At 64.8% G+C, this 46,141-nt stretch carries 43 protein-coding genes, 1 tRNA gene, 1 other RNA gene and 1 pseudogene; 21 read left to right on the top strand and 25 right to left on the bottom strand.

Going from position 1 to position 46,141, the window contains the following annotated elements:
* Positions 1 to 627: 627 nt before the first annotated feature.
* The 9 genes from Q4543_RS16875 to murD all read left to right on the top strand — a co-directional run bounded on the left by Q4543_RS16875 (position 628) and on the right by murD (position 11,138).
* Complete coding sequence (locus Q4543_RS16875; protein ID WP_303440146.1) at positions 628 to 840, top strand: hypothetical protein; 213 nt, start codon at positions 628 to 630, stop codon at positions 838 to 840.
* A gap of 472 nt (positions 841 to 1,312) precedes the next feature.
* Positions 1,313 to 1,819, top strand: coding sequence for a division/cell wall cluster transcriptional repressor MraZ (locus tag Q4543_RS16870; RefSeq protein ID WP_216005775.1), 507 nt, complete (start codon positions 1,313 to 1,315; stop codon positions 1,817 to 1,819).
* On the top strand, positions 1,816 to 2,787 hold the full coding sequence (gene rsmH / locus Q4543_RS16865) for a 16S rRNA (cytosine(1402)-N(4))-methyltransferase RsmH (protein WP_303440143.1): 972 nt from the start codon (positions 1,816 to 1,818) through the stop codon (positions 2,785 to 2,787). The genes Q4543_RS16870 and rsmH overlap by 4 nt, the downstream gene beginning before the upstream one ends.
* Entirely contained in the window at positions 2,787 to 3,131 is a 345-nt protein-coding gene (locus tag Q4543_RS16860; protein ID WP_216005777.1) for a cell division protein FtsL, read from the top strand. The genes rsmH and Q4543_RS16860 overlap by 1 nt, the downstream gene beginning before the upstream one ends.
* Complete coding sequence (locus tag Q4543_RS16855) at positions 3,128 to 4,915, top strand: penicillin-binding protein 2 (protein ID WP_303440139.1); 1,788 nt, start codon at positions 3,128 to 3,130, stop codon at positions 4,913 to 4,915. Before Q4543_RS16860 ends, Q4543_RS16855 begins: the two co-directional genes overlap by 4 nt.
* A 39-nt stretch (positions 4,916 to 4,954) precedes the next feature.
* A complete protein-coding gene (locus Q4543_RS16850) occupies positions 4,955 to 6,436 on the top strand; it encodes a UDP-N-acetylmuramoyl-L-alanyl-D-glutamate--2,6-diaminopimelate ligase (protein WP_303440136.1) in 1,482 nt (493 codons plus the stop codon).
* Positions 6,433 to 7,866 carry a UDP-N-acetylmuramoyl-tripeptide--D-alanyl-D-alanine ligase gene (gene murF, locus Q4543_RS16845; RefSeq protein WP_303440134.1) on the top strand — a complete coding sequence of 478 codons (1,434 nt, stop codon included), beginning with the start codon at positions 6,433 to 6,435 and terminating at the stop codon, positions 7,864 to 7,866. The genes Q4543_RS16850 and murF overlap by 4 nt, the downstream gene beginning before the upstream one ends.
* 14 nt (positions 7,867 to 7,880) lie before the next feature.
* Positions 7,881 to 8,963, top strand: a complete 1,083-nt coding sequence (gene mraY, locus Q4543_RS16840; RefSeq protein ID WP_303440131.1) for a phospho-N-acetylmuramoyl-pentapeptide-transferase — start codon at positions 7,881 to 7,883, stop codon at positions 8,961 to 8,963.
* Positions 8,964 to 9,734: 771 nt separating this feature from the next.
* The gene (gene murD / locus Q4543_RS16835; RefSeq protein ID WP_303440128.1) at positions 9,735 to 11,138 is read left to right on the top strand and encodes a UDP-N-acetylmuramoyl-L-alanine--D-glutamate ligase; all 1,404 of its coding nucleotides are present in this window, start codon (positions 9,735 to 9,737) and stop codon (positions 11,136 to 11,138) included.
* Here murD and Q4543_RS16830 read toward each other — a convergent pair.
* The gene (locus Q4543_RS16830) at positions 11,135 to 12,283 is read right to left on the bottom strand and encodes a Xaa-Pro peptidase family protein (RefSeq protein ID WP_303440125.1); all 1,149 of its coding nucleotides are present in this window, start codon (positions 12,281 to 12,283) and stop codon (positions 11,135 to 11,137) included. The genes murD and Q4543_RS16830 overlap by 4 nt on opposite strands.
* A gap of 162 nt (positions 12,284 to 12,445) precedes the next feature.
* On the opposite strand from Q4543_RS16830, the gene alaS reads away from it, so the two are divergent.
* From alaS to Q4543_RS16815, 3 genes are read left to right on the top strand one after another with little or no spacing between them, the layout of a single operon-like run.
* Entirely contained in the window at positions 12,446 to 15,115 is a 2,670-nt protein-coding gene (gene alaS, locus Q4543_RS16825; protein WP_303440122.1) for an alanine--tRNA ligase, read from the top strand.
* Entirely contained in the window at positions 15,112 to 15,396 is a 285-nt protein-coding gene (locus Q4543_RS16820; protein ID WP_303440119.1) for a DUF1330 domain-containing protein, read from the top strand. Before alaS ends, Q4543_RS16820 begins: the two co-directional genes overlap by 4 nt.
* Positions 15,397 to 15,399: 3 nt before the next feature.
* Positions 15,400 to 15,687 carry a DUF1330 domain-containing protein gene (locus tag Q4543_RS16815; protein ID WP_216005786.1) on the top strand — a complete coding sequence of 96 codons (288 nt, stop codon included), beginning with the start codon at positions 15,400 to 15,402 and terminating at the stop codon, positions 15,685 to 15,687.
* Here Q4543_RS16815 and Q4543_RS16810 read toward each other — a convergent pair whose 3' ends face one another.
* From Q4543_RS16810 to rimO, 3 genes are all read right to left on the bottom strand, one after another.
* Positions 15,688 to 16,932, bottom strand: a complete 1,245-nt coding sequence (locus Q4543_RS16810; RefSeq protein WP_303440116.1) for a lytic murein transglycosylase — start codon at positions 16,930 to 16,932, stop codon at positions 15,688 to 15,690.
* Positions 16,933 to 17,001: 69 nt separating this feature from the next.
* Positions 17,002 to 17,583, bottom strand: a complete 582-nt coding sequence (locus Q4543_RS16805; RefSeq protein ID WP_303440113.1) for a thymidine kinase — start codon at positions 17,581 to 17,583, stop codon at positions 17,002 to 17,004.
* A gap of 376 nt (positions 17,584 to 17,959) precedes the next feature.
* Positions 17,960 to 19,339, bottom strand: coding sequence for a 30S ribosomal protein S12 methylthiotransferase RimO (rimO, locus tag Q4543_RS16800; RefSeq protein WP_216005789.1), 1,380 nt, complete (start codon positions 19,337 to 19,339; stop codon positions 17,960 to 17,962).
* A gap of 284 nt (positions 19,340 to 19,623) precedes the next feature.
* Between rimO and Q4543_RS16795 the strand changes: the two genes are divergently transcribed.
* The 3 genes from Q4543_RS16795 (at position 19,624) to Q4543_RS16785 (ending at position 21,490) form a co-directional block, all read left to right on the top strand.
* Positions 19,624 to 20,250: a L,D-transpeptidase gene (locus tag Q4543_RS16795; RefSeq protein ID WP_303440109.1), complete on the top strand. Its 627-nt coding sequence runs from the start codon at positions 19,624 to 19,626 to the stop codon at positions 20,248 to 20,250.
* On the top strand, positions 20,247 to 20,849 hold the full coding sequence (locus Q4543_RS16790; protein WP_303440106.1) for a DsbA family protein: 603 nt from the start codon (positions 20,247 to 20,249) through the stop codon (positions 20,847 to 20,849). The genes Q4543_RS16795 and Q4543_RS16790 overlap by 4 nt, the downstream gene beginning before the upstream one ends.
* A gap of 86 nt (positions 20,850 to 20,935) precedes the next feature.
* Positions 20,936 to 21,490, top strand: coding sequence for a L,D-transpeptidase (locus tag Q4543_RS16785; RefSeq protein ID WP_303440103.1), 555 nt, complete (start codon positions 20,936 to 20,938; stop codon positions 21,488 to 21,490).
* 55 nt (positions 21,491 to 21,545) lie between these two features.
* Here Q4543_RS16785 and Q4543_RS16780 read toward each other — a convergent pair.
* Positions 21,546 to 21,631 (bottom strand) — tRNA-Leu (locus Q4543_RS16780).
* 153 nt (positions 21,632 to 21,784) lie between these two features.
* Here Q4543_RS16780 and lipA point away from each other — a divergent pair.
* Positions 21,785 to 22,735: a lipoyl synthase gene (gene lipA, locus Q4543_RS16775; protein WP_216005793.1), complete on the top strand. Its 951-nt coding sequence runs from the start codon at positions 21,785 to 21,787 to the stop codon at positions 22,733 to 22,735.
* 30 nt (positions 22,736 to 22,765) lie between these two features.
* On the opposite strand, the gene Q4543_RS16770 is transcribed toward lipA, so the two are convergent.
* The 7 genes from Q4543_RS16770 to ssrA form a co-directional block, all read right to left on the bottom strand.
* On the bottom strand, positions 22,766 to 22,993 hold the full coding sequence (locus Q4543_RS16770; protein WP_303440098.1) for a ribbon-helix-helix domain-containing protein: 228 nt from the start codon (positions 22,991 to 22,993) through the stop codon (positions 22,766 to 22,768).
* A complete protein-coding gene (locus Q4543_RS16765; RefSeq protein ID WP_303440095.1) occupies positions 22,990 to 23,187 on the bottom strand; it encodes a DUF4169 family protein in 198 nt (65 codons plus the stop codon). The genes Q4543_RS16770 and Q4543_RS16765 overlap by 4 nt, the downstream gene beginning before the upstream one ends.
* A gap of 53 nt (positions 23,188 to 23,240) precedes the next feature.
* Complete coding sequence (locus tag Q4543_RS16760) at positions 23,241 to 24,215, bottom strand: serine hydrolase (RefSeq protein WP_303440092.1); 975 nt, start codon at positions 24,213 to 24,215, stop codon at positions 23,241 to 23,243.
* Between the two features lie 86 nt (positions 24,216 to 24,301).
* Positions 24,302 to 25,696: a class II fumarate hydratase gene (gene fumC, locus Q4543_RS16755; protein ID WP_303440089.1), complete on the bottom strand. Its 1,395-nt coding sequence runs from the start codon at positions 25,694 to 25,696 to the stop codon at positions 24,302 to 24,304.
* A gap of 108 nt (positions 25,697 to 25,804) precedes the next feature.
* Entirely contained in the window at positions 25,805 to 26,275 is a 471-nt protein-coding gene (locus tag Q4543_RS16750; RefSeq protein WP_216005798.1) for an SspB family protein, read from the bottom strand.
* A gap of 99 nt (positions 26,276 to 26,374) precedes the next feature.
* Positions 26,375 to 27,610, bottom strand: coding sequence for a chromate efflux transporter (chrA, locus tag Q4543_RS16745; RefSeq protein WP_303440086.1), 1,236 nt, complete (start codon positions 27,608 to 27,610; stop codon positions 26,375 to 26,377).
* Between the two features lie 113 nt (positions 27,611 to 27,723).
* Positions 27,724 to 28,075: a transfer-messenger RNA gene (gene ssrA / locus Q4543_RS16740) on the bottom strand.
* 162 nt (positions 28,076 to 28,237) lie between these two features.
* Here ssrA and purM point away from each other — a divergent pair.
* The 3 genes from purM to rnd all read left to right on the top strand — a co-directional run bounded on the left by purM (position 28,238) and on the right by rnd (position 31,211).
* The gene (gene purM, locus Q4543_RS16735; protein ID WP_303440083.1) at positions 28,238 to 29,284 is read left to right on the top strand and encodes a phosphoribosylformylglycinamidine cyclo-ligase; all 1,047 of its coding nucleotides are present in this window, start codon (positions 28,238 to 28,240) and stop codon (positions 29,282 to 29,284) included.
* Positions 29,281 to 29,874 carry a phosphoribosylglycinamide formyltransferase gene (gene purN / locus Q4543_RS16730; RefSeq protein WP_216005801.1) on the top strand — a complete coding sequence of 198 codons (594 nt, stop codon included), beginning with the start codon at positions 29,281 to 29,283 and terminating at the stop codon, positions 29,872 to 29,874. Before purM ends, purN begins: the two co-directional genes overlap by 4 nt.
* A gap of 179 nt (positions 29,875 to 30,053) precedes the next feature.
* On the top strand, positions 30,054 to 31,211 hold the full coding sequence (rnd, locus tag Q4543_RS16725) for a ribonuclease D (RefSeq protein ID WP_303440078.1): 1,158 nt from the start codon (positions 30,054 to 30,056) through the stop codon (positions 31,209 to 31,211).
* A gap of 16 nt (positions 31,212 to 31,227) precedes the next feature.
* Here the strand turns inward: rnd and Q4543_RS16720 are convergent, their stop codons facing one another.
* Positions 31,228 to 31,746, bottom strand: coding sequence for a hypothetical protein (locus Q4543_RS16720; protein WP_303440075.1), 519 nt, complete (start codon positions 31,744 to 31,746; stop codon positions 31,228 to 31,230).
* A gap of 130 nt (positions 31,747 to 31,876) precedes the next feature.
* Between Q4543_RS16720 and Q4543_RS16715 the strand changes: the two genes are divergently transcribed.
* Entirely contained in the window at positions 31,877 to 32,284 is a 408-nt protein-coding gene (locus Q4543_RS16715; RefSeq protein WP_303440071.1) for a SufE family protein, read from the top strand.
* Between the two features lie 152 nt (positions 32,285 to 32,436).
* Here the strand turns inward: Q4543_RS16715 and Q4543_RS16710 are convergent, their stop codons facing one another.
* From Q4543_RS16710 to Q4543_RS16690, 5 genes are all read right to left on the bottom strand, one after another.
* Positions 32,437 to 32,868, bottom strand: a complete 432-nt coding sequence (locus Q4543_RS16710) for a DMT family transporter (protein ID WP_303440068.1) — start codon at positions 32,866 to 32,868, stop codon at positions 32,437 to 32,439.
* Entirely contained in the window at positions 32,865 to 33,398 is a 534-nt protein-coding gene (locus tag Q4543_RS16705; protein ID WP_303440066.1) for a GNAT family N-acetyltransferase, read from the bottom strand. The genes Q4543_RS16710 and Q4543_RS16705 overlap by 4 nt, the downstream gene beginning before the upstream one ends.
* Entirely contained in the window at positions 33,395 to 33,820 is a 426-nt protein-coding gene (locus Q4543_RS16700) for a universal stress protein (RefSeq protein WP_216005806.1), read from the bottom strand. Before Q4543_RS16700 ends, Q4543_RS16705 begins: the two co-directional genes overlap by 4 nt.
* 9 nt (positions 33,821 to 33,829) lie before the next feature.
* Positions 33,830 to 36,457, bottom strand: coding sequence for a TRAP transporter permease (locus Q4543_RS16695; protein ID WP_303440063.1), 2,628 nt, complete (start codon positions 36,455 to 36,457; stop codon positions 33,830 to 33,832).
* 211 nt (positions 36,458 to 36,668) lie between these two features.
* The gene (locus Q4543_RS16690; RefSeq protein ID WP_303440060.1) at positions 36,669 to 37,637 is read right to left on the bottom strand and encodes a TAXI family TRAP transporter solute-binding subunit; all 969 of its coding nucleotides are present in this window, start codon (positions 37,635 to 37,637) and stop codon (positions 36,669 to 36,671) included.
* A 128-nt stretch (positions 37,638 to 37,765) separates the two neighbouring features.
* On the opposite strand from Q4543_RS16690, the gene Q4543_RS16685 reads away from it, so the two are divergent.
* Positions 37,766 to 39,085 carry an aspartate aminotransferase family protein gene (locus Q4543_RS16685; RefSeq protein ID WP_303440057.1) on the top strand — a complete coding sequence of 440 codons (1,320 nt, stop codon included), beginning with the start codon at positions 37,766 to 37,768 and terminating at the stop codon, positions 39,083 to 39,085.
* 51 nt (positions 39,086 to 39,136) lie between these two features.
* Here Q4543_RS16685 and Q4543_RS16680 read toward each other — a convergent pair whose 3' ends face one another.
* From Q4543_RS16680 to Q4543_RS16650, 7 genes and pseudogenes are all read right to left on the bottom strand, one after another.
* The gene (locus tag Q4543_RS16680) at positions 39,137 to 40,543 is read right to left on the bottom strand and encodes a 3'-5' exonuclease (RefSeq protein WP_303440055.1); all 1,407 of its coding nucleotides are present in this window, start codon (positions 40,541 to 40,543) and stop codon (positions 39,137 to 39,139) included.
* Positions 40,540 to 41,043, bottom strand: coding sequence for a hypothetical protein (locus Q4543_RS16675; RefSeq protein ID WP_303440052.1), 504 nt, complete (start codon positions 41,041 to 41,043; stop codon positions 40,540 to 40,542). Before Q4543_RS16675 ends, Q4543_RS16680 begins: the two co-directional genes overlap by 4 nt.
* A 22-nt stretch (positions 41,044 to 41,065) precedes the next feature.
* Positions 41,066 to 42,889, bottom strand: coding sequence for a putative nucleotidyltransferase substrate binding domain-containing protein (locus Q4543_RS16670; protein ID WP_303440050.1), 1,824 nt, complete (start codon positions 42,887 to 42,889; stop codon positions 41,066 to 41,068).
* 104 nt (positions 42,890 to 42,993) lie between these two features.
* Complete coding sequence (locus tag Q4543_RS16665) at positions 42,994 to 44,772, bottom strand: sodium:solute symporter family protein (RefSeq protein WP_303440048.1); 1,779 nt, start codon at positions 44,770 to 44,772, stop codon at positions 42,994 to 42,996.
* 5 nt (positions 44,773 to 44,777) lie between these two features.
* Positions 44,778 to 45,065, bottom strand: coding sequence for a DUF4212 domain-containing protein (locus Q4543_RS16660; RefSeq protein ID WP_303440046.1), 288 nt, complete (start codon positions 45,063 to 45,065; stop codon positions 44,778 to 44,780).
* 65 nt (positions 45,066 to 45,130) lie between these two features.
* On the bottom strand, positions 45,131 to 45,817 hold the full coding sequence (locus tag Q4543_RS16655) for an adenylate kinase (RefSeq protein WP_303440043.1): 687 nt from the start codon (positions 45,815 to 45,817) through the stop codon (positions 45,131 to 45,133).
* A 6-nt stretch (positions 45,818 to 45,823) separates the two neighbouring features.
* Positions 45,824 to 46,141: pseudogene (locus Q4543_RS16650) on the bottom strand (acetyl-coenzyme A synthetase); the annotation flags it as partial.

The raw sequence follows: 46,141 nt of genomic DNA, 5'->3' as shown, positions 1-46,141 counted from the left end.
GCAGCGCGACTGACAAGCTCGGCCCGCCGGTGAGCGCGAGGCCCGTCGTGAGCTACACCATCAGTTGGGACATCATCTCTCGGTCCGACTTATTGTCAGCATGACATAGCGACTTCCGAGGATTGTCTACGAAGCGCTCTTTGGTTCAATGAACCTTGTTGAGCAGAGAACGCCGGAAAAACCCGGCTGAGATGTCTGATAAGAAGCGCCTTATTGAATTGAAAACAGTGGCTTGAGGGGGTTCCGCTTCGTTCACATCGAAGATGTCAGGGGTTCAAATCCCTTATCACCCACCATTTCCCCTCTTTTGGTTAGGCTGCAGGTCAGGCGTGCCTCTCACGTGACCGGGTTGCTGCGTTCAAAGCGCGGGGCATTGCCGGGCGCTTCGGTGGGCTTTTGCATCACGCCCGCCAGCGGGGTGCCTGCTTCAGGCCTGTGACGAAGTCTGATCCGCGGTAGGTTGAACCGTTCAGGACGATTGCTCTCGCGCAGGCTGATCTGTGCTGGCGGGCTGCGGCAGGGGCGGTGCTGCGAAAACGCTTGGCACGTGGCGGCGACGGGTGTTCAGCCCTACAGGTCTGGCTTTGGGTATGGTTTGGGAATTCATGGTACCGGCCTTGGGAAATCATGGGAAACGACCTGCAAGTTGATGCGGTGCTGTGGGAAACAGCCAGTCGGAGCATTGCCCTGAGGGCCGGGCAGGGACGGCAGGCGCCCGATTCCATGGTGTTTCCCGTCGTATCGATAAGATTCGACGTGTCTTCCACGGCGATACCCGACAAACGGCAGGAGAATCTCGACCGTTTCGGGGCATTCCAGAACGCGATCAAAAGCAAATGATTTTTTGGGAAAATTTCTCAATCGTGGCGGGCTCACGACAGCGTGACTATATCTAGTGATCGGTGCGGGGCGAGTTACCAGATATCCTGCCCAAAAAGTCAACAAAACGTCAATATGTAGTTTTCTACAAGGCCCATGGACAACATTCAGTAGGTCGTGCCGAAAAAACCCATTGCTTCCCATAAAATCCCATGACATACCTTTAACCACGATGAGGGGCGGCACAGAGGGTTAAAAAAACCCCGTAACATCCCAGAATAAATAAAAAAATTGAGCAGGTTCATACAGGCAACCGGCCTTCATCGTAACATAGCGCATCCGGCGCGCGAGCGAGCAGACATCCCCCCAGGTGGCGCGCGCAGTCGGACTAACCCGCACGGCGGGTCAAGGCGGCGGGTTGATCGGTGGCAGCAGATCAACCCGCCGTATTTCGTTTCAAGGATCCGTAATCAAAGGGGCGTGAGTAGGGACAGTGAGCCGCAGGCTGAGGTTCAGAGGCGAAAGTCGGCACAAGGTCGACGCCAAGGGGCGGGTGTCTATTCCGGCCTCGTTTCGCCGCGTCCTCGAAGCCTGCGATCCTGATTGGGTCGAAGGGCTTAATCCCAATTTCGTCATGGTTTACGGCAACGAGGCCAATCCATATATCGAATGTTTCACGATTCAGGAAATCGAACGAATCGAGGACCAGATCGAGGAAATGGAATATGGCGACGCGCGCGATCAGCTCGAAGAAATCTATTCCGCCAAATCCATTCAGGCAACGGTCGATGACACCGGTCGCATCGTGATCCCCGCAAAGCTGCGCGACCAGTTCGGTATCGGGGCTGAGGCGGCGATGATCGCCTCGCTCAACACCTTCCGGATCTGGGATGCTGAACTATACGACAGCGACAAGCAGGGCCGCGCCGCCGAGCGCACGGTTGAACTTCCGAAGAACCCGCTAACGCTGCTGCCCAGAAAGAAGGCCGACGTGGAATGACCAAAGCCCCGCATGTTCCTGTCCTGCTGCGCCCGTTGCTGGCGGCGGTGGCGCCGCTTTCGGGCATCTGGATCGATGGCACCTTCGGGGCGGGGGGCTATACGCGTGGCCTGCTTGACGCTGGCGCGGACAAGGTCATCGGCATCGACCGCGATCCGCTGGCCCATCGCATGGCCAGCGAGTGGATCGGGCAGTACGAAGGTCGCCTTGTCCTGCACGAGGGCAATTTTGCGCAGATGGACGAGGTGGCGCAGAACGTCGATGGCGTGGTGCTCGACCTCGGGGTCAGCTCGATGCAGCTCGATCTGGCCGAGCGCGGCTTTTCCTTTCAAAAGGACGGCCCGCTCGACATGCGGATGGAGCAATCGGGCACCAGCGCCGCCGATCTGGTGAAATCGCTCGACGAGACGACGCTGGCGGATGTTCTTTATACATACGGTGAGGAGCGCGCCTCGCGCCGCATCGCCAAGGCCATCGTCCGGGCGCGCAACGAAGAGCCGATCGTCACCACGGCGCGGCTCAGCTCCATCGTCGAGGCCTGCCTGCCACGCCCCAAGCCCGGCCAGAGCCACCCTGCGACTCGCAGCTTTCAGGCGCTGCGCATTGCGGTGAACGATGAATACGGCGCGCTGTGGCGCGGGCTGATGGCGGCGGAGCGGGCGCTCAAGCCCGGCGGCTGGCTTTGCGTTGTCACCTTCCATTCGGTCGAGGATCGCATGGTCAAGCGGTTCTTCCAGTCGCGCTCGGGGCGGATGGGGGCGGTCAGCCGCCACGCGCCCTTGCAGGAGACCGAGGCGCCGCAATTCACCACCGTGACGCGCAAGGCCATCGGCGCGGATGACGAAGAACTGGCGGCGAATCCGCGCTCGCGCTCTGCCTTGTTGCGCATCGGACGCCGCACTGACGCCGCCTCTGGTCCGATCGAGGCCAACACGCTCAACATGCCTCAGCTGAAGGGGAACCGCTGATGCGAACGTTGCTGTATGTCACGACGTTCCTTGGCCTGATCGGCCTTGCCTTCTGGGCCTACCGCGAAAATTACGACACGCAGGCGGCGCTTGATACGGTCGAGGATCTGCAACGCGATATCGGCGATGCGCGGGCGCGGCTGGCGATCCTCAAGGCGGAATGGGCCTATCTGAACCGCCCCGACCGGCTGCGCGAGCTGGCCTTGCTGAACTTTCCCAAGCTTGAGCTGCTGCCGATGCGTGCCGAGCAGTTCGGCCGGGTCGATCAGGTGTCCTACCCGATGTTCGACCCGCTTGTGGTGAGCGAGCCGGTGGACGTGACCAGCGCGGGGGCCATCGAATGACCCGCACCCCGCTGCGCCCGCTTGCCCGCATCCTGCACGCCCGCGAAAAGGGCGAAAACCCCGACGCCATCGAACGCGAAAACATCCGCATCCGCCATGAGCAGATGCGCGACCGCTCGCGGGTGCGCGCCGAGGGGCGCCTTGCGATGCTGGGGGTGATGTTCCTGTGCGCCTTTGTCACCATCGGCGCGCGCATGGGGCTGTTGTCGGCGACCGAGCCGACCGAGCCGCGCGCCTATGCGCCCGGTGCGTCGATCCTTGCCAGCCGCGCCGACATCGTCGACCGCGAGGGGCGCATTCTTGCCACCAACATGGAAACCCATTCGCTGTATGCCCATCCTCAGCAGATGGTCGACCCGGAGCGCGCGGCCCGTGAACTGGCAAAGATCTTTCCCGATCTCGATGGGGCGGCGCTGGAGCGGCGCTTCAAGGATCCGAAATCGAAATTCCGCTGGGTGAAGAAAAAGATCAGCCCCGAACAGATGCAGGCGGTGCATGATATCGGCGAGCCGGGCCTGCTGTTTGGCCCGCGCGAGATGCGGCTGTATCCCAACGGCGCGCTGGCCGCGCATGTGCTGGGCGGCGCCAGCTTCGGGCGCGAAGGCGTGCATGCCGCCGAGGTCATCGGCACCGCGGGCATCGAGAAATACTTCGACGCGCAGCTGCGCGACCCGGCGCGCGGCGGTGCCCCGCTAGAGCTGTCGCTGGATCTTGGCATCCAGTCGGCGGTCGAGGGCGTGCTGGACAGCGGCATGAAGCTGATGAATGCCAAGGGCGCGGCGGCGGTGCTGATGAACGTGCACACGGGCGAGGTCATCGCCATTGCCTCGCTGCCCGATTTCGACCCGAACGACCGGCCCAACCCGCCGACCAAGGGCGCGCCCGCCGACAGCCCGCTGTTCAACCGGGCGGTGCAGGGGGTGTATGAGCTGGGCTCGACCTTCAAGATCTTCGCTGCTGCGCAGGCAATGGAGCTGGGGCTGGTGACGCCGCAGACCATCATCGACACCCGCCCGCCGTTCCGGGTCGGGGGCTTTGCCATCGGCGAATTCGAAGGTCACAACTACGGCCAGATCCCCGTCGAAAAGATCATCATCGAAAGCTCGAACCGTGGCACCGGCAAGCTGGCGCTGGCCATCGGGCCGGAACGCCAGCAGCAGTTCCTGAAATCGCTCGGCTTCTTCGAGCCGGTGAAGTTCGAGATGGTCGAGGCCCCCGGCGGCCAGCCGCTGCTGCCCAAGCGCTGGGGCGAGCTGTCGACGGTCACCATTTCCTACGGCCACGGGCTGTCTTCCTCGCCGCTGCACCTTGCGGCGGGCTATGCGGCGATCGCCAACGGCGGCTATGCGGTGCAGCCGACGCTTCTCAAGCAGCAGGGGCCGCGGCACGGAGAAAAGGTGATGTCGCCGGGCGTGGCGCTTGAAGCGCGGCGGATGCTGCGCAAGGTGGTCAGCGAGGGCACCGCCAGCTTTGGCGACGTGCCGGGCTATAGCGTCGCCGGCAAGACCGGCACGGCAGACAAGCCAAAGGAAAACGGCGGCGGTTATTACAAGGACAAGACCATCACCACCTTTGCGTCGATGTTCCCGTCCGAATCGCCGGAATATGTGCTGATCGTCACGTTGGACGAGCCGGTCGAGACCTCTGGCGACAAACCGCGCCGCACGGCAGGCTGGACATCGGTGCCGATCGGAGCCGAGATCATCGGACGAGTCGCGCCTCTTCTGGGGTTGCGTCCGGAATACGATACGGGCGAAATGCAGGCAACGCTGGTGCGCAACTAGGCTGCATCGCTGCGGATTTGTCAGGGTGAAGGGGCTGCCATGGGCGAGGAAAAGACACTCTCGGACCTTGGGCTGACGGCTCGGGGCGGGCGCGAGGCGCGCATCAGCGGCATCACGCTGGACAGCCGGGCGGTGATGCCCGGTCACCTGTTCGCGGCGATGCCGGGCACCCGGGTGCATGGGGCGACTTTCGTGAACACCGCGCTGTCACAGGGGGCGGTTGCCATCCTGACCGATGCCGAGGGCGCGAAAATTGCGCAAGAGGCGCTGCGCGGTAGCGAGGCCGCCCTGATCATCGCTGCCGAGCCAAAGGCGGCGCTGGCCTATGCCTGCGCGCTGTTCTTTGGCGCCCAGCCGCAGGTCATGGTCGCGGTGACCGGTACCAATGGCAAGACCTCGGTCGCCAGCTTCGTGCGGCGCATCTGGCAGGAACTGGGCTTTCGCGCCGTCAATGTCGGCACCACCGGCGTTGAAGGCGACTGGGAGGCTCCGCTGCGCCACACCACCCCGGACCCGGTGACGCTGCACAAGGCGCTGGCCGAGGCGGCGGCTGCGGGCGTCGATCACGCCGCCATGGAGGCATCGTCGCACGGGCTCGACCAGCGCCGGCTTGACGGTGTGCAGCTTCTGGCGGCGGGCTTTACCAATTTCAGCCAGGATCATCTGGATTACCACGCGGATTTCGAAGAGTACTTCGCCGCCAAGGCCGGGCTGTTCGCCCGCGTGCTGCCCGAAGACGGCATTGCGGTGATCAATATCGACGACGCGCGTGGCATCGATATGCTCGCCATCGCCAAGGCGCGCGGGCAAGAGGTCATCACCGTGGGCGAAAGCGAAGGCGCGGATTTGCGGCTTCTGGGGCAGCGCTTTGATGCCACCGGGCAAGAAATGCGCCTGTCGTGGCACGGGGTGGTCGAACAATTCCGCCTGCCTCTGATCGGCGATTTTCAGGGCTGGAACGCGCTTCTGGCGGCGGGGCTGGTCATCGCTTGCGGCACCGAGGCCGAAGACGTGTTCCGCACCTTGCCGCGCCTTGAAACGGTACGCGGGCGGATGCAGCTGGCCGCGACGCGCGGCAGTGGTGCGGCGGTCTATGTCGATTTCGCGCATACCCCTGACGCCGTGGCAATCGCGCTCGAGGCGCTGCGCCCGCATGTCATGGGCCGTCTGATCGCCGTGATCGGCGCGGGCGGAGACCGTGATCCGGGCAAGCGCCCGCTGATGGGCGCAGCGGCGATGGAGCACGCCGACCTGGTCATCGTCACCGATGACAACCCGCGCAGCGAAGAGCCTGCCGCGATCCGCGCGCAGGTGCTGGAGGGGGCCCCCGGCGCGCTGGAAATCGGCGATCGGGCCGAGGCGATCCTGCGCGGCGTCGATATGCTCGGGCCGGGCGATGCGCTGCTGCTCTGCGGCAAGGGGCACGAAACCGGGCAGATCGTCGGCGACACGGTGTACCCCTTCGATGACGTAGAACAGGCCAGCCTTGCGGTGGCGGCGCTGGACGGGAGGGGCCTGTGACGCTCTGGACATCGAACGAGGCCGCCGCCGCGACCGGCGGCAAGGTGTTTTCCGACTGGCAAGTGTCGGGTGTGTCGATTGACACCAGAACCATCGAGCCCGGTGACCTGTTCGTGGCGCTCAAGGCGGCCCGCGACGGGCATGATTTCGTGGCGCAGGCGCTGGCGAATGGCGCGGCGGCCGCTCTGGTCAGCCGCATTCCCGAGGGCGTCGATCCAGAGCGGCTGCTGCTGGTCGATGATGTTCAGTCCGGGCTTGAATCTCTGGGCCGCGCGGGCCGCGCCCGCACTCGCGCCAGAGTGGTCGGGGTCACCGGATCGGTGGGTAAGACCTCGTCAAAGGAAATGCTGCGTAAGGTGCTTGGCGCGCAGGGCAGCGTGCACGCCGCCGAGAAAAGCTACAACAACCACTGGGGCGTGCCCCTGACGCTGGCGCGGATGCCCGCCGACGTCGATTTCGCCGTGATCGAGATCGGCATGAACCACCCCGGCGAGATCGGACCGCTGTCGCGCATGGCGCGCCCGCATGTGGCGATGATCACCATCGTGGCGCCAGCGCATCTTGCGGCCTTCGACGGGCTAGAGGGCATTGCCCGCGAAAAGGCGGCGATCTTCGACGGTCTGGAACCGGGCGGCATTGCGGTGGTGAATGGCGATCTGTCGGTGACGCCGATCCTGCTCGACGCGGCCCGCGCCCATGCCGCCCGCATCATCACCTTTGGCGAGACGCCGGGCAATCATCACCGCGTCGACGACGTGACGATCTGCGACACCACCACCGTGGTGCAGGCCCGCGCGTGGCGCACGCCGATGCTCTACAAGGTCTCGGTGCCGGGGCGGCATTACGCGGTCAACGGGCTGGGTGTGCTGGCGGTGGCGCATGCGCTTGGCTGCGACCGGGCGCTGGCGGTTGCGGCGCTGGGGCAATGGTATCCGGGCGAAGGGCGCGGGCTGCGCGAAGAGCTGTTCCTCGATGCGGTGGAAACCCAGAATGCGCTGGAACTGATCGACGATGCCTACAATGCCAACCCCGCCTCGCTGAGCGCCTCTCTTGAGGTGCTGGCGGGGGCGCATCCCCGCAATGACGTCGGGCGGCACAAGCGGGGGCGGCGGATCGCCTATATCGGCGATATGAAAGAACTGGGCGAGGCCGAGATCGCCCTGCACACGGCGCTCGCCGATCTGCCCGCAATGCGGCAGATCGATGTCGTGCATTGCGTTGGTCCGCTGATGCACGAACTCTGGCGGGCTTTGCCCGAAGAAAAGCAGGGCCGCTGGACCGAGGATAGCGCCAAGATGGCGGAACGTGTCCGTCAGGATCTGGATGCAGGCGATGTCGTGCTCGTGAAAGGCTCGCTGTCGATGCAGCTGGCACGGGTGGTTGACGCTATCCGGCGGATGGGCGTATCCCCCGCGGGCGGCAACGGCTGATAAGGGACGCAGCGATGCTTTACTGGCTCACCGAACTCAGCGACGGGGGGGATGTTTTCAACCTCTTCCGCTACATCACCTTTCGCGCGGGCGGGGCATTCCTGACCGCGCTGATGTTCGGGTTCATCTTCGGAATTCCTCTGATCAACGTGCTGCGCAAGCGGCAGGGCAAGGGGCAGCCGATCCGCTCGGACGGCCCCGAGGGGCATTTCGTCAAGGCGGGCACTCCCACCATGGGCGGTCTGCTGATCGTCGGTGCGCTGCTGACCTCGACATTGCTCTGGGCGCGGCTCGACAACCCGTTCGTGTGGATGGTGCTGTTCGTGACCGTGAGTTACGCCGCCATCGGCTTTGCCGATGATTACGCCAAGGTATCCAAGCAGAACACCGACGGCGTATCGGGTAAGGTGCGGCTTTTGCTGGGATTTCTCATTGCCGCAATCGCCGGGGCATGGGCTGCCTGGTTCCACCCCGATGACCTGACAGGGATGCTCGCCTTCCCGATTTTCAAAGACGCGCTGTTCAATCTCGGCATTTTCTTCGTGCCGTTCTCGATGATCGTCATCGTCGGCGCGGCCAATGCGGTCAACCTGACCGACGGGCTCGACGGGCTGGCAATCATGCCGGTGATGATCGCGGGCGGCACGCTTGGCATCATTGCCTATGCCGTGGGCCGCGTCGATTTCACCGAATATCTCGAGGTGCATTACGTTCCCGGAACCGGTGAGATCCTGATCTTTTCCGCCGCGCTCATCGGCGGCGGGCTGGGCTTCCTGTGGTACAACGCTCCGCCTGCCGCGGTGTTCATGGGTGATACCGGCAGCCTCGCCCTTGGCGGCGCGCTTGGCGCCATCGCCGTCGCCACCAAGCACGAAATCGTACTGGCCATTGTCGGCGGCCTCTTCGTGGTCGAGGCCCTGTCGGTGATCATTCAGGTGCTTTACTTCAAACGCACCGGCAAGCGGGTGTTCCTGATGGCACCGATCCATCATCACTACGAGAAAAAGGGCTGGGCCGAACCGCAGATCGTCATCCGCTTCTGGATCATCTCGCTGATCCTTGCGCTGATCGGTCTCGCGACGCTGAAACTGCGTTAAGACGAAGAGGAACCTCGAAAGCCCGATCCAGTCCTTGGGGTTCCGGGGCCTGAGCCGGGCGCGAGGCTCGGCGGGCGACCCCAGCCTTTCTCTCCGGCATGATGCCACACAGGCACTTGTGCCACTTCTAGGCTGGCATTCCAAAGGCTAGCTTCGGCTGGGAGATCTGGGCAGATCCATGGGGCTTCTCCGATCGCCATATTGCGTCCTATCCATGCCCGCGCAGGCTGTCAGAATTCCTTCACAGACCTTGTTACGGCACAGCCTCGATCAAAATTTGGCATTGGCCATGGCTGGAGGATGCTGTTTCGCGGGACAGGATCGCGCGGTGCGTCGCTGTTCGGCAGTGCGAAACTCTCATGGCGCCGCCGGTGGTGCATAGCCTCCCCGCACCGGGGGCACTGGCGCAGCGATGAGCGCATCCTTTGGCCAACATCCGCGTCCATCTTCCTTGGTGTTACCCTCATATGCCTCGGTGCTGGCAACGCGGCCGTCTGCCCGCTGATGTGCAAGCGCAGAAAACCGCGCAGCTGATCAAAGGCGGCGCCTGGCCTCCATGTCCGGCCTGCCTCCGGCGGGGATATTTAGGGCCAGAAGAAGTCAAAGTGCCGCGCCCCGGTTTCTTCTGGCCTGAAATATCCCGGGGGGCCCGCAGGGCGGGGGCAGCGCCCCCTCCGGTCTCTCAGATCTAGAAGGCCGGGGGCGCAGGCGCGCTCTGGCATCCGGCGCTGCGCTGCGCTAGCCCTGATGCACAAGATCAGGAGAAAGCGCATGATTCCGGTACGTGGGTTCGAAGGCAGGGTGGTCGCGGTGCTTGGTCTGGGGCGGTCCGGCCTTTCGGCGGCACGCAGTTTGCGCGAAGGCGGCGCGATTCCGTTGTGCTGGGATGACAACCCGGCCGCGCGCCAGGTGGCGATTGACGAGGGTTTCGAGACTCGTGAGCTTGTGAAACAGGGTGGCTTTGACGGGGTCGACTGGCTGGTTGTTTCTCCCGGTATTGCGCATCTCTATCCTGCGCCCAACCCGGTGATCGCCGCCGCCTGGGAGGCGGGGGTGCCGGTCGACAACGACATCGGCCTGTTCTTCCGCTCGCTCGGCGGGGGCGAGTGGGACGAGTATGACCAGCCGCCCAAGGTTATCACCGTCACCGGCTCCAACGGCAAGTCGACCACTTCGGCGCTGATCCATCACATCCTGACCGTGGCGGGGCGGGAAAGCCAGCTGGCGGGCAACATCGGGCGCGGTGTTCTGGACATCGACCCGCCCGAGGATGGCGGGGTAGTGGTGCTCGAGCTGTCGTCTTACCAGACCGATCTGGCGCGGGCGCTGACCCCGGATGTCGCGGTCTTTACCAACCTGTCGCCGGATCACCTTGACCGACACGGTGGTATGGGTGGCTATTTCGCCGCCAAGCGTCGGCTTTTTGCCGAGGGCGGCCCCGATCGCTGCATCATTGGTGTAGATGAACCCGAAGGCCGTTACCTCGCCAACCAGCTGATGGAGACCGCTGCAGATGCGCGCGTCATCCGGATTTCTTCTGGCAGCAAACTCAGCGGACCGGGTTGGGATGTGTTTGCCCGCAAGGGGTTTCTCAGCGAGACCCGCAAGGGGCGGCAGGTGGCCTCGATCGACCTGCGCGAGGTGCGCGGCTTGCCCGGCGCGCACAATCACCAGAACGCCTGCGCCGCCTATGCGGCTGCCCGCGCGCTCAACGTGCCGCCAAAGACCATCGAAAGCGCCCTTCACAGCTTTGAAGGCTTGCCGCACCGCAGCCAGATCATCGCTGAAGTGGCGGGGGTGCGTTATGTCAACGACAGCAAGGCGACCAATGTCGATGCAGCGCTCAAGGCGCTTCAGGCCTTTCCGCGCATTCGCTGGGTCTGCGGCGGGCTGATGAAGGACGGTGGGCTGAGCGGTCTCGCGCCGGGGCTGCCCAACGTGGTCAAGGCCTATGTCATCGGGCGCGAGGCGGCGAGCTTTGCGCTGGGGCTGCCGGGGTGCGACACCGAGGTCTGCACCGACATGCAGACCGCCGTGGCCCGCGCCAGCGCTGATGCGCAGGAGGGCGAGGTGGTTCTGTTGGCGCCGGCGGCGGCGAGTTTCGACCAGTACGACAATTTCGAACAGCGCGGCGATGACTTCGCCGCAAAGGTTCGCACGGCGCTGGGGCTTTAGACCACCGGGATCTGACGCGGGGCGAGCGGCGAGAGCCAGCGCGCTCCGTCCTCGGTGATCACCATGTTTTCCTCATGCACCATCAGCCGGTCATGCGCCAGCGGCAGGCAAGGCTCGACCGTCAGCACCATGCCCGGGCGCAGCAGCGTCCGGTCGTCGGGGATCAGCGAGGGCGGCTCGGTCAGGCGCATGCCAAGACCATGACCCAGCCGCCCGGTCACCGGGCCATGGGCGCGGGGGGCGAGCACCGCCAGCATCGCCGCGTGCAGATCTGCGACGGGGATCCCCGGCCGGGCGATGTCGAATGCTGCCATCGCTGCGTCATGCAACACCTCATGCGCTTCGGAGACATCGACCGCCGCCGGCCCGACCGACCAGTTGCGATTGAAATCGCAGTAATAGCCTTCATGCACTGCCCCGGTGTCGAGCATCAGGATATCGCCCGGCACCAGCGGCGTGGGAGCGGCGGGCGAGATCACGTCATTGTAGCCACCCTGCGCCGCGCCGCCCGCAACGTAGCCGACCCAATCCGCACCCTCGTCGAGCAGCAAGCCTTGAAAGCGCCGGAAGATATCGCAAAGTGGCGTGCCCTGCGCCGCGATCTGCGGCACGCGGGCAAAGGCGCGCCCGGCGATGGCGCAGGCGGTCTCGATCCGGGCGATCTCGGCGGGGGATTTCACCATCTGCTGATCGCGGATGATCTCGGCCACATCGACGAAAGGCCGATCCAGCAGGCGGCGCAGCAGATCCCACGACATCAGCGACATGCGCAGCGTCGTCTCGCGCCCCATCGGCACGCCGATACGCTCTCCGGGCCGCGTCACCTCGCGCAGTGTCTCGGCCAGCAGCGTCAGCCCGTCATCGGCGTAATCGGGTGAGGGCCAGCTGCGGATGTCGCTGATTGGCCCGCGCGCCATCAGGGCCCGCCCGATGTCGGGGATCACCGCTATGGGTTGCCCTGCCGCCGGTATCACCAGAAACCACGGCCGCGTCGGACTTTCCCAGAACCGCGTCAGGAACCCCGAGAAATAGCGGATGTCAGGTTCTTGTGTCAGCAGCACCGCAGCCACATCGTTGCGGGTCATGGCTTGCTGAAGAACCCGCAGGCGGGTGGTGAATTCGGCAGTCGAAAACGTCAGGCTCATGGGAAATCCAGTCGGAAAACATCAGGGTCATGGGGTAATCCAGTTTGGCAATAGGGTGATCAAACCCGCCCTGCCGGGGTTTTGCAAGACGGACGATGGACAGCAGGCGGGCATGGGGCTACACCTTCCCGAACCTCAAAAGCCAGCTTGCCAAGGACGATCATGACGAGCCTGAACGACATTCGCGCCGCTTTCCTGGGCTATTTCGAAAAGCAGGGCCACCGTGTGGTTCCCTCGAGCCCGCTTGTGCCGCGCAACGATCCCACGCTGATGTTTGCCAACTCGGGCATGGTTCAGTTCAAGAATCTGTTCACCGGCGTCGAGACGCGCGATTACAAGCGCGCCACCACCGCGCAGAAATGCGTGCGGGCCGGGGGCAAGCACAACGATCTCGACAATGTGGGCTATACCGCGCGCCACCACACGTTCTTCGAGATGATGGGCAATTTCTCGTTCGGAGATTACTTCAAATCCGAGGCCATCCCCTTTGCTTGGGAGATGGTGACCAAAGAGCTGGGCATCGACGCGGGGCGCCTGCTGGTGACGGTCTATCACACCGATGACGAGGCCGCGCAGATCTGGAAAAGCGTCGGCGTGCCCGAAGACCGGATCATCCGCATCGCCACCAACGACAATTTCTGGATGATGGGGCCGACCGGGCCTTGCGGGCCGTGCACCGAGATTTTCTTCGATCACGGCGACAAGTACTGGGGCGGGCCTCCGGGATCGCCCGAGGAAGACGGTGACCGCTTCGTCGAGATCTGGAACCTTGTCTTCATGCAGAACGAACAGTTCGAAGACGGCTCGATGCGGGCGCTCGACATGCAGTCGATCGACACCGGCATGGGCATTGAACGGGTTGCGGCGCTGCTGCAGGGCACCAACGACAATTACGGGACAGACCTCATCCGCAGCCTGATCGAGGCATCGGCCGACGTCACCTCGACCGACCCCGACGGGCCGGGCAAGACCCATCACCGGGTGATCGCCGACCACCTGCGTTCGACCTCGTTCCTGATTGCCGATGGCGTGATGCCAAGCAATGACGGGCGCGGCTACGTGCTGCGCCGGATCATGCGCCGCGCCATGCGCCATGCGCATATGCTCGGCTCCAAGGATCCGGTGATGCACCGGCTGGTTCCGGCGCTGGTGCGCCAGATGGGCGCGGCCTATCCCGAATTGCACCGCGCCCAGTCGTTGATCGAAGAGACGCTGAAGCTCGAGGAAACCCGCTTCAAGCAGACGCTTGATCGCGGCCTCAAGCTGCTGGACGAAGAACTGGCGCAACTGCCCGAAGCCGCTGCGCTGCCCGGCGAGACGGCGTTCAAGCTGTATGACACCTATGGCTTTCCGCTCGACCTGACGCAGGACGCGCTGCGCGAGCGCGCGCGCAGTGTCGATACCGACGGGTTCGATGCCGCCATGGCCGAGCAAAAGGCCAAGGCCCGCGCCGCGTGGTCCGGCACGGGCGAATCCGCCGATCTGGCGATCTGGTTCGAGATCGCCGATCAGCATGGCGCGACCGATTTCCTTGGCTATGACACCGAAACCGCCGAAGGCCAGATGCTGGCGCTGATCCGGGACGGCAAGCCAGTCGAGGCGCTGGAAGCGGGCGAAATCGGCTGGATCGTGATGAACCAGACGCCGTTTTATGGCGAAAGCGGCGGTCAGGTCGGCGACACCGGCTGGCTGCGCCGGCTTGAGGATGAAAATGATCTGGCCGAGGTGACCGGCACCCAGAAAATGGGCGGCGGTAAGGTGATTGCCCATGCGGTCACCATCAAGCAGGGCCGCTTTGCCCTGAACGAGGCGGTCGCGCTCGAGGTCGATCACAACCGCCGCAGCATGATCCGCGCCAACCATTCGGCGACCCACCTGCTGCACGAGGCGCTGCGCCGCGCGCTTGGCGATCACGTCGCGCAGCGCGGCTCGCTCAACGCGCCCGATCGTCTGCGGTTCGACTTCTCGCACAGCAAGGCGCTGAGCCCTGAAGAAATCGCGCAGGTCGAAACCGAGGTGAACGCCTTCATCCGGCAGAACACCCCGGTCAGCACCCGCATCATGACCCCGGATGACGCCCGCGCCATTGGCGCGCAGGCGCTGTTCGGCGAGAAATACGGCGACGAGGTGCGGGTCGTGTCGATGGGCGAGCTGTCCGGTTCCGGCAAGGGCGCCGATGGCAAGACCTATTCGCTGGAACTGTGCGGTGGCACGCATGTGCGCCAGACCGGCGATATCGGCACCTTTGCGCTGACCTCGGAATCGGCCTCTGCCGCGGGCGTGCGCCGGATCGAGGCGCTGACCGGCGAAGCCGCCATGGCCGAGCTGCGCAGCCGCGATCACGCGCTGTCGGAGATCGAAGGCCTGCTCAAGGCGCAAGGTCAGGGCGCGGTGGCCCGCGTCGCCGCGCTTCTGGATGACAAGCGCAAGCTCGACAACGAGGTGGCGCAGCTGCGCCGCGATCTCGCCATGGCGGGCGGGCCGGGCGAGGGGCCGGAAACCCGCGACATCGGCGGCGTCAAATTCGTCGCGCAGGTGCTGTCGGGGGTGCAGGGCAAGGATCTGCCGCCGCTGATGGATGAGCACAAGGCGCGGCTTGGGTCTGGCGCGGTGCTGCTGATCGCGGATACCGGCGGCAAGGTCGCCGTTGCGGCGGGCGTGACATCCGATCTGACGGACAAGCTGTCGGCGGTGACTCTGGTCAAGGCGGCGGTCGAGGCGCTTGGCGGCAAGGGCGGCGGTGGCCGGCCCGACATGGCGCAGGGCGGGGCGAAGGACGCCGACAAGGCGGATGAGGCGATCCGGGCCGCCGAAGCGGTGATTGCCTCGTGAGCACCTACGTCATCGCCCGCATCGACGTTACCGATCCCGAGGAATACGCAACCTATGCGCGCCAGACCATGGCGCTTGCCGAGAAATTCGGCGGGCGCTTTCTGGTCAAGGGTGGGCCGCAGACCGTGGTCGAGGGCGAGGCGCCCTCGCGCCATGTGCTGCTGGAATTCCCCTCGCTTACGGCCGCGCGCACCTGGTATGACAGCGCTGAATATCAGCGCATCCTGCCCATCGCGACGCGCTCGTCGAAGCGCGATCTTGTCATCGTCGAAGGAGTCTGACCGATGCCCGCTTTGTGGATTGCCCATGTCACCGTCACCGACGAAGAGGCCTATGCCAAATATGCCGCGCTTGCCGGGCCGGCCATCGCCAAGCATGGCGGCAGCTTCATAGCCCGCGCCGCGCGCTATGTGCAGCTTGAGGGCAAGGAGCGCCCGCGCAACGTGGTCGCCAAATTCGACACGCTTGAGGCTGCCGAGGCCTGCTATCACTCGCCCGAATACCAAGAAGCGCTGAGTCATGCGCGCGGCGCGTCCGAGCGCGAGCTGCTGGTGGTCGAAACCACCGAATGACTACCGCCCGAGCGCGGCTTTCATGCCGGGTTCGGGAAAACAGGTGGCGCGCTGGCCGGTCTTTTCCTGCCAGCGCCCGATCGACCGGCGGGTCTTGAACCCGGGCAAGCCATCGGCGCCGCCAACGTCATGGCCCATCGCCTCGAGACCGCGCTGCATGGCTGCGATGTCCGAGCGATACATTTTCCCGACATCCCCCCAGCGCCCGATGAAATCGCCCATACCGTACTGGATGCGGTCCCCGACATGGCCGACGAACAGGGCGTAAAGATCGCTCATGTTGTAGTCTTTCAGTACGTAGAAATTCGGCGTGACCAGAAAGGCCGGACCATTGCGCCCGGCGGGCATCAGCAGAAAGCCAGTGCCGCGCAGCTCGGATGCCGGAAACGGCTTGGCCCCGACGCGTTGAATGCCCATCGCCGTCCAGTCGGCCACGGTGCGGCCCTGATCCGGGCCTTCCAGCGTGCACGACACCTGCGGCGGCACGATGACCTCGAACCCCCAGTCGCGGCCCGTCTGCCAGCCGTGCCGTGCAAGGTAATTGCCGATCGAGGCGATGGTGTCGGCCTCGGAGCCCCAGATGTCTTGCCGCCCGTCGCCATCGCCGTCGGCGGCATAGCGCAAAAAATTCGAGGGCATGAACTGCGGCTGCCCCAGCGCGCCGGCCCAGCTGCTTTTCATGGCGCGGGGCGCGACATGGCCCTGATTGGCGATGACCAGCGCGGCAATCAGCTCGTCGGTGAAATAGGCGGCGCGGGTCGACATGAAGCCCTTGGTGCCCAGCACCTGAAAGGCGTCATGGCGGATCGGCACCTGCCCATAGCCGCTTTCGCGCCCCCAGATCGCAAGCAGGATGCGCCCCGGCACGCCGGTGGCTCGTTCTGTCGCTGCCAGCACTGCGTGATGCCTGCGCGCCATCTGCCGACCCACTGACGTTGCGCCATCGACGCTGCCGCGGTTGAAATAGTGCGACGGTGCGCCGAATTCCGCCTGCCGCTGGCGGCGCGGCACGCTTTGCTTGCTGCCGGGCGGCACGAGATCGGGCAGATCCCAGTTGAGCGTCACGCCGCTGAACGCCGCGTCGAAAACCCGGCGCGAGACGCCGTCGCGCCGGGCCATCGGCCAGACCGTCTGCTCCAGCCAACGCTGAAAGGCCTGCTCGACGCGGCCACGGTCCTGCGCAAGTGCGGGAGAGGCGAGAAGGGCAAGGCTCAGGGTGAGGGTCAGGAACAGGCGCTGGATCATGGGGGCGATCAAAGCGCATGCGCGCGGGTTACGCCATTGTTTCGTTACGACACGGCGGCGATTGTCGCGTCAGCCTTGGTCCATCGCCTCGCGCCAATGCCTGCGGCACAGTGAGACATAGGTCTCGTTGCCGCCGATTTGGACCTGCGCGCCGTCGTGCAGCGGCTGCCCGTCGGCATTCTGGCGGATGACCATGGTCGCCTTGCGCCCGCAATGGCAGATCGTGCGTACCTCGCGCAGCGTGTCGGCCAGCGCCAGCAACACCGCCGAGCCGGGAAACAGCTTGCCGCGAAAATCCACCCGAAGGCCGTAGGCCATCACCGGGATGCGCAGATCATCCGCCACCCGCGCCAGCTGCCAGACCTGCGCTTCGGTCAGGAACTGCGCCTCATCGACAAAGATGCAGGCCAGCGGGCGCGCCTGTGTTTCGGTGTCGATGCGTGTAAAGAGGTCATCTTGGGGGGCAAAGGTCTCGGCAGGGCGGCCAAGGCCGATGCGCGAGCCGATGCGCCCTTCGCCGGCGCGGGTATCAAGCCGGGCGGTCAGCAAGAAGACCTCCATGCCGCGCTCGCCGTAGTTATGCGCCGCCTGCAGCAGCAGCGTCGACTTGCCGGCGTTCATGGTCGAGTAGTTGAAGTAGAGCTTTGCCATGACGGGCTGATTGCCGCAGCGGTGAGCGCCTTGCAAGCGATGCTACAAAAAAGAATGCTCCCGCAAAACGGGAGCATTCCTGGGCTCAAATAAACACAAACAACAATCCCGGGGTCGGCATACACCTTGCCCGGGGGAGAGCCCGGTAAAAAAGTCACACTCTCAGACGTATTCCCGTTTGGGGCTATCATCTGCTAAGCAATTCCTACGAATTTATAACATAGGTTTATTGCGATTAAGAAGGCTGTTCCGTCCAGAATTCACGGATTCACGCATAGATCACGCAAATATTCTTATATGGGTATGTGAGTATACCACATTCCCGCATAGCGTGTTCAGTAAAGCGTTTTAATGCAGAGGTACCGTCTTGGTCGGCTCAGACGAGTCGGCCCCACAGGTCGTATTCGCCTGCCTCATCCACCTCGACGCTGACGATATCGCCCGGTTTAAGCGAATCGAAATTCTCGTCGATGAACAGGTTGCCGTCGATCTCGGGGGCGTCGGCCTTGGTGCGGCAGGTGGCGGCGTCGTCTTCGACAAGATCCACGATCACCTCCATCCTTGTGCCGACCTTGGCCGCCAGCTTGGCCTCGGAGATCGCCTGAGCCTTTTCCATGAAGCGGTCCCAACGCTCTTGCTTGAGCTCTTGGGGTACATGATCGGGCAGGGCGTTGGAGCGCGCGCCGTCGACGTTCTCATACTGAAAACAGCCAACGCGATCGAGCTGCGCCTCGTCCATCCAGTCCAGCAGGGTCTGGAATTCCGATTCGGTCTCACCGGGGTAGCCGACGATGAAGGTCGAGCGCAGCACGATGTCGGGGCAATCGCGGCGCCATGCGGCGATCTCGTCGAGGGTTTTCGATGCGGCGGCAGGGCGGGCCATGCGTCTGAGAACATCCGGATGGGCGTGCTGGAACGGAATGTCGAGATAGGGCAGCACGCCGCCGCCCAGACCTGCGGATTCCGCCATCAGCGGGATCAGCTCGCGCACATGCGGGTAGGGGTAGACGTAATGCAGCCGCACCCAGGCGCCAAGGCTGCCCAGATCGCGCGCCAGCGGCAGGATCGGGGCCTTATGTTCGCGGTCCTTCCAGTCGGTACCATAGGCGCTGGTGTCCTGACTGATGACCAGGAGTTCCTTCACGCCCGCCTCGACCAGCTTTTCCGCTTCGCGCATCACCGCCCTGTGCGGGCGCGAGGCCAGCTTTCCGCGCATGTCGGGGATAATGCAGAACTTGCAGGCGTGGTTGCAACCTTCTGATATCTTGAGATAACTATAGTGCCGCGGCGTCAGGGAAACTCCCGATGCGGGCAGCAGATCGACAAAGGGGTGCGGGCTGGGCGGCACCGCGCCATGCACCGCGTCGAGCACCTGTTCATACTGGTGCGGGCCGGTCACCGCGAGCACCTTGGGATGCGCGCCAGTGATATAGTCGGGCTCGGCCCCAAGGCAGCCGGTCACGATGACCCGGCCGTTTTCGGCCAACGCTTCGCCGATGGCCTCCAGCGATTCCGCCTTGGCGGAATCGAGAAAGCCGCAGGTGTTGACGATCACCGCATCGGCCCCGGCGTAATCGGCCGAGATGCCGTAGCCCTCGGCGCGCAGCCGGGTCAGGATGCGTTCGCTGTCGACCAGCGCCTTGGGACAGCCAAGCGAGACCATGCCGATGGTCGGCTGGCCGTCGCGTTTCGTCTCGGTGATACGGGCGCGCGCGAGATCCGGGCGCAGGTCTGGGGGATTCTGCATGGCGCGCATATAAGGCAGTGCGCGCCTTCCGAAAAGCCCGAGCTTGACCTCGATCGATTGCGCACAAGTTTAAGCTTGTCTTAAGTGATCGCGAACACGCCGAATGACGAGGAGCTGACTGCCAGCTCTGCCGCCGCACGGCCCTAGAAAGAGACCCGATGATTCCAAGCCTGAAATCCCGCCTGGCCCTGCCTTTCCTCCTGCTTGCCTCCGGGCTGGTTTCGGCCTGTGCCTTCACGCCGAGTGTAGGCGTTCCATTGCTGCCTCAGGGCCTGAGCGATGAGACCCGCGCCATGTACGCCGCCACCGTCGATAACGGCATCGAGGTTCCGGCGATCGAGGATAAATACCTGTCCGAGGAAAAGGCGCGCCAGATGGTGGCGTATTATGCGCCGTACAAGGCAGGGACCATCGTGGTCGATCCGGGGGCGAAGTTCCTCTATCACCTTCAGGGCGACAATACGGCGATGCGCTATGTGATCGCGGTTGGCGCTGCCGGATACGGGTTTTCGGGCGAGGCGCGGATTCCCTTTCAGCGCGACTGGCCGTACTGGACGCCGACGCAGAACATGATCAAGCGCGACCCGGAAACCTATGGTCCGGTGCGGGCCGGGCTGGAAGGCGGTCTGGAAAACCCGCTTGGGGCGCGGGCGCTGTATCTGTTCAAGGGCGGGCGCGATACGCTCTATCGCATCCACGGCACCCCGTCGCCATGGACGGTGGGGCATGCGACGTCGTCGGGCTGCATCCGCATGTTCAATCAGGATGTGATGTATCTTGCCGATCAGGTGCCCAATGGCACCAAGGTGGTCGTGCTGACCAAGGATCAGGCCAATCGCTGGACCTCTCCGGACAACCTGACCGGCGCGCCGATCCCCGAGATCAGCGCCGAGACCAGCCCTGAGGGCAGCACCGGATGAGCCTGACACGGCGCAAGCTGCTGGTGATCGCGGGCGCGGCGGGGCTGTCTGCCGGCGCGCCTGCGCTGGCGCAGGGTCTAACCGAGGATGCCGTGCTGCGCGACCCTGATGCCCCGGTGCTGGGCAACCCGTCGGGGGACGTGACCATCGTCGAATGGTTCGACTATCAATGCCCGTTCTGCAAGCAGATGCACCCGGATCTGATGTCCTTTGTGGCTGCCGATAGTGGCATCCGACTGGTGATGAAGGATTGGCCGATCTTCGGCGCCACCTCGCAGCGGGCGGCGCAGCTGGCGTTGGGGGCGCATGACCTTGGCGCCTACCTGCCGGTGATGGAATCGCTGATGCGCACCGTCGGGCGGCTGAGCGATGGCGCCGTCGATCGCTCGGTGGGCCGCATCTTGCCGCCCAAAGACGCGCTGCGCGCCTATCGCAAGCGCCGCGCCACATGGGATGCGCTGCTAGAGCGCAACAGCTTTCAGGCGGCAGGCCTAGGGTTTCGCGGCACGCCGGGCTTCACCGTCGAGACGGTGATCTTCGACGGTGCGCTGGACAAGGCGGCGCTGCGCAAGGCGGTCGCCGGTGTGCGCGGGGGCTGAAGCTTAAGGTTGGGTTAAGGCTCGGCTGTTGTTTCGGAGAAACACGGGGCCACACAACGGCCCCGATTCCCGAGACAGGAGTCAACATGAGCACCCCTCCCACCCGCAGAGCCGCCCTTGCCATGGGCGCCGCAAGCCTGCTGCTTCCGGCCGTGGCCCGCGCCGATGCCGCCGCCAACGCGCGCCGCAACATCTCGAGCTTTGCCATGCAGGACTGGCGCGATCATTTCGACACGCTGGGCAAGGGCAGCATCGTTGCCGACACCACGTCGCGCGCGCTGCATTTCTGGTCGGCGGACGGCAGCGATTATCGGGTCTTCCCGACCTCGGTGCCGCTGACCGACGAGCTGACAAAGCGCGGCTATACCAGAATCGTGCGCAAGAAGGTCGGCCCGAGCTGGACCCCGACCGCCTCGCAGATGCAGCGCTTTCCCGACTGGAAGCCGGTGCCGCCGGGGCCGGACAATCCGCTGGGAACCCACGCGATGTACCTTAGCTGGCCCGCCTATATCATCCATGGCACGCATGATACGCGCAAGATCGGGCGGCGCTCTTCGGACGGGTGCATCGGGCTCTACAATGAAAAGATCGCAGAGCTGTTTGCGGTCTGCCCGATCGGCACACAGGTTCGGGTGATCTGATCGAGACGATGAAAAAAGGGGGGCTGCCGACCGGGCGGCCCCGTCCCGGAAGGTCTGGTGCGGGCGGTGGGTTTCGAACCCACACTTCCTTTCGGAAACCGGATTTTGAATCCGGCGCGTCTACCGTTCCGCCACGCCCGCACGTTGTCCATCATCTAGCCAAGGGCGCGGCCGTCGTCCAGCGCGAAAATCGTGAACATTGCCTGTGATCACAGACGCACCAGCGCTCTGGAAACATCGGTGCGATTGGTATAGGTTCGCCATTAAACCATCACCTCTCGTGAGGACAAAACGTTGCGCGACCTGAAGATCCCGACCCAGCGTCACCCGGAAAAGGCGCACCGCAAGGACAACCCCCAGCCCAAGAAGCCGGACTGGATCCGCGTCAAGGCGCCGGTCGGCAAGGGCTATCAGGAAACCCATCGCATCATGCGCGAGCACAAGCTTGTGACCGTGTGCGAAGAGGCGGGCTGTCCCAATGCCGGTGAATGCTGGAATCAGGGCCACGCCACCATGATGATCATGGGCGACATCTGCACCCGTGGCTGTTCGTTCTGCAACATCGCCACCGGCCGCCCCGAAGCGCTCGACGTGTTCGAACCAGGGCGCGTCGCCGATGCGGTGCAAAAGCTTGGGCTGAACCACGTGGTGATCACCTCGGTCGATCGCGACGATCTGGAAGACGGCGGCGCGGCGCATTTTGCCCAGACCATCCGCGCCATCCGCCACCGCTCGCCCGGCACCACCATCGAAATCCTGACGCCGGATTTCCTCAAATGCAGCCCCGCCGTGCTGGAAGCCGTGGTCGCGGCCAAGCCCGATGTGTTCAACCACAATCTGGAAACCGTGCCGGGGCTCTATCCCACGGTGCGCCCCGGTGCGCGATATTTCCACAGCCTGCGCCTGTTGCAGCGGGTCAAGGAGCTTGATCCGTCGATCTTCACCAAGTCGGGCATCATGGTCGGCCTTGGCGAGGATGCACAGTCGGTGCGTCAGGTGATGGATGACATGCGCGCCGCTGACGTGGATTTCCTGACCATCGGTCAGTATCTGCAGCCGACGCCCAAGCATCACGTGGTTGATCGCTTCGTCACCCCCGAGGAATTCGCCACCTACGAGAAGGCCGCCTATGGCAAGGGCTTCCTGATGGTGTCGGCCACCCCGCTGACCCGGTCGAGCTATCATGCGGGCGATGATTTCGCCCAGCTGCGCATGGCCCGCGAAAAGGCACTGGCAGGGGCGTAAGGCTTCGGGCCTGAGCCGGACGGGCGGCGCCTAGTCGCCCGCGCGTGCCTTGACGCAGGTCAGCACATAGACCCGAATCGCCGAGGCCAGCCCGACATCGGGGCCGCGCGCCTCGTCGATCTCGGCAGCGAGGGCGTTGATCGCCTTGCCTTCGACTCTGGCAATGGCGCGGAATTCATCCCAGAATTCTTCTTCCAGTGAGACCGATGTGCGGTGTCCGCGCAGGCTTAGCGAATGCTTGACCGGGCGGGCGCTCATGTTTCGGGCGTGTCCTCGGCGGGGTCGATTCGGTGCCCGTCAAGGTTGCGCCCGGCCTTGTCGCTGCGCGCCGTATCAAGGGCTTTCTCGGCGCGCGTCCGCCCGAATTTTGCCGCGTTCGATGAGGCCTGTGCGCGCTTTTCGGCGCGGGCCTTGTCCTTGCGATAACGGTTCAGATTCACGGGTGTGGTCATGGCGCGATCATAGCGCGGGCGACTGACTCGCAAAAGGCCTGACCTGGCGCTTCTCATGCAAGTGCGAGAATTGGCCCATCGAGCAACGCCTTGAGCGTGCCGAAATAGCCTTCGGACCGGGCCGGGCGTGTCGGGTCCGAGGTGATCGCAACCGCAAGCCGCTTGCCTTGGTGAAAGGCGATGATCTGCCCGCCATAGCCGCGCGCAAGGGCGTAGCCCGACGCGGTCAGGAACCAGCCATAGCCGTAGCGCATCCCGGAATAGGGCGACTGGGCGCGCGCCGTCATAGAGGCCGCAACCCAGTCGGGCGACACCACCTGCCGCCCGTCCCAGACGCCGCCGTCACGCATCATCTGCGCGATGCGCAACATGGCGCGCGGGGTCAGCGCCATTTCGTTGCCGCCAAGGTAGTATCCCTGCGGATCGCGGGTCCATGCGGGGATTTCGATGCCCAGCGGCGCCCCCAGCCCATCGCGCGCAAGGCGCAGCAGGCTGTCGCCGCTCGCCACGCTCAGCGCCGCGCCCAATACATGGGTCGAGCCGGTGCTGTACAGCATCCGCCCGCCGGGGCGTGCCACCATCGGGCGCGAGAGCGCATCGGCCACCCAGTTGCCCGAAGCGACCCAGCCGCCATATTCCGCGCCCGACGTGCGTTCGAGCCCGGTGCGGAGCGTCACCAGATCTTCGAGCGTGATGCCGGGCACCTCGGGCTTGGCCGCTGCGGGAATGAGGCTCGGGGCGACCTCGGCCAGCGTGGCGCTGAGCGCGGGCACGTCGCCGCGTGCCAGCGCCTGACCTAGCAGCAGGGCGACGATGCTCTTGGAGCAGGATTTGATGTTGGCGAGCGCGTCCAGCCCTTGCCCGCGCGGGGCCTCGGCCAGCAGCAGATCATTGCCGCGCATCACCTGTATCGAGTGCAGCTGCTCTTCGCTGTCCAGCGCACGGCTCAGCGTTGCCTCCTGCGCGGCAAGGGCGCGCGGGGCAAGAAACGGGGCGGCGAGGGCGGTCAGAAATATTCGGCGATCCATATGCGCAAACTAGCCTGCACGAGGCCAAAGCTGCGATCACGTTCGCAACAGCGCGGCGCGAGGGGCAGCCCCGCGCCGCAGCCAGATCAGTCCTTGGGGCCGATCATGTCTTCGGGGCGCACCACACGGTCGAAGGTTTCTTCATCGACATAGCCAAGCGCGATGGCTTCTTCGCGCAGGGTGGTGCCGTTCTTGTGGGCGGTCTTGGCAACCTTGGTGGCGGCATCGTAACCGATGGTCGGCGCCAGCGCCGTCACCAGCATCAGCGATTCCTTCATCAGCTTCTCGATGCGCGCCTCGTTGGCCTGAATGCCGACAACCATGTTGTCGGTGAAGGCCGAGGCCGAATCGCCCAGAAGCTGCATGGATTGCAGCACGTTGTAGCTCATCATCGGGTTGTAGACGTTGAGCTCGAAATGCCCCTGCGAGCCGGCAAAGCCGATGGCGGCGTCGTTGCCCATGACATGGGCGCAGACCATGGTCAGCGCCTCGGCCTGCGTCGGGTTCACCTTGCCCGGCATAATCGAGCTGCCCGGCTCGTTTTCCGGCAGGATCAGCTCGCCCAGACCCGAGCGCGGGCCAGAGCCCAGCAGACGGATGTCGTTGGCAATCTTGAACAGCGAGGCGGCAACGGTTTTCAGCGCGCCCGAGAACATCACCATGGCGTCATGCGCGGCGAGTGCTTCGAACTTGTTGGGGGCGGTGACAAAGGGCAGGCCGGTGATCTCGGCCATGTTGGCGGCGACGGCTTCGCCCCAGCCCTTCTTGGTGTTTAGCCCGGTGCCGACAGCGGTGCCGCCCTGCGCCAGCTCGTAGATGTCGGGCAGGCAGGCCTTGACCCGTTCGATGCCCTTGCGGACCTGATGCGCATAGCCCGAGAATTCCTGTCCCAGCGTCAGCGGGGTGGCATCCTGCGTGTGGGTGCGGCCGATCTTGATGATGTCCTTGAACTCGGCGCTTTTGGCTTCAAGCGCGGCGGCCAGCTTTTCCAGACCCGGCAGCAGCACGTCCCGCGCCTGCATCGCGATGCCGACATGCATCGCGGTGGGGAAGGTGTCGTTGGACGACTGGCCCATGTTGCAGTGATCGTTGGGGTGAACGGGGGTCTTGGACCCCATGACGCCGCCAAGCATTTCGATGGCGCGGTTGGAGATCACCTCGTTGGCGTTCATGTTCGACTGTGTGCCGGACCCGGTCTGCCAGACCACCAGCGGGAAGTTGTCGTCGAACTTGCCCTCGATCACCTCGCTTGCGGCGGCGATGATGGTGTCGGCAAGATCGGCATCCATCGACCCGTTGGCCTTGTTGGCCATGGCGCAGGCTTTTTTCACCACGCCAAGCGCGCGGATGATCGGCACCGGCTGCTTTTCCCAGCCGATGGGAAAGTTCATGATCGAGCGCTGCGTTTGCGCGCCCCAATACTTGTCTGCGGGAACCTCGAGCGGGCCGAAGCTGTCGGTTTCGGTGCGGGTCTGGGTCACTTGGTGCCTCCTGAGATCGCTGCTGGGCAATCTCTTACCGTTCAGAACCGGAAAGGCAAGGCTGTATACCAATGGATACCGTTAACATCGCCCCGCTAGGCGTACCGCTCAGGTCTTGCGGAAACTGTCGAGCCGCACAACCTCGGCGTCGTGGCGTTCGGGCTTGCCGCCGTCCGGCCCATCTTCGGGGGGCAGCGGGTCGTCATCCTCGTCCTCGTCGTCATCCTCGTGGGTTTCGAAGCGCAGGCCGAATTCAACCGACGGATCGACGAAGGTCTTGATCGAATCATAGGGGATATACAGCCGCTCTGGCGTGTCGCCAAAGCTGAGCGTGACCGAAAAGCCTTCGGTCGTGACGTCGAGCGCGTCATAGCGATGCTGCATCACCACGGTCATTTCGCCGGGATAGCGATCGGACAGCCAGTCGGCGATTTCGACATCCGGGTGCTGGGTGTCGAAGGTGATGAAAAAATGGTGCTCGCCCGGCAGGCCGTGTGCCGCAACGTCGGTCAGGACATTGTGGATCAGCCCGCGCATCGCGCGATGCATGAGATTTCCGTAGTCGATGCCCGTAGCCATGGCACTAATCCTTGTGGTCTTTCAGGGTACCTTATTCGATTTGGCGGCGAGTGAAAGGCCATGTCGGCGAAAAAAACCATGGCCGTCCTTTGGCGGCGATCAACCCAGCAGCCAACCCGCGCCGGCGCAGAGTGCAAGCGTCAGCGGCACCGAGCGGCGCAGCACCAGCAACACAAGGGCGGCCAGCGCGATGAGTCCAAGCGCCTCGGGGCGCAGGCTGCCTGGCACCGGCAGCAGCGCGGCAAAGGGCGCGGGGGCGCTTTGGGTCTGTGCAAAGATCACGTGCAGCGCGAACCACAGCGACAGGTTGGCGATGACGCCAAGTACCGCGGCGGTGATGGCGCTGAGCGCCGATTGCAGCTTTGGCTGCGCCAGCAGACGGTCGAGATGCGGCGCAAAGGCAAAGATCCACAGAAAGCAGGGCACGAAGGTCATCCACAGCGTCAGCACCGAAGCGGCGGCGGCCTTGCCCCAGCCGCCTGCCGTGAACCCCACAAGCTGCCCGGCGAATTGCGTCACCAAAATCAGCGGGCCGGGGGTGGTTTCGGCCAGCCCCAGCGCATCGACCATCTGTTCGGGGGCCAGCCAGCCGCGGCTCTGCACCATTTCTTGCGCCATCCATGCCAGCACCGCATAGGCGCCGCCAAAGGACAGCACCGCAAGCCGGGCGAAAAACGCCGAAAGCTCGAACAGCAGATCCTGCCCGGCAAGCGCCAGCAGCGGCAGCGGCGCCAGCCAGAGCGCCGCCCAAAGCGCGATGCGCGGCAGCGTTGGCCCGACGAGCGGGGCGGGCACAGGGGCTGCGGGCGCGCCGCTGCCGCGCAGCCAGCCGATCAGCGCGGCGCAGGCGATGACCAGCGGGAAGGGCGCGGCGAACAGGTACAGCGCGATCAGCGCGCCCCCGGCAATGGCCACCTCGACCGGGCCGTTCAGCGCCTTGCGCACAAGGCGGGTCATCGCCTGCACGACGATGACGATGACGGTGGCCTTGATGCCAAGCAGGATGGATTCGGTCTGCGGGGCGCTGCCCCATAGCCCATAGGCTGCCGCCAGCGCCGCGATCAGGATCGCGCCGGGCAGCACGAAAAGCCCTCCTGCGATGAGGCCGCCCAAGGTGCCGCGCAGCTTCCACCCCGACCATGTGGCGAGTTGCATCGCCTCGGGGCCGGGCAGCACCATGCAGAAGCTCAGCGCCGACAGGAACTGTTTCTCGGTCAGCCAGCCGCGTTCCTCCACCAGCACCCGGTGTATGAGGGCGATCTGCGCGGCAGGCCCGCCAAAGCTGAGCAGGCCGATGGTGGCAAAGGCGCGGCAAAGGGTCAGAAGATCGGGCATGACAAGCGTCTTGGCGCAAAGGGATGACGATCCGGTGACGATTGCCCGCAGCATCGCAACAGCGCAAGCCGGCGTCGCGTCGATCTTGTTTGAAAAACGGTCATAAGGGGGAAGGTGCAGGTTTCTGTTGCCAGGTACCTGCGGACCCCGCCTTACGCCGCTAAGCGCAAGGACTTAAGGTTTCGATAACCCGAACCGCTTACGCGGCGAGGGCCACCGGAGCATGATTGTCATTTGCAACTATGCGTTATGAACCGATAACGGTGGTATCTCACCGAAGCAAAGCTACATCTTTACACGTTCGTCGATCCTATTTCGGCCCCATGACCCTCCAAAGAAAGGGTGATTGGTGGAGCCGCCGGGTACCGCCCCCGGGTCCGATCCGCTTATTACATGCGCGTTTATGCCCATAGTTCCCGAAGGAACGATTTGAATATAGGCAACCTTTGACCGGTTTCAAAGGGGCAAATGCAGATTCTGCCCCCGATTTTCGCAATCAAGGCGCGGGCCCGGCAGGGCGCTGCCCGATGTCGGCAGTTTCAAACCGCTGCGTGGCAAGGCCGCCTTGGCGCTTTCCTTCACGGCGCCCATGCGCTAAAGCCGCGCGCAAGTGACCCGGAGGGCAGCATGAGCGACGGCAAGAACGGCATCACCTATGCGGATGCAGGCGTGGACATCGACGCGGGCAATGCGCTCGTTGACCGGATCAAGCCGGCGGCGAAGCGGACCAACCGGGCGGGCACCGTTTCCGGCCTTGGCGGCTTTGGCGCGCTGTTCGATCTGAAGGCAGCGGGCTACAGCGACCCGGTGCTGGTGGCGGCGACCGACGGGGTCGGCACCAAGCTGCGCATCGCCATCGACACCGGCCATGTCGACGGCGTCGGCATCGACCTTGTCGCCATGTGCGTCAACGATCTGGTGTGTCAGGGCGCCGAGCCGCTGTTCTTTCTTGATTACTTCGCCACTGGCAAGCTGGACACCGACAGCGCCGCCCGCGTCATCGAGGGCATTGCCGAGGGCTGCGTGCGCTCTGGCTGCGCGCTGATCGGCGGCGAGACCGCCGAGATGCCCGGCATGTACCCGGCGGGCGATTTCGACCTTGCCGGCTTTGCCGTCGGCGCGATGGAGCGCGGCACCGAGCTGCCCGCCGGCGTCGTTGCGGGCGATGTGCTGCTGGGCCTTGCCTCTGACGGTGTGCATTCCAATGGCTACAGCCTTGTGCGCAAGCTGGTCGAGGTCTCCGGTCTTGGCTGGGATGCCGATTGCCCATGGGCAGACGGATCGCTGGGCGAGGTGCTGCTGACCCCGACGCGCCTTTACGTCACGCAGGCGCTGGCGGCGGTGCGGGCAGGGGGCGTGCACGCGCTGGCGCATATCACCGGCGGTGGGCTGACCGAGAACCTGCCGCGCGTGCTTCCCGACGGCTGCGGCGCGACCATCGACCTCGATGCGTGGCAACTGCCCGGCGTGTTTGCGTGGATGGCGCAGGTCGGCGGCATGAGCGAGGCCGAGATGCTCAAGACCTTCAACTGCGGTGTTGGCATGATTCTTTCGGTCTCGGCAGAGCGCGCCGAGGCGTTGGCAGAGCTGCTGCGCGCCGAGGGCGAAACGGTTTACGTTCTGGGCACCGTCACCGATACCCCCGGCATGGCGTATGAGGGCAGCCTGCTTTGAAGCGGGTCGCCATCTTCATCTCCGGCGGCGGGTCGAACATGGTCTCGCTGGTTGACAGCATGACCGGCGATCACCCGGCGCGCCCGGTGCTGGTGCTGGCCAACAGCGCCGATGCCGGCGGGCTGCAAAAGGCCGCGGCGCGCGGCATCGCCACGGCCGTGGTCGATCACCGCCCCTTCAAGGGCGATCGCGAGGCGTTTCAGGCGGCGCTACTGGCCGAACTCGACGCGGCGGCGCCCGACATCCTGTGCCTTGCCGGGTTCATGCGGGTTCTGACCGCCAGCTTCGTGTCGCGCTGGCAGGGGCGTATGCTGAACATCCACCCCTCGCTCTTGCCGAAATATCGCGGGCTGCACACCCATGCTCGCGCGCTTGAGGCGGGCGATGATCTGCACGGCTGCACCGTGCACGAGGTGACGCCAGAGCTGGATGATGGTCCGATTCTCGGACAGGCCACGGTGCCGGTGCTGCCGGGTGACACGCCCGATGCGCTGGCCGCGCGGGTGCTGGTGCAGGAACACCGCCTTTACCCCGAGGTGCTGCGCCGCTTTGCCAGCGGCAACCGCGAGACCTTGCGGCTTCAGGGCTGACCCCGGGCCGCCGCGGCGGCGGCTTGTGGCCCTGACGGGCTCCCTGACACCCATCGCGTGACTCGATGATACCGCGCATTGGCGTTGTCGCCTGCTCTACACATCGCCGAATCTTTGCTTTAGGATGACGCATAAAGGTGGGCAACCTTACAACAACCACAAGAGCGGCCGGAGCCCCGATGAGAACACTCACAACCACCGAAGAGCTTGCGGCCTTCTGCGACGAGGCGGCAGGGGCACCCTATGTCACCGTCGACACCGAATTCCTGCGCGAGCGCACCTATTATTCAAAGCTCTGCCTCGTTCAGCTGGCCTTCCCCGGCGTCGGCGACAGCAACGCCGTGCTGCTTGATCCGCTGGTCGATGGGCTGTCGCTCGATCCGCTGATCGCGCTGTTCCGCAACACCGACGTGGTCAAGGTGTTCCACGCCGCGCGGCAGGATCTCGAGATCTTCTACGTCGACCACGGCGTCATCCCCGAGCCGCTGTTCGACACACAGGTCGCGGCCATGGTCTGTGGCTTTGGGGAACAGGTGGGCTACGAGACGCTGGTGAAGCGGATTTCGAAGGCGAGCCTTGATAAAAGCTCGCGCTTCACCGACTGGTCTCGCCGTCCGCTGACCGATGCGCAAAAGAAATACGCGCTGGCCGACGTCACCCATCTGCGCGACATCTACGAACACCTTGCCGCTGAACTGGAGCGCAGCGGGCGCGCCCGCTGGGTCGCCGAGGAAATCGCCGTTCTGACCGATCCGGAAACCTATATCACCCGGCCCGAAAACGCCTGGGAACGGGTCAAGACCCGTTCGACCAGCCCGAGATTCCTTGCCATTGTTCAGGCGCTTGCGGCATTCCGCGAAACCTATGCCCAGTCAAAGAATATCCCGCGCACGCGGGTCTTCAAGGATGACGCGCTAAGCGAGCTGGCCTCGACCAAGCCGGCGACGCTCGAAGATCTGGGCCGCTCGCGTCTGTTGCTGCGCGAGGCGCGCAAGGGCCCGATCGCCGAAGGTATCCTTGCCGCAGTGAAAGCGGCGCAGGAATTGCCCAAGGATGAGCTGCCCAAGCCCGACACCAGCCGCGATCAGTTGCAGGTCAACCCGGCGCTGGCGGACCTTCTGCGGGTGCTGCTCAAGGCGCGCACGGAAAGCTCGGGCGTCGCGGCGCGACTGATCGCGCCCGCAGCGGATCTTGACGCGCTGGCGGCAGGGCTGCGCGACGTCAAGGCGCTGAGCGGGTGGCGGCAAGAGGTGTTCGGCGCCGACGCGCTGCGCCTGTGCGAGGGCAAGCTCGCGCTGGCCGTCAAGGGCCGTGATGTCGAGGTGATCGAGCTGTGATCCGGTGCCCGGCGCGTCAGCGCCGGGTGACCAGCGCGTTCAACGCGCCCGCAACGCGGATCGCAGAGACGCCCGAAAGCTCTTGATCGGTCAGCCAGATCGCTGCGGTGACCTTGCGGGCGTGTTCACCGGTGCCGCGTGGCCCGGCCGATTGCAGTGCCTTGAGCGTATAGGCCAGCGTGCCATCGCCGGTCTGAGCCGTGTCTTCGACGATACGCACATCGAACGGCCCGGCACGCTCGGCGATGCCAGTCACGCGGATGATCGCCCCGCCGGGGCGGCGCTCGACCAGCAGCTCGTCGATGGTCTGGACCGGCCGACCGCCATAGACCGGCTCGCTCTCGTCGCGGCGAAACACCGAGGCGCGCTCCGCGGGTATCAGAGGGTTGTTCGCCCCGGTCGCTGCCGGATTGGCCATCGGTGCGGGGGCGCTGCCGCCGAACCAGTTCATCGGGTTGACCCGCGACTCGCGCATGGTGGCGCAGCCGGACAGTGCCAAGCTTGCGACAATCAGCACCGAAAGAGTTGTCTTCATGGGTAAACCCGCCCCTGCCTGTCTTTCTTGCTGGCGTAGCGCATTCGCTCGGCGATGAAAAGCCTGCCGGGCGGCTGGACCTTCTTCTCTGGCGGGCCTAGGTCTGGGCGCGACCGGCAAGGAGACGACGATGGCGCAGGACAGTTTCGAGACACTGGTTGAGGATTTCGAGTTTCTCGACGATTGGGAAGACCGCTACCGCATGGTGATCGAATTGGGCAAGGCGATGACACCTCTGCCTGACGCGCTGAAGGTTCCGGCGACAAAAGTCGAGGGCTGCGCCAGCCAGGTGTGGTTGCACCCGCAGATCGAAGGCGGTTTCTTCAGCTTTCAGGGCGACAGCGACGCGATGATCGTGCGCGGTCTTATTGCGGTGCTGCACAAGCTTTACGACGGGCTGCCGGTGGCCGAGGTTGCAGCCATCGACGCCCGTACAGAGCTGGGACGCTTGGGATTGAACGAGCACCTGTCGGCGCAACGCTCGAACGGGTTGCGGGCGATGGTCGAGCGCATCGGACAATACGCCGCCGCTGCATAGGCGGTGAGGGCAGAGGGGGGCCAGCCCCCCGCGCTGCGCGCTCCCCCCGGAGTTTAACCGGCAAGATGAAGTCGGGGCGCGGCGCTCATCCTTCATCTTGCCAGATAAACTCCCGCCGGAGGCAGGCCGAACAGGGCGGCTGGGCGCTGCGTTCAGGGTTTTGCGGCGATGACGAGAGCCACCCCGGCAAGCAGTAGGGCAAGCCCGGCCATCTGACCCCCACTGACCGGCAGGCCGCGCAGCGCATCAAACCCCACGCCCGCCGCGATTTGGGCTGCGACCAGAGTCGAGATCGTCAGTACCGCGCCGACGCGGGCATAGCCCGAGAGGCTGGCGTAGACGAACAGCGTTCCAAGCAGGCCGGGCAGCAGGAGCAGCCACCAGCGGCCTGTCGCAAGTCTGGCGAAGGCTTGCGGCCCATCGGCGGCAAGCGCCGTGATGGTCAGAAGCACCAGCCCCACCGCAGAATTGAGCCATAGCGCCACCCAGACCGAACCCGATATCGTGCGCGCTTCGAGCATGATGGCGTTTTGCAGCACCAGCGCGCTGCCTGCGATGGCCAGCAGGGCGAGTGTCAGAATCATGGTGCGGGATCCGGGGTTGGCCGTTCATCCAGCGTCAGTTGCAGGAAGGTCAGGTCGAGCCAGCGTCCGAATTTACAGCCGACCTGAGGCATCTGCCCGGTGATCCGGAAGCCTGCGCGCTCATGCAGGCGGATCGAGGCGGCGTTGCCGCTTTCGACTCCCGCCACAATGACATGCTTGCCAATCTGGCGGGCGCGCTCGATCAGCGCCGCGAGCAAATGCCCTGCAAGACCGCGTCCGCGCGCGTCGCTGCGGATATAGATCGAATGTTCCACCGTGTGGCGAAAGCCTTCGAAGGCGCGCCAGTCGCCGAAGCTGGCATAGCCCAGCACGCCGCTGTCATCGCGCAGTACCAGCACCGGATAGCCTTGCGCCACGCGCCCGGTCCACCAGTCTTGGCGGTTTTGCAGGTTGGCCTCGGCCTCGTTCCAGATTGCCAGCGTGTTGCGCACCGCGTCGTTGTAGATTGCGAGAATGCCGGGAAGATCGTCTTCGCGCGCATCGACCGGCGTCATCGTCTTCGTCGTCATCGCACCACCAGCACGCTTTGCTTTGCATGGCGCACGACGCGTGCGGCGTTGGGCCCGACGAGGTAATCCTTTAGCTCGGGCCGGTGCGCGCCGACTATGATCGCGGCGACTCCCAGCTTGTCGGCCAACGCGATGATCTCGTGGTAGATCGTGCCCTGGGCGATGTGCAGCCCGGCGAAAAGCTCTTCGGGCAGCACCCGTTCGGCCCAGTCTGCCAGCCTGGCCTTTGCCTCGGCGCGGATGCGCTTTTCCTGATCGGCGCCGAGATAGGCCCCGACCATCGCCATTCCCGAACCGGGAATGACATTCAACACGTGGATCTCGGCCCCATCCGCATGGGCAAGGCCGATCGCTGCCTCTGCCAGATGGTCCGAGAAGGCGAGGTCGTTGATATCGACCGCAAGAAGGATGGTCCGGTACATGGCGTTTCCTCAGAAGGCAGGCTGCGTGGCGCGCGGGCGCTGGATCATCACGACGCCCGCCAGCAGCAGCAGCGCCGGGATGAAGAAGATCTCCTTGGGCAGACGTTCGTTTTCGACCTGCACCGCCGAGATCACCACCGGTTGATCGGCGTAATAGTCGTATTCGGTGCCGATCTGTTCAAAGAACGGCGTGCCGGGGAAGGGCTCTTCGAGCGCCAGCGCGCCGCCGTCTTCCATCACGGTGAGGCCCTGCGCGTCCAGCGCGCCAACCGCGTCGCCCGAAATGGCAGGGATCTGGATCGTCACGGGGCGCATCTTGCCGGTGTCGAAATCGGGGCCTTCGATGTTCAGGCGCACCAGCATGCCATCGGGTTCCTCGCTCAGTAGCTGCATCGCGGCGGGGCCGGAGGCGGTGACGTAAGGGTCTTCGACCATGTCGAGGAAGAACCCCGGCCGGAACAGGGTAAAGGCGATCAGCAGTAGAACGGCGCTTTCCCACCGCTTCGATTTCGCGATGAAATAGCCCTGCGTCGCGGCGGCAAACAGCAGCATCGCCAGCAGGGCGACGAAGAAGATGACCACCGCATGGAACAACGACACGTCGATCAGCAGCAGGTCGGTGTTGAAGATGAACAGGAAGGGCAGCAGGGCGGTGCGAATGTCGTAGCCAAAGCCCTGAAGGCCGGTCTTGATCGGATCGCCGCGCGAGATCGCCGCCGCCGCATAGGCGGCAAGGCCGACGGGGGGCGTGTCATCCGCAAGGATGCCGAAGTAGAACACGAACATATGCACCGCGATCAGCGGCACCACGAGCCCCGTCTGCGCCCCCACGGTCATGATCACCGGCGCCATGAGCGAGGATACCACGATGTAATTTGCCGTGGTCGGCAGGCCCATGCCAAGGATCAGCGATAGCACGGCCACGAGGATTAGCAGGACCATCAGGTTGCCGCCCGAGATCACCTCGATCACCGTGCCGATGACCTGATGCGCGCCGGTCAGGCTGATGGTGCCGACGATGATGCCCGCCGCCCCGGTCGCAACGCCGATGCCGATCATGTTGCGCGCACCCAAAATCAGCCCGGAGATGAAATCTTCCCAGCCAGCGCGGGCTTCGGCTTTGATGTCATGGCCGCGGAACAGCGCCTTGAGCGGGCGGTGGGTCAGCGCGATGATCATCATGAAGACCGCCGCCCAGAACGCCGACAGCGCCGGCGACAGACGGTCCAGTGTCTCGGTGCGCACCATCAGGTTCCACACGAGAATCAGGATGGGGATGGAGAAATACAGCCCGCCAACCAGCGTCGGTGTCAGCCGGGGCGCCTTGGGCGGGGCGGTCGGATCGGTGTCTTCGGCGATCTCGGGCAGATCCGCCGCGATCTTGACCAGCGCCACGTAGATCACCGCGACCAGTGCCACGGCGGCATAGACCGAATCTCCTACAAAGGGCTCGATCAGGCTGCGCAGACCGACCATCGCGAAGGACAGCGCGCCGAGCACGATGAACCCCGACAGGAACAGGATCAGGATCATCAGCACGCCAATGCGGCGGCCCGGCTTTTCCAGCCCCTTCAGCCCCATTTTCAGGCTTTCCAGATGCACGATATACAGCAGCGCGATGTATGAGATCACCGCCGGAAGAAAGGCGTGTTTCACCACGTCGATGTAGGGGATGTTGACGTATTCGACCATCAGGAAGGCCGCGGCCCCCATGACCGGAGGCGTCAGCTGGCCGTTGGTCGAGGAGGCAACCTCGACCGCGCCGGCCTTTTCGGCGGGAAAGCCGATGCGCTTCATCAGCGGGATGGTGAAGGTGCCGGTGGTGACGGTGTTGGCGATGGAACTGCCCGAGATCATCCCGGTCATCATCGAGGACAGCACCGCCGCCTTGGCGGGGCCGCCGCGCAGCGCGCCCAGAAGCGCGATGGCGACCTGAATGAACCAGTTGCCACCGCCCGCGCGGTCAAGCAGCGCCCCGAACAGCACGAACAGAAAGATCATCGAGGTCGACACGCCAAGCGCCACGCCGAAGACGCCCTCGGTCTGCATCCAGTAATGCCCCAGCGCCTTGTGCAGCGACGAGCCGCCGTAATTGGTGATGTTGCGCACCCATTCCGAATAGCCGCCAAAGAAGGCAAAGGCGATGAAGGCACAGGCGATGATCACCAGCGGCAGCCCCAGAGAGCGCCAGACCGCGATCATCAGCACCACCATACCGATGGCCGACATGGTCAGGTCAGAGGCGGACCACAGGCCGGGGCGGGTGGCGATCTGATCGCGGAACACCACGAGATACAGGCAGGCCGCCACGCCAAGCATCATCAGCGCCCAATCGTACAGCGGGATGCGGTCGCGCGGGGCGGATTTGGTCAGCGGAAAGGCCATGGTGGCCAGCGCGATGGCAAAGGCAAGGTGGATGAACCGGGCCTGTGTGATGACATTGGCGAAAAAGCTGATGCCCGTGGCCTGCGCCACCATGCCCGGCACCCGCGAGGCGATATAGAGCTGGAACAGCGACCATGCGATGCAGGTGCCAAGGATCAGCGTGCCTTGCCAGTTGGTCGGCGCGCGCGCACCGGTGTCGGCCTCGGCCACCATGTCGTCGGCGCTGCGCGTCTGCTGCGGCTGATCGGCCATCGTGATGTCTCCCTGATGTCGCTGTATCTTCTCTTGGGTGAAAGCTGCGCCTCAAGTGGCGCGGTCTGCTCGGATAAACTGGGTTTGGTCCAAGCCGGGCGCTGGCAACAGGCCCGCCTTTGGCAGGGGCGTGCCGAAATGCGGCCCTTGCAAGATCAGGCTGGCGGCGGCAAGTCGCCCTGCCGCCGCCCGCCATGTCGTGATAACGGCGTTATTCGATCAGGCCGAGTTCCTTGTAGGCGCGCTCGGCGCCCGGGTGCAGCGGCGCCGACAGGCCGTCGGTGACCATCTCTGCCGGATCGAGGTTGGCAAAGGCCGGGTGCAGCTGGCGGAAATCGTCGACATTTTCCATCACCGACTTGGCGACGATGTAGACCACCTCTTCGGGCACCTGCGCCGAGCTCACCAATGTTGCGCCGACACCAAAGGTGGTGACGTCATCAGGGTTGCCCGAGTAGGTGCCGCCCGGCACCACGGCGGTGCGGTAATAGGGGTTTTCCTCGATCAACTTGTCGATCACCGGGCCAACCACGTTGACCAGCTTGACGTCGCAGGTGGTGGCGGCTTCCTCGATGGCGGCTGCCGGGTGGCCAACCACATAGACCATCGCGTCGATGTTGCCGTCGCACAGCTGCTGCGACATTTCCGAACCCTTGTATTCGGTGGCCAGCGCGAAATCATCCATGGTCATGCCGTATTCGGCCATCAGCACTTCGGTGGTGCCGCGCAGGCCCGACCCGGCGTTGCCAACGTTGAAGCGCTTGCCCTTGAGATCCTCGAAGGTCTCGATACCGGCATCGGCGCGGGCGATCAGGGTGAACGGCTCGGGGTGGATCGAGAACACGGCGCGGATGTCGGGGAAGGCCGCGTCGCCTTCGAACTGCGAGGTGCCGTTATAGGCGTGGTACTGCCAGTCGGACTGGGCGACGCCGAATTCCAGCTCGCCCGCCTTGATGGTGTTGATGTTGTAAACCGACCCGCCGGTCGATTCGACGGCGCAGCGGATGCCGTGGGTCTTGCGGTCCTTGTTCACCAGCCGGCAGATCGCGCCGCCTGTCGGATAGTACACGCCGGTCACGCCGCCGGTACCGATAGAGATGAAGGTCTGTTCCTGTGCGGAAACGCCCGCAGCGGTGACGAGTGCGCCGGTCATGACCGCGCCGAAAAGGGTCGTTTTCATCAGATCTTGCTCCCTGTGATCCGTTCTGACTGTATCAGGTGATAGTGAACAGATGTGCGCGGAGTTGCAAAGGGGGTAACATTGCCCTTCTCCGACACCCCCGCCCACAGCACCGCGAGTTTTCGGCCATGAATCACGTTTTCCCCCGTAATGCCAGATCTTTGCCGCCGGTTGTTGCGGCGGGTGATGGGGCGTATCTGATCGATGCGGATGGCAAGCGCTATCTTGACGGGTCTGGCGGCGCGGCGGTCAGTTGCCTTGGGCATGGCGATGCGCATGTCATCGCCGCGATGAAGGCGCAGCTCGACAAGGTGGCCTTTGCGCATACGGGGTTCTTTACCTCCGAGCCCGCCGAGCGGCTGGCGGATCGCTTGATCGCGCTGGCGCCCGAGGGGCTGGATAAGGTCTATATCGTTGCTGGCGGTTCCGAGGCGGTGGAATCGGCGCTGAAGCTGGCGCGGCAGGTTCATCTTGAACGCGGCGCGCCGGAACGGACGCAGATTATCGCCCGCCGTCAAAGCTATCATGGCAACACGCTCGGCGCGCTTGCGACCGGGGGCAATGCATGGCGGCGCGCGCCCTTTGCGCCGCTGCTGATGGATGTGCACCATGTCGCGCCCTGCTACGCCTATCGCGGCATGGCGCCGGGCGAGACGCCCGAAGCCTATGGGCTGCGCCTTGCCGGCGAGATCGAAGCGCAGGTGCTGGCGCTTGGCCCCGACACCGTCATGGCCTTTGTCGCCGAGCCGGTGGTCGGGGCGACATTGGGCGCGGTGCCGCCGGTTCCGGGCTATTTCCGCGCCATCCGCGAGATCTGCGATCGCTATGGGATCCTGATGATCCTGGACGAGGTGATGTGCGGCATGGGCCGGACCGGCACGCTGTTCGCCTGCGAGCAGGAGGGCGTGGTGCCGGATATCGTCTGCATCGCCAAGGGGCTGGGGGCGGGCTATGCGCCGATCGGGGCGATGCTGTGCAGCGGCGAAATCTACGACACCATCGCGCAGGGCTCGGGCATGTTCATGCACGGGCACACCTACCTGGGGCATCCGACCTCCTGCGCGGGGGCCTGCGCGGTGCTCGAGCGGCTGGTGGATGATGGCGTCGCGGCGCGGGTCGCGCCGGTGGGGGCGCAGTTGATGGCGGCGTTGACGGATCGCTTCGGGCAACATCCAAATGTGGGTGATATCCGCGGGCGCGGGCTGTTCATCGGGCTGGAACTGGTGGCGGATCGCGCCAGCAAGGCAGCGTTCGACCCGGCGCGCGGCATTGCCGGGCGGCTCAAGGCGGCGGCCTTCGAGGCGGGGCTGATCTGCTATCCGATGAGCGGTACGGTCGACGGGCAAAGCGGCGATCACGTGCTGCTCGCGCCGCCCTTCATCCTTAGCGAGGACCAGATCGGCGAATTGGTCGACAAGCTCGACGTGGCGATGGCCGCTGTGCTGTAAGGCAGGGGAGCTTTCCCCGTTGCGGGGCCGGGGGGCCGTCGCCGGACGCTCTCAGTTCAGGTCTTCCAGCAGGCGGCCATGCTTGCGGGTCTCTTCGAGAACGTCGCCAAAGGTCTTCATCCCTCGCGCCTCGAGCATCGGCAGCATCTTGATCAGCACCTGCGCCGTGGCATGGGCATCGCCAAGCGCGGTGTGGCGCAGCTGCGCCGGGATCTCGATCCCGAGCCGTTCGCAAAGCGAATCCAGCGTATGGGTCTGGCTGGCCCCGAACAGCACCGCCGACAGCAGCACCGTGTCGAGGATCGGATGGTCCCACTCGACCCCCATCCGGTGGCGGTGGCGGCGCAGGAAGGCCATGTCGAAGGGGGCGTTATGCGCCACGATCACCGAATCGGCGGCAAAGCGGTGAAACCGCCGCCCGGCATGTGCGATATCGGGCGCGTCCTGCACCATCGCGTCGGACACCTTGTGCACGCGGGTCGAGGCGGGGGGAATCGGCATGCCGGGATTGACCAGCTGGTCGATGATCTCGCCGGGCACGATGCGCCCGTTGAGCACCCGAACCGCGCCGATCTGCACGACCTCGTCCTTGTGGGGCAGCAGTCCGGTGGTTTCAGTGTCGAACACCGTATAGGTCAGCCGTTTCAGCGGGCTGGTTTCGATGCAGGCGGGCACTTCATGGGTCAGCAGATCGAAATCATAGACCAGCGGGCGTTCGGCATCCGGCGACATGCGGGCCTCCGCGCCCTCGATCACCATCATGTAGCCGCCGCCCTGCATTGGCCGCAGCAGCGCATCGTAGCTTTGCGCGCCATCGACGCCAAGCGCGGCAAAGCGGACCTCGCGGCCGGTGCGGTGCATCTCGTGTACCGCGCGGCCAAGGCCGGTGGCTTCGAAATACTCGCTCAACGGGGCGTTCAGCCGGGGCACGTGCAACTGCGACAGCACTTCGGCCGCTTGCCCGTCATAGAGCACGATCTGTCCACGCGGGTTCACAAGGATCATCGCCACCGGAATCTCGGTGAGCAGGGCGGTCAGACGCGCGCTGTCGAGCGCCAGCCGCTCGGTTGCCAGCGCCACTTGTTGCGCGGTTTCCATGGCGCCGCCGCTGATCTTGCCTGAAATCGCCGCCGCCGCATCGGCCAGATCGCCAAGATAGCGCGCCGAATGGGTGTCGAGCTCGGCGTCGGTGCCAGCATGGGCCCGCACCCGCATTTCAGAGGCGAGCTTTTCGATCGGCTTGGCGAGGTTTTCGTCGAACAGCAGCCAGACACCGGCGCTGAGTGCCAGCAGCGCCAGCGCCGACAGGATCGCGGCCATCACGAAGCCGTCGGTGAGCGTGGTCGCAACCGCGCGGGCATGGCCGACCCAGAGCGCGCCCAGCACCGCCCCGGTGCCGCCCAGCCCGATCAGCACAAAGAACAGCAGGATCCGCAGACGCAGGCCAAGCTGTGTCATGATGTGCTCTGCTGCGCGCAGACCGCTTGCAGCACCGGGTCCTGCGGATCGCTGCGCCACATCGGCGCGCCCGCATCGCCCGACGGGATCGCGGTGCGCCCCTGCGCGCAATCCACCAGCATCTGCGCTTCGGAGGTCGGTCTCCAGCGGCCATAGAAGGCGGCGCGCACCATGAACAGCCCCTCGGTCTGGGTGTTTTCCACCGGGTTCGCCAGATCCACCGCGATGAAGCGGTCGACCATCGGGAAGGCGTAGGTCCACGGGCGCCAAAGGGCGCGGGATTCATGAGAGGCGACCACGTCAAAGCCCTCGGGCAGGTTGGTTTCGGTGCGCCCGTACCAGCCGTATTCATTGGCGATGCTCGCGGCAAGCATCGCCGCCCCCGCCGCCACCGGCACCAGCCAGCGCGGCAGCCGCCCGCGCGAGCCCTTGACCATCACCAGCATGATCCCCGCGCCGGCAAAGCCCGCCACAAAGACCGCTATCAGTTCCCAGAACATGAATTCCTCCCTCTCTTGCCCGTTATCCCAGCATTCCGCGCCCGTGTCCAAGCGCCGATTGCAGCGACTTGATGACCACGAAGGCGTCCCTCAGATGGCTGCGTTCGAAATCCGACAGCGACGAGGGGGCAAGGTAATTGTCCGGCGTGCCGCCCCGGCGCACCTGTTCGGCCTGATGCTCCAGCCGGGTTTCGGCGATCAGGTCGTAGGCGTCCAGCAGATCCTGCCCGCCAGAGCCCGACAGCTTGCCCGCCGCGACGGCGGCATCCAGCCGGGCGCGGGTGTTGACCTCGCGCAGGCGGCCCTGAAGCGCGTAGACCCGCGCCAGATCGACCACCGGCACCACGCCATTGTGCTTGAGATCAAGCGTGTTCTTGTGCTCGCCCGAGCGGATCGTGGCAAAGCCGCGCAGCAGCCCCAGCGGTGGCGTGTGTTTCAGCGAATTGGCGATCATGTGCGACACGAAGATGGAATTCTTCGAGGCCGCCTCGAGGGTTTCGGCCTGCAGGTCTTCGTAGAGCGACTTGGTGCCGCCGATGGGCCGCAGGTCGAACATCACCGAGGCCAGCATCTGCGCCATCGGATCCGGCTTGGTGATCCAGCGGGTGAAATATTGCCGCCATGTCCCGACGCGGACGCACCATTGCGGATTGGTGGCCATCATGTCGCCGGGGCACAGGAAATAGCCCGCCCGGTCCAGCCCGGCGCAGACGAATTGCGCCAGCTGCGCGAAATAGGCCATGTCGTCGTCGCTGGCGGCATTGTCGATGAACAGGCAATTGTCCTGATCGCTGACGCCGGTCTGTTCCTGCCGCCCCTGACTGCCGCAGGCCAGCCACAGGTAGGGCACCGGGGCAGGGCCAAACTTCGCCTCGCCAAGCGCCAGCAGGCGGCGGGTGACGGTGTCGGTGATGTCGGTGATCAGCCGCGTCACCACCTCGTGCCGGTTGCCCGCCGCGACCAGTTGCAGCAGCAGCTGCGGGATGCGGGCGGTGACTTCGGCCATCTGTTCGGCGCTGGTGGCGCGGGCGATTTCCGACACCAGCCCGGCGCTCGACACCGCCTGAAAACGGGTCAGGTCGGTTTGGGTGACGATGCCGACCAGCTTGCCAGCCTCGGCCACCGGCACATGGCCGATGTTGCGTTCCATCATCATGTGCAGCACGTCCGAGCCGATGGCCGAGGGCGGCAGCGTCACCGGATCGGCGCTCATGATCTGCGTTACCGGCGTGTCGAACGCCAGCCCGCCACCGACAACCTTGCCCGACACGTCGCGGATGGTAAGGATGCCCTTCAGCACCGCGCCTTCGGTGATGCAGACCGAACTGGCGTGGCGCTCGGCCATCAGCGCGGCGGCCTGCCGGACGGTTGCGCTGGGCGCAAGGGTCAGCGGGTCCGCCGCCATCAAGGTTTCGACGCGGGAATGGGCAAGGTCGTTCTTTTGCGGCCTCGGCGCGCGCGAGCGGTCAAAGAACCGCCTTGCGGCGGGGCTCTCGGCGATCAGCGCGCGGAAGGCATAAACGGGCAGCAGGAACAGCAGCGTGTCATCGACGGTGCGCGCCGAGGTGGCGGCCAGCCCATCGCGGGCCAGCCCACGTTCGCCAAAGCTGTTGCGCGGGCCCAGTAGCGAAACGGTGACATCGTTGTCGTCGCGGATCTCGACCTGCCCGGAATGGATCAGGTAAAGCCCGTCGAGCGGCTCGCCGACGTGATAGATATCGGTCCCGGCGGGCAGGCGGCGCTGCACGAATTGCGGCACCAGCCCGTCGATGTCGCCTTCGTCGAGCGTGTCATAGGGGTGCACGCCGGTCAGGAAGCGGTGCAGCTCTTCGGGGGCGATGGGCATCGGCTTACCTCTGGCGCTTCAAGAAAAATCCCGCCCCTTGCATGGCACGGGGCGGGACCGTTGGACAGGGGGCAGGGTGCCGTGACACCCCGCCCGATGCGGTCTTAGTGGTCCTGTGCGGCGGCGGCGCCGCGCGGAACGCGCACCGATTCCACCAGATCCTTGATCTCTTGCGGGATCGGCTTGGTCATCGACGACACGGTGAAGGCCACCGCAAAGTTGATCACCGCGCCCACAGCCCCGAACGAGGTCGACTTGATGCCCATGAACAGCGGGTCGGCATCGGTGAACGAGTTGGTGTCCGGGATGAACATCCAGCCCTTGTGCAGGAAGATGTAGACCAGCGTGACCACGAGACCCGAGATCATGCCGGCAACGGCGCCCTTGTTGTTCACGTTGGTGAAGATGCCCATCATCAGCACTGGGAAGATCGACGAGGCCGCAAGGCCGAAGGCCAGCGCCACGGTCTGCGCCGCAAAGCCCGGAGGGTTGAGGCCAAGCCATGTCGCCACGGCAATCGACACACCCATGGCAACCCGCGCCGCCAACAGTTCGTTCTTTTCGCTGATATCCGGAGTCAGCTGACCCTTCATCAGATCGTGACTGACGGCGGAGGAGATTGCCAGAAGCAGACCGGCGGCTGTCGACAGCGCGGCGGCAAGACCGCCCGCAGCCACAAGGCCGATCACCCAGGACGGCAGGTTGGCAATTTCCGGGTTCGCCAGAACCAGGATGTCGTTGTTGAAGTTGGTCAGCTCGTTGCCGGTCCAGCCCTCTGCGGCAGCCCGTTCCTGCATCGCGGGCGAGGCCGCGTTGTAGTATTGGATCAGCCCGTCGCCGTTCAGGTCTTCCCAACCCAGCATGCCGGTCTGTTCCCAGGTCGCCATCCAGTCATAGGAGGGGTCGGTTTCGATGGTCTCAAGGCTGACAGCCGCCGCGGCGGTGCCTTCGGGCCAGAACTGCTGGGTGATGTTCAGGCGGGCCATGGCGCCAACCGCCGGGGCGGTGAGGTAGAGCAGCGCGATGAACACCAGCGCCCAGCCTGCCGACCAGCGGGCATCGGACACCTTGGGCACGGTGAAGAAGCGCATGATCACGTGCGGCAGACCGGCGGTGCCGATCATCAGCGACAGGGTGAACAGCACCATGTTCAGCGTATCGCCGTTATGGGCGGTGTACTGGTTGAAGCCAAGCTCGGTGACGATCTGGTCCAGCGTCTGCAGCAGCGGAACACCATCCGAGGTCGATCCGAACAGGCCAAGCGCCGGGATCGGGTTACCGGTCAGTTGCAGCGAGATGAAGATCGCCGGGATGGTATAGGCCAGGATCAGCACGACATACTGGGCCACCTGCGTGTAGGTCACGCCCTTCATGCCGCCGAACACCGCATAGGCAAACACGATGACCGCGCCGATCAGCAGGCCGGTGGTGGTGTCGACCTCGAGAAAGCGGCCAAAGGCCACGCCCACGCCGGTCATCTGGCCGATCACATAGGTGATCGATGCGATGATCAGGCACAGCACCGCGACAAGACGCGCGGTCGGCGAATAGAAACGGTCGCCGATGAATTCCGACACGGTGAACTTGCCGAACTTGCGCAGGTAGGGTGCCAGCAGCAGCGCCAGCAGCACGTAGCCGCCCGTCCAGCCCATCAGGAAGGCCGAGTTGTCATAGCCGGTAAAGGCGATGAGGCCGGCCATCGACAGGAACGAAGCCGCGGACATCCAGTCCGCCGCCGTCGCCATGCCGTTGGTCACCGGGTGCACGCCCCGGCCCGCCGCGTAGAATTCCGATGTCGATCCGGCGCGAGCCCAGATCGCGATGCCGATGTAGATCGCGAAAGACGCGCCCACGAACAGCAGGTTGATGGTAAACTGATCCATACGCGTTACTCCTCGTCCACGCCGAATTCTTTATCGAGCTTGTTCATTCGGAAGGCGTAGAAAAAGATCAGCGCCAGAAACACCAGGATGCTGCCCTGCTGCGCGAACCAGAAGCCAAGGTCCGAACCGCCGACCATGATGCCCGACAGCATCGGGCGCAGCAGGATGCCGAAGCCAAAGCTGCACAGCGCCCAGATGATCAGGCTGATGATGATGATGCGCAGGTTGGCCTTCCAATAGGCCTCGCCCGATTTTTCGGCGGCATTGCCGCCGCCCCTTGTGTGATCCGCCATGGACGGGTCCCTCCTCTCCTTGAATGATCCCGCCCTCCCTCCGAAGGCGGGGGTGGCGTGGGCCCCTAGCGGGCCGTTGCCGTCTTTACGATCGCGCCCATGTCGGCGGCGATGTCCCCGATGTCGCCCATCGCGTCGATCCGCGTCAGGGCGCCCTTGTCATCGAAATAGCCGATCAGCGGGGCGGTCTGGGCGTGATAGGCCTCCAGACGGGATGCCACGGTTTCGGCCTTGTCATCGGCGCGGCGCTTCATCTGGGTGCCGCCGCATTTGTCGCAGGTTCCGGGCTGGCTGGGCTGCTTGAAGTCGTCGTGGTAGCCCTCGCCGCAGGCGGCGCAGGTGTAGCGGCCCGAAATGCGCGTCACCATCGCGGCGTCGTCCACCTCGAGGCTGATCGCGGCGTCGATGCGCTGGCCGTTTTCGGCCAGCAGCGTGTCAAGCGCCTGTGCCTGCACCGTGGTGCGCGGAAAGCCGTCGAGGATGACGCCCTGGGCGCAGTCCGGCTCGGCCAGACGGTCGCGCAGGATGGCGATGACGATGTCATCGCTGACAAGGCCCCCGGCATCCATGACAGCCTTGGCCTGCTTGCCGGCCTCGGTGCCCTGCGCCACGGCGGCGCGCAGCAGATCGCCCGTCGACAGCTGCACAAGGCCGAATTTCTCTTCGAGCATCCGCGCTTGCGTGCCTTTCCCGGCCCCCGGAGGGCCGAGAAGGATCAACACGGGCGCGGCGGTGATGGTTTGTCCGTCCATGTCCGGTTACCCCTTGTTTGCGCGGTTTTCGATGAGGTCTTCGACGACGGAAGGGTCGGCGAGGGTTGAGATGTCGCCGAGGGCGGCGAAGTCGTTTTCGGCGATCTTGCGCAGGATGCGGCGCATGATCTTGCCGGAGCGGGTCTTGGGCAGGCCCGGCGCCCACTGGATCAGGTCTGGCGAGGCGATGGGGCCGATCTCGGTGCGCACCCAGCTGCGCAGCTCCTTGACCAGCGCGTCGGACGGCTCCACATCGTTCATCAGCGTCACGTAGCAATAGATGCCCTGACCCTTGACCGGGTGCGGGTAGCCGACCACCGCCGC

The organism is Salipiger sp. 1_MG-2023, assembly GCF_030547555.1.
In the GTDB taxonomy this organism is placed as follows: domain Bacteria; phylum Pseudomonadota; class Alphaproteobacteria; order Rhodobacterales; family Rhodobacteraceae; genus Salipiger.
Note: the sequence above shows the minus strand (reverse complement) of the source record. Positions and strands in the feature narration are given on the sequence as shown.

Coding starts and splice junctions, on each gene's coding strand:
- Q4543_RS16875 (WP_303440146.1), top strand. CDS start 628: ATGGGAAACGACCTGCAAGTTGATGCGGTGCTGTGGGAAACAGCCAGT.
- rsmH (WP_303440143.1), top strand. CDS start 1,816: ATGACCAAAGCCCCGCATGTTCCTGTCCTGCTGCGCCCGTTGCTGGCG.
- Q4543_RS16860 (WP_216005777.1), top strand. CDS start 2,787: ATGCGAACGTTGCTGTATGTCACGACGTTCCTTGGCCTGATCGGCCTT.
- Q4543_RS16855 (WP_303440139.1), top strand. CDS start 3,128: ATGACCCGCACCCCGCTGCGCCCGCTTGCCCGCATCCTGCACGCCCGC.
- Q4543_RS16850 (WP_303440136.1), top strand. CDS start 4,955: ATGGGCGAGGAAAAGACACTCTCGGACCTTGGGCTGACGGCTCGGGGC.
- mraY (WP_303440131.1), top strand. CDS start 7,881: ATGCTTTACTGGCTCACCGAACTCAGCGACGGGGGGGATGTTTTCAAC.
- murD (WP_303440128.1), top strand. CDS start 9,735: ATGATTCCGGTACGTGGGTTCGAAGGCAGGGTGGTCGCGGTGCTTGGT.
- Q4543_RS16830 (WP_303440125.1), bottom strand. CDS start 12,283: ATGAGCCTGACGTTTTCGACTGCCGAATTCACCACCCGCCTGCGGGTT.
- alaS (WP_303440122.1), top strand. CDS start 12,446: ATGACGAGCCTGAACGACATTCGCGCCGCTTTCCTGGGCTATTTCGAA.
- Q4543_RS16815 (WP_216005786.1), top strand. CDS start 15,400: ATGCCCGCTTTGTGGATTGCCCATGTCACCGTCACCGACGAAGAGGCC.
- Q4543_RS16810 (WP_303440116.1), bottom strand. CDS start 16,932: ATGATCCAGCGCCTGTTCCTGACCCTCACCCTGAGCCTTGCCCTTCTC.
- Q4543_RS16805 (WP_303440113.1), bottom strand. CDS start 17,583: ATGGCAAAGCTCTACTTCAACTACTCGACCATGAACGCCGGCAAGTCG.
- rimO (WP_216005789.1), bottom strand. CDS start 19,339: ATGCGCGCCATGCAGAATCCCCCAGACCTGCGCCCGGATCTCGCGCGC.
- Q4543_RS16795 (WP_303440109.1), top strand. CDS start 19,624: ATGTACGCCGCCACCGTCGATAACGGCATCGAGGTTCCGGCGATCGAG.
- Q4543_RS16790 (WP_303440106.1), top strand. CDS start 20,247: ATGAGCCTGACACGGCGCAAGCTGCTGGTGATCGCGGGCGCGGCGGGG.
- Q4543_RS16785 (WP_303440103.1), top strand. CDS start 20,936: ATGAGCACCCCTCCCACCCGCAGAGCCGCCCTTGCCATGGGCGCCGCA.
- Q4543_RS16770 (WP_303440098.1), bottom strand. CDS start 22,993: ATGAGCGCCCGCCCGGTCAAGCATTCGCTAAGCCTGCGCGGACACCGC.
- Q4543_RS16765 (WP_303440095.1), bottom strand. CDS start 23,187: ATGACCACACCCGTGAATCTGAACCGTTATCGCAAGGACAAGGCCCGC.
- Q4543_RS16760 (WP_303440092.1), bottom strand. CDS start 24,215: ATGGATCGCCGAATATTTCTGACCGCCCTCGCCGCCCCGTTTCTTGCC.
- Q4543_RS16750 (WP_216005798.1), bottom strand. CDS start 26,275: ATGGCTACGGGCATCGACTACGGAAATCTCATGCATCGCGCGATGCGC.
- chrA (WP_303440086.1), bottom strand. CDS start 27,610: ATGCCCGATCTTCTGACCCTTTGCCGCGCCTTTGCCACCATCGGCCTG.
- purM (WP_303440083.1), top strand. CDS start 28,238: ATGAGCGACGGCAAGAACGGCATCACCTATGCGGATGCAGGCGTGGAC.
- rnd (WP_303440078.1), top strand. CDS start 30,054: ATGAGAACACTCACAACCACCGAAGAGCTTGCGGCCTTCTGCGACGAG.
- Q4543_RS16720 (WP_303440075.1), bottom strand. CDS start 31,746: ATGAAGACAACTCTTTCGGTGCTGATTGTCGCAAGCTTGGCACTGTCC.
- Q4543_RS16715 (WP_303440071.1), top strand. CDS start 31,877: ATGGCGCAGGACAGTTTCGAGACACTGGTTGAGGATTTCGAGTTTCTC.
- Q4543_RS16710 (WP_303440068.1), bottom strand. CDS start 32,868: ATGATTCTGACACTCGCCCTGCTGGCCATCGCAGGCAGCGCGCTGGTG.
- Q4543_RS16705 (WP_303440066.1), bottom strand. CDS start 33,398: ATGACGACGAAGACGATGACGCCGGTCGATGCGCGCGAAGACGATCTT.
- Q4543_RS16700 (WP_216005806.1), bottom strand. CDS start 33,820: ATGTACCGGACCATCCTTCTTGCGGTCGATATCAACGACCTCGCCTTC.
- Q4543_RS16695 (WP_303440063.1), bottom strand. CDS start 36,457: ATGGCCGATCAGCCGCAGCAGACGCGCAGCGCCGACGACATGGTGGCC.
- Q4543_RS16690 (WP_303440060.1), bottom strand. CDS start 37,637: ATGAAAACGACCCTTTTCGGCGCGGTCATGACCGGCGCACTCGTCACC.
- Q4543_RS16685 (WP_303440057.1), top strand. CDS start 37,766: ATGAATCACGTTTTCCCCCGTAATGCCAGATCTTTGCCGCCGGTTGTT.
- Q4543_RS16680 (WP_303440055.1), bottom strand. CDS start 40,543: ATGACACAGCTTGGCCTGCGTCTGCGGATCCTGCTGTTCTTTGTGCTG.
- Q4543_RS16675 (WP_303440052.1), bottom strand. CDS start 41,043: ATGTTCTGGGAACTGATAGCGGTCTTTGTGGCGGGCTTTGCCGGCGCG.
- Q4543_RS16670 (WP_303440050.1), bottom strand. CDS start 42,889: ATGCCCATCGCCCCCGAAGAGCTGCACCGCTTCCTGACCGGCGTGCAC.
- Q4543_RS16665 (WP_303440048.1), bottom strand. CDS start 44,772: ATGGATCAGTTTACCATCAACCTGCTGTTCGTGGGCGCGTCTTTCGCG.
- Q4543_RS16660 (WP_303440046.1), bottom strand. CDS start 45,065: ATGGCGGATCACACAAGGGGCGGCGGCAATGCCGCCGAAAAATCGGGC.
- Q4543_RS16655 (WP_303440043.1), bottom strand. CDS start 45,817: ATGGACGGACAAACCATCACCGCCGCGCCCGTGTTGATCCTTCTCGGC.